The following is a 55,234-nucleotide window of genomic DNA, read 5'->3' on the forward strand; positions in this document are numbered from 1 at the left end:
GGCGCATGTCCGGGTGCAGCCTGTGTGGGACGAGTACGCGCCGTAAATCGTGCAGCGCAGGACACGACCCCGGAACGGCCCCCGGCGACAACCGCCACCAAGACCCGCAACCCCCGCCGGACGGCGACACCGCGTCGGACGGCGTTCACGGCGCGCCCGGCGGGACGAATCGCAGCCCCGTCGGGGCCCCCGACTCGATCAGGCTCAGCAGCGCGTCCGTGTCGGCGTGCTCCTCGATCAGATCGCCCAGCACGTCGAGCTGCGCCTCCCGCAGCGTCCCGAAACTCGTGTCCGGCGCGGGCACGAACCGCCGCCCCGCCTCCCGTGCCACCTCCGTCAGGAACCGCCGCCGGAACGCGTCGCTCTCCAGCGCCCCGTGCCAGTGCGTCCCCCGCACCGCGCCCACCCGGCAGCCGTCCAGCGCGAGCCCCGCCCCGTCGACCACGAACGGCTCGCCGCCGCGCACATCCGCCACGCCGTGGTGGATCTCGTACCCCTCGACGGCCTCGCCCAGCGCGTGCCCCACCGGTCGTGCCAGCGTCTTCGCCACGGCGAACCGCACCCGCACGGGCAGCAGTCCGAGCCCCGGCACCACCCCGGCGCGCGACTCGACGTCGTCCTCGACCAGTTCGCCGAGCATCTGGTACCCGCCGCAGATCCCCAGCACGGGACGGCCGTCCGCGGCCCGCCGGGCTATCGCCTCGGCCAGGCCGCGCCCCCGCAGCCAGCCGAGCGCCTGCACCGTGCCGCGTGTGCCGGGCACCACCACGAGGTCGGCGTCGGCCAGTTCCTCGGGCCGGTCCACGAACCGCACCACCACACCCGGTTCGGCCGCCAGCGCGTCCACATCGGTGAAGTTGGACATCAGCGGCACCGCGCACACCGCGACCCGCAGTACGTCCTCGCCGTGCGGCGGCGCGCCGTTCGACTCGCGTACGGTGCCGTGCTGCGACACCCGCAGCCCGTCCTCCTCGTCGATGCCGAGCCCGGTCCGCCAGGGCAGCACCCCGTAGGTGGCACGCCCGGTCAGCCCCCGCAGCATGTCGAGCCCCGGCTCCAGCAGTGACACGTCGCCGCGGAACTTGTTGATCAGGTATCCGGCGACCAGAGACTGGTCCGCCTCGCTCAGCAGTGCCGTCGTGCCGAAGAACGAGGCGAAGACCCCGCCCCTGTCGATGTCTCCGACGATCACGACCGGCAGCCGGGCGGCCCGCGCGATGCCCATGTTCACGATGTCGGTACGGCGCAGATTGATCTCGGCGGGACTGCCGGCGCCTTCGCAGATCACCGCGTCGTACGTGCTCCGCAGCTCCTCCAGGCAGTCCAGCACGGGCCGGAGCAGCTCGGCCTGCCGGCCGCCGTGGTAGCCGCGTGCGCTCAGCTCGCCCACCGGCCGCCCCATGAGGATCACTTGACTGGTGCGGTCGCCGCCCGGCTTCAGCAGCACCGGATTCATCAGCGCCGTCGGCTCGACCCTCGCGGCCTGTGCCTGCATCGCCTGGGCCCGGCCGATCTCCGCGCCCTCGCGTGTCACGAACGAGTTGAGCGACATGTTCTGGCCCTTGAAGGGCGCGACCTTCACCCCCTGGCGCACCAGCCACCGGCAGATTCCCGCCGTGACGACGCTCTTGCCCGCGTCGGACGTCGTGCCGGCGACCAGCAGCCCACCGCCCCTCATATCGACCCCCTCCTGGCCGCGAACCGGCCCACCGCGCAGACGCCGAGCGTGAGCCAGGTGACGCGCCGGGAGAGCCGTACCGCCCGTTCGATGTCGGCGACCTCGACAGGACGTCCCGCCGCCCCGTTCAGCACCGGCCGGTGCTCGACCCGGCCGCCGTACGCGAGGGTGCCGCCGAGCCGTACGCCCAGCGCACCGGCGAACGCCGCTTCCACCGGGCCCGCGTTGGGGCTCGGATGGCGGGCAGCGTCGGCGCGTACGGCCCGCAGCGCGCCGCGCGGGTCGCCGCCGCAGGCGGTCGCCAGCGCGGCGGTGAGCCGGGCCCCCGGCCAGCCGGCCAGGTCGTCGAGCCGGGCCGAGGCCCAGCCGAAGCGGCGGTAGGCGGCGGACTTGTGGCCGACCATCGCGTCGAGGGTGTTCACGGCGCGGAACCCGACCAGTCCCGGCACCCCGGCGACCGCGCCCCACACGAGCGCGCCCACCACGGCGTCGGAGGTGTTCTCCGCGACGGACTCGACCACGGCGCGTGCCATCTGCCGCTCGTCCAGGGCCTGCGGATCACGCCCGCAGAGCCGGGGGAGCAGCGTACGGGCCCGCTCGGTGTCCCCGGCGCTCAGCGCGGCCCCGACGGCGCGCGCCTCCCGGCCCAGGGAGGTGCCGCCCACGACCGCCCAGGTCGCTGCGGCGGTCAGTACGACGGACGCGGTGCGCCGGTCGCGTACGAGGCGGGTGGCGAGCGCGGCGGCGCCGGTGGCGCTCGCGACGCACACCGCCGTGTGCAGGGCGCCCCAGCCCCGGTGGTCGCGCCACAGGACGCGCTCGACGGCGCCCGCCGAGCGTCCGAAGGCGGCGACGGGGTGTCCCCGCCGGGGGTCGGCGAACAGCAGGTCGGCCAGGAGTCCGGCGGTGGCGCCGTAGGCGAAGACCCGCTCGGCGGCTGGACCGCGGCCAGGCATGGCGAAGTGTCCTCACTCAGGGTCCGCGCCCCGGCTCGACGTGAAGCGGCGGCGAGAGTTCCTGGCTCCTGGGCGTCGCGCTCTCCCAGTGACAGTGGCGGGACCGCGCCGGATTCGCACCGGCTTCCTCTGCTTGCCACCGCGGGACCGGCGCGAACCGGTCCCTTTCGGTCTCGGCAGTCCACCACGCTGCGAGAACAGCCGTCAACTCACCCTTGACCTGCGGTCGAGGGTGAGCGGGACGGTGCGGTGCGGGGCGGGGGCCGGTCAGGCGACGATGAGGAAGATCCCGTACGCGACGGCCGCCGCGCACAGGGCGAAGCAGGCGTACGCGCCGGACACGGCGGTCGCCGAGCCCTGCTTGGAGAGGCCGATGACCCCGAGGGTGAACAGGCCAACCAGCGCGACGGTGGCCACCAGGCTGACCCCGAAGACGGAGCCGAGAGCCGCCCAGTCGATTTCCATGCTGTTCCGTCCTTACGCCGTGGCCGAGGCCGCTGTGGTGGGAGCCGCCGCTGCGGGTGCGGCAGCGGGCGCCGGGATCGTGGCCGTCAGATCCTGCGGGAGTCCGACGGACACCGGAACCACGTCGTCCGCAGCGCCGACCACGTTCGTGGCGTCCACAGGCCGGCGGCGCGAGGCGCGCCAGATCCCCGCCGACACCAGGACGAGCAGCGCGGCGACGACGGCGACGCCCCAGGGGCCCCGTCCGGTCAGGAACTCGGCGCCCGCCGCCACCAGACCCGCGGCGGGCAGGGTCAGACACCACGCGACGGCCATCCGGGTCGCGGTGGACCAGTGGACCACCCCGCCCTTGCGGCCGAGCCCCGCGCCCATCACGGCACCGGAGCACGCCTGTGTCGTGGAGAGCGAGAAACCGAGGTGGGAGGAGGCGAGGATGACGGTCGCCGCGCTGGTCTGGGCCGCGAAGCCCTGCTGCGGCTTGAGGGTGGTGAGGCCGGTGCCCATGGTGCGGATGATGCGCCAGCCGCCGAGGTAGGTGCCGAGCGCGATGGCCGTGCCCGCCGACACGATGACCCACAGCGGCGGGTTGGACCCGGGCGCCAGCACACCGCCGGTGACCAGGGCGAGGGTGATCACACCCATCGTCTTCTGCGCGTCGTTGGTGCCGTGGGCGAGGGAGACGAGAGCGGCGGAGGCGATCTGCCCCGCCCGGTACCCCTTGGCGGTGTCCTTCTCGTCGGTGTGCCGGCCGATCCGGTACGTCAGCCGGGTGGCGGCCGTCGCCGCCAGCCCCGCGACGACCGGCGCGGCGAGGGCCGGGATGAGCACCTTGGTGACGACGACCCCGCCGTTGACCCCCGACGTACCGACGGACATCAGGGTGGCGCCGATCAGACCTCCGAAGAGGGCGTGCGAGGAGCTGGACGGCAGGCCCAGCAGCCAGGTGAAGAGATTCCACAGGATGGCGCCGACGAGTGCGGCGAAGATGACTTCGGTCCTGATGCCCTGTTCGTTGATGAGGCCGCCGGAGATGGTCTTGGCGACCTCGACCGACAGGAAGGCGCCGACGAGATTGAGGGCGGCGGACATGGCCACCGCGATCTTTGGCTGGAGAGCGCCGGTCGAGATGGTCGTCGCCATCGCGTTGGCGGTGTCGTGGAAACCGTTCGTGAAATCGAACACGAGAGCCGTCGCGATCACGATCGCGAGCAGCAGCGTGAGGTGCTCCATGCGGTTCAGGCAATCGAATCAGAGTGAACGGAAGATGAACTAGGCCGGTATTTGAGGTGTCTCTGTCCCGGGTGGACCGCAAGGCGGGCCGCGGACCGCACCGCACTGCCCGAATTGCGGCCCGCCTGACAGGATCTGCGCATGACAGAGCACCGGACACAGCCGCCCACGACACGGTCCCAGCCACCCTCGCGGCGGCCGGCCGCCGTGGACGACGAGGCGGTCAGGCAGGCCTGGCAGGACGTCGTCGCCACCGCCCGCAGGACGGCCGCCGAAGGACTTGTCGTCGGCACGTCGGGCAACGTGTCGGCCCGCGTCGGCGATCTCGTCCTCGTCACCCCGAGCGCCGTGCCGTACGACCGGCTGACCGCCGACGACACCGTGGCCGTCCGGCTCGACGGGGAGCAGGTGGCCGGAGCCCTCCCGCCGACCAGCGAACTGCCGCTGCATCTGGCGGTCTACCGCAGCACCCCGGCCACCGCCGTCGTGCACACCCACGCCGTGCACGCCACCGCCGTCTCCACGCTCGTCCCCGAGCTGCCGCTGATCCACTACATGGCGGCCGCCCTGGGCGGCCCGGTCCGCGTCGCGCCGTACGCCACGTACGGGACGGACCAGCTCGCCGCGTACATGCTCGAAGCGCTGCGCGACCGCAGCGCCTGCCTGCTGCGCAACCACGGCACGGTCGCCTACGGCGCCACCCTCGACCAGGCGTACGACCGCACGGCCCAGCTCGAATGGATGTGCCGCCTGTGGCTGACCGCCTCCGCGGTGCCCGGACACACCCCGACGCTGCTCTCCGAGGCGGAGCTGGCCGAGGTGACGGAGAAACTGAAGGGGTACGGCAAGCAGAACTGACCGCCCAGGACCGCCGCGACCCGCGCCGCGACCGGCCGTGTCGAATGTCACCGGTGGTCCCCGTCCACTGGCGGCCGGGGCCGACGGTCACCACACTGTGAGGGTGCGCCCGGCAACAGCGACGGCAGCAGCCGTCACCACGATGATCGGTGTCGGCGCGGCCGCGATCGCGGCCGGCCGGTACGCCAGCGACGCGGCGCTCAAGCCGCCCCCCGGGCGCGCCCTGCCCGGCGACCCCAGACTGACCGTGCACGCGACGGCGGCGGGACAGATCACCCTGACCCGCTCCTTCGCCTCCCTGCGCCCCGGCACGTACGGACTCCAGGCGCCCGGCATCCACGCCGTCGTCGGACCCGTGCTGCCCGACGTGGACCACTCGCCGGACACCGTCGTACGCCGCCTGGAGCGCGTCAGCCACGGCAAGCTCACCCCGGGCAGCCGGGTGCGGCTCACCCCGCAGGTGCACAGCGGCGACCCGGCGACCGCCCTCGGCCTCGACCACCAGGACGTCGAGATCCCCGGCGAACTCGGCATGCTGCCCGCCTGGTTCGTGCCCGGCGTACGCGAGACCTGGGTGATCACCACGCACGGCCTCGGCACGACACGCGAACACCCCCTGAACGTCCTGGACTTCCTCGCGGCGCAGCGCTTCCCCGTGCTGGACCTCGCCTACCGCGGCGACGCCGGAGCGCCCAAGTCCCCCGACGGGATCGGCCATCTCGGCGACTCCGAATGGCGCGACCTGGAAGCGGCCGTCCGGCACGCGGTCCGGCACGGCGCGCAGAGCGTCCTGCTCTACGGCTGGTCGACCGGCGCGTCGATGGCGCTGCGGGTGGCGACCGACTCCGCCATGGCGGGGCGGGTCAGCGGCCTCATCCTGGACTCGCCCGTCCTGGACTGGCAGGCCACCCTGCGCGCCCTGGCCGCCGCGCGCCGCACCCCGGGACCGCTGCTGCCGCTCGCCGTGCGCGCCGCCCAGGGCAGGACCGGGCTGACCGGCAACCGGCTGCTGCGGGCCACCGACGCCCGGCATCTGCGGGTGCCGACCCTGATCATCCACGGCCCCGACGACACGCTCGCCCCGTGGGGCCCGTCCCGGCAGCTCGCCGCGCACCGCCCCGAAATGGTCACCCTGCACACCGTTCCGCAAGCGCCGCACGCCGCGATGTGGAATGCGGATCCCGACGGCTACGAAGAGACGCTGCGCCGCTTCCTCACCCCCCTGATGTAACGCCCGGAGCAGCCGGAACACCCGCGCGCCCACGGCCGTCCCGAGCCCGGCGCCGGGGCTGCGTTCCGCCCTCGCCGGACCGATCCGGCAGGTTCCGTTTGGGCTTTCGGGCAGTCACCGGGAAGACTGCTCTCGTGACGTCCCGAAAGCCTGATGAGCAATTGGCGCGCAACTCCAGACTCAGAATCGTCCGTTCGCGGCCGGTGGCCTCGGCGCGACGGGCCGTGACCGACGGGCGCAACCGGCCGGCCCCCCGCCCGCCCGAGGGCACTCCGCCCCAGGCGGAGCTGGCCCGCCAGGCGAGGGCGGTGCTCGCCGACGCCGTACGGATCGCCCGCTGGGCGGCCGTCGACCGGGACCCGGGAGCCGGCAGGCTCGGTGAGCAGGCCCAGGAACGGGCGGCGGCAGCGCTGGAGTTGTCACCCGCTCAGGTGCGCGCCGCATGGGACCGGGCCAGGCTGGCCGGACTCGTCGAGCTGCACGACGGCGCCGTGCGCCCCGGCTGGCGGCTGCACGCCTGGGACCGCGACGACAGCGCCGTACTGCGCGGCTGGGTCGCCCTCTTCGACGCCTGGTCGCTGGTCCACCCCGCCCCCGCCGACGTCGAACCCGCGACCGTCGCCGAGGTCGTCGAAGCGCTGCCCCAGGTCCTCTCCCTCCTCCAGCTCTCGGCCGGGCCCGTGACCGCCCCCGCCCTGCTCGACCTGTTGCGCAAGCGCGTCGCCGAACTCCACGAGGAGCGCTGCGAGGTGCCGTACGCGCCCGGCGCCGCGGCGGCGGACCCGACCGCCGTCACCGTCCCGCTCTCGCCGCTGCTGCACTGGGCCCTGGAGGGCCTGGCATCGGTCGGCGCGCTGATCCTCGGCGAGGGCCAGGCGACCCTCACCCCGCTCGGCAACTGGGCGGTGTGGGTCAAGCTGGAGCAGATCTGCGTCGCAGCCCAGAGCCCGGCGGGCAACATCGAGCAGTCGGCGCAGGAGATGCTCCGCGGCTGCGCGGGACTCACCCCGGGCCCCGCCCGCGCCGAGTACCGCGCCTGGCTCGCCGCCCGCACGGCCAGCAGCGCCATCAGCGAACTCCTCACCGTCGCACGCGGCGAGGACGCGCTGCTGCGCGGTCTGGCCTTCGAGGCACTGCGCGTCGTCGGCGCGCCCGCCGAACCCGCCGTACGGGCAGCGGCAGCCGACACCTCCCTGCGCCCCTACGCGCTCCTCTGGCTCGCCGAGTACGAGGGCGCCGACCCCGACGACGCCTCCGAGGTTCTTACCCGCGAGGAGTCGACCTGGCTGTGGGTGGACACCGCCGCTGCCGTCGCCGACCACGGCGAGAGCGCGCTGCTCGTACGCCACCTGGACTCGGCGGTGCAGGGCAACGTCCCCGCGCTCCTCGACGAGGTACGCGCCGTCGGCCATCCCCGTACGGTCCAGGTGCTGGTCGCCCTGGCGGCGGCGCACCCCGACCCGGCGCTGGCCAAGGCGGTCCGCAGGGCGGCCTTCCAGGTGCACAACGGAGGCGCCTGAGCACCCCGGCCCCCGGCCCTCCTCCCGGCAGCCGGGCCGCCCCCCCTCAGACTTCGGCCCCCGGCGCGTACGTACCGAAGCTCCAGACGTTGCCCTCGGCGTCCCGCGCGATGTAGTCGCGGGAGCCGTAGTCCTGGTCCATGGGGTCCATCAGGATCTCCACGCCCTGCTCGACCGCCCGCGCGTGATGCGCGTCCACGTCCTCGACGACCACATAGACGCCGACCGGGCCCCCGTCACCCATCGCCTCGGCGAAGACGCCCTCCCGGCCCTTCGCGCCCAGCATCACCATCCCGTTCCCGCACGACAGCTCCGCGTGGGCCACCGTGCCGTCCTCGGCCTCGTACACCGCGACTTCGGTGAATCCGAAACCCTCCTTCAGCGTCCTGATGGCGGCCTTCGGGTCCGCGTACAGAATCGTCGGGTAAATGCTCGGAACCCCGGCCATATGGACCAGCCCCTTCGCAGACTCGATGGCGCAAGCTCGAATGTGACCTGGATCTCAGTCTCGCACCGACCACTGACAATCCGCCCGCCCGCCGCCTGGTCAGCGCGGGCAGCGGCGCCGCGACGGGGCGGGAAGGCAGTCGCGGCGGGCGGTTAGACTGGGCGTCATGGCATTTCTCCTCCTTGTGCATTAGCCGGCGTCGAAGCACTTCCTCCGCCTGTCCTTCCGCCGTCCAATACCGCCCTGGAGTCTTTCCGTGATCACCGCAACCGGTGTCGAACTGCGCGCCGGCGCCCGCGTCCTCATCGAGTCCGCCTCGTTCCGTATCGCCAAAGGCGACCGCATCGGCCTGGTCGGCCGCAACGGCGCGGGCAAGACCACCCTCACCAAGTGCCTCGCGGGTGAGGGCATCCCCGCCGCCGGCACCATCACCCGCTCCGGCGAGGTCGGCTATCTGCCGCAGGACCCCCGCACCGGCGATCTCGACGTGCTCGCCCGCGACCGCGTCCTGTCCGCGCGCGACCTCGACTCCGTGCTGAAGAAGATGCGCGAGAACGAGGAGCGGATGGCGAACGGCAAGGGCGCCACCCGCGAGAAGGCCATGCGCAAGTACGAGCGCCTGGAGACCGAGTTCCTGACCAAGGGCGGCTACGCGGCCGAGGCGGAGGCCGCCACCATCGCCGCCGCGCTCGGCCTGCCCGACCGGGTGCTCGGCCAGCCGCTGCACACCCTCTCGGGCGGTCAGCGGCGCCGCATCGAACTGGCCCGCATCCTCTTCTCCGACGCCGACACCCTGCTGCTCGACGAGCCGACGAACCACCTCGACGCCGACTCCATCGCCTGGCTGCGCGACTACCTCAAGACGTACCGCGGCGGCTTCATCGTCATCTCCCACGACGTCGAACTGGTCGAGACGGTCGTCAACAAGGTCTTCTACCTGGACGCCAACCGCTCCCACATCGACGTCTACAACATGGGCTGGAAGCTCTACCAGCAGCAGCGCGAGTCGGACGAGAAGCGCCGCAAGCGCGAGCGCGCCAACGCGGAGAAGAAGGCCGCCACGCTGAACTCGCAGGCCGACAAGATGCGCGCCAAGGCGACCAAGACCGTGGCCGCGCAGAACATGGCCCGCAGGGCCGAGCGGCTGCTGTCGGGCCTTGAGCAGGTGCGCATGTCCGACAAGGTCGCCAAGCTGCGCTTCCCCGAGCCCGCCCCCTGCGGCAAGACACCGCTGACGGCCGAGAGCCTGTCGAAGTCGTACGGCTCGCTGGAGATCTTCACCGATGTCGACCTGGCCGTCGACAAGGGCTCCCGCGTCGTCATCCTCGGCCTCAACGGCGCCGGCAAGACCACGCTGCTGCGGCTGCTCGCGGGCGTCGAGAAGCCGGACACCGGCCAGGTGACCCCCGGGCACGGGCTCAAGCTCGGCTACTACGCCCAGGAGCACGAGACGCTCGACCCCGACCGCACGGTCCTGGAGAACATGCGCTCCTCGGCCCCCGACCTGGATCTGGTCGAGGTCCGCAAGACCCTCGGCTCCTTCCTCTTCTCCGGCGACGACGTCGACAAGCCGGCCGGGGTGCTCTCCGGCGGGGAGAAGACCCGGCTCGCGCTGGCCACCCTCGTGGTGTCCGCGGCCAACGTGCTCCTCCTGGACGAGCCGACGAACAACCTCGACCCGGCCAGCCGCGAGGAGATCCTCGGGGCGCTGCGCACCTACAAGGGCGCCGTCATCCTCGTCACGCACGACGAGGGCGCGGTCCACGCGCTGGAACCGGAGCGGATCATTCTGCTGCCCGACGGGGTCGAGGACCTGTGGGGCGCCGACTACGCGGATCTGGTCGCGCTCGCCTGAGCCTTGCTCGCCTGATCGGCGCAGGTCCCACGGCGATCCGCGCTGATCCGGGGATGATCCGGGGGCGATCCGAGGGGTGATCCACTCCTTGTCGATCATTCGTATGGATCATTCGGCTGAGCGGTGATCCATCATCTGAGTGAGGGCGTCTACTCTTCCGGCGTGGCAACGCGTCGATCGCGCCTTGATCGTCTCCGCCCTGGACTTTTCCCTGACACGCGCCGCTGACCTGGCATTTTTCCGGAAAATTCCAGCAAGATCCGTTGGTGCGACGTCTGGAATATCGGATTCCGCTCGTGCTGGAGTCTTGAAGTGAGCCAAAGCTCGTCGTACGGACCTTGCCGAATGGGTGGCCAGGACGCCCCGGAGGGGTGATCATGAGAAGTCCAGAGCGCACTTCCCATGAGGAGGCACGGGTGGCCGAGACTCTGAAGAAGGGCAGCCGGGTAACCGGCGCCGCGCGCGACAAGCTCGCGGCAGACCTGAAGAAGAAATACGACTCCGGTGCGAGCATCCGGGCGCTGGCCGAGGAAACCGGCCGCTCCTACGGATTCGTCCACCGGATGCTCAGCGAGTCCGGAGTCACGCTGCGGGGACGCGGCGGAGCCACGCGAGGCAAGAAGGCCGCTTCGGCCTGACGACCGAGCGTCGCTTCTCCGGCCACCGGTTCGGACGGTGGCCACCCGGTCGGTCAAGCGATCATCCGGGTGGTTACTGTGCAGTCACTTAGCTCCCTGTGTGCTGCGCTGACTGCGCGCTGTCTGCCCGAACCGGAGGCGTCCCATGACTTCACTCGATCCCCTACTCGACAAGGACGGCGTACGGCTCACTGTCGATGACGCCGTTGCCACGGTGACGCTGACCAATCCGGCCAAACGCAACGCCCAGTCTCCCGCTCTGTGGCGGGCGTTGACCGAGGCCGGAACGGCACTGCCGGGCAGTGTGCGGGTCGTCGTGGTGCGGGGCGAGGGCAAATCCTTCTCCGCCGGCCTCGACCGGCAGGCGTTCACCCCTGAGGGCTTCGACGGCGAGCCGTCCTTCCACGACCTCGCGCAGGGCTCCGAAGCGGACCTTGACGCGGCCATCGCCGGCTACCAGGCCGGATTCACCTGGCTGCGGCAGAGCGACCTCGTGTCGGTCGCCGCGGTCCAGGGCCATGCGATCGGGGCCGGATTCCAGCTCGCGCTCGCCTGCGACCTGCGGATCGTCGCCGAGGACGTGCAGTTCTCGATGCGCGAGACCAGCCTCGGCATCGTTCCCGACCTGGCCGGCACCCATCCGCTGGTCGGGCTCGTCGGCTATGCCCGCGCGCTGGAGATCTGCGTGACGGGCCGCTACGTACAGGCGGCGGAGGCCGAGCGCGTCGGCCTCGCCAACCTGGTGGTACCCGAGGCCGAACTCGACGCCGCCGTAAGGGACTTGACCGCCGCGCTGACCGCCGCGCCGCGGGACGCGGTCATCGAGACGAAGGCGCTGCTGCGCGGCGCGTCGAGCCGTACGTACGACGAACAGCGCGCGGCGGAACGCGCGGCCCAGGGGCGCCGCCTGCGCGACCTGGCGGGCCTGGGCGACTAGGTCGCGTCCGCGACGGTCTCGTCCGACCCCCGGCGGGGCCGGTACGTGCGCTCGCACGCGGCGTTGCGGAGCTGCTCGGGCAGGTCCGGCTCGCTCCGCTGCAAGGGTGCTGCGGCCCGGCGGGCGGCTGGTACGCAGGCACGCATGCAGCAGCCGCCCGCCGGCCCCGGCCCGAGGATCTGCCGGGCTCGCGCGTCCCGGCGGCGCGCCTCGCGGCGGTGCCGCCGGTCGACGCCGCGTCCCCTTCGGCCTCCGTGCCGATCGGCACGGCAGACCCCAGGGCCTGTCTGACACGCAGCGCCGTCCGCCCGCAGGGCGGGGCTCAGGGCTTGCGGAGGCTGGCGCGTGCGACCGCAGGGCGGAGGGTCGTCCTCGTACCGGACATACCCCACGAGCGCCACGAGCCCCACGAGCCCGGCAACGCAGCGAGCGTGCGTGCCGGACGCCGCAAGCCGGGCGGGATGTGCCGGACAGGCCCTAGTACGCGTCCTGGTCCCTGCCCGGGTGTTCCACCGCCGTGATCACCACGGCCACCGGCGGGGCGCCCGGTACGGCTGCCGTGAGCGCCGCGCGTACCGCTCGTGCCACGTCCGGCGGGCGGTGGCCCGCCGCCGTCGCCAGCTCCACCCGTACGTGGTCGGCGGCCACCTCCACCGCCTCGCCCAGCGTCCCGGTCAGATGCGCGACGCCCGGCACCTCCGTCACCGTCAGCGCCGCCGCGCTGTCCGGATCGACCGCCGGTACCCCGACCGGCCCAATGGGCTCCGTCGAATCGTCCGGGCCGTCCAGCAGGCCGGTGACCCGCAGGTCAACCTCGTCCACGATCAGCCCGAGCCGCTCCGTCGCACAGGCGACCAGCGCCGCGCGCAGCCGGGCCGCCACGGCCGGCAGCGGCTCGCCCACCAGCGCGCCGAACTCCCCTTCGATCAGCAGCGGCCCAGGCGGCAGCGCGCTCGGCGGGGCCGGTACCGCCGGTGTGCCCGCACTTGCCGGGTCGTGCAGGGACACCCGCAGCCGGCCCGGCACCACGCCGGGTACGGCCGCGGCGGCCAGCCGCAGCTCGGCCGTCGCCGCCTGCTCGGCCAGCCATGCCCCGTCGGCGGCGGCGCCCAGCGGCAGCAGCCTGCCCAGGCCGAGCCGCTCCCGTACCGCCGCCGTCCATCCGTCGGAGCCGTGCCCGTCGGTGCTCTGCGCAGTCTTCATTGCTCCAGCCTGCCGTATCGGTGGCGCGAGACGCCGTAAGCACACCTAATGTGAGCGATGAAGTCCAAACCGTCCGGAAAGGTACGAATGGCGATGTCGGAGACCACAGCGCGTAACCAGTCGGAGTCCTCTGAGCAGTCCGACAGGGCACAGTCCCTGACGAAGCGCGGCGGCGGCCCCGCCGGGGCGCGCGGCCGTACCACCATCGCCGACGGTGTGGTGGAGAAGATCGCCGGGCTCGCGGCGCGTGACGTGTTCGGCGTGCACGCCATGGGCAGCGGCATGTCCCGTACCTTCGGCGCCGTGCGCGACCGGGTCCCGGGCGGCGGCAAGTCCGTGAGCCGCGGGGTGAAGGCCGAGGTCGGCGAGGTGCAGACGGCCCTCGACCTGGAGATCGTCGTGGACTACGGCGTGGCGATCGCCGACGTGGCCCGCGAGGTGCGCGAGAACGTCATCTCCGCCGTCGAGCGGATGACAGGCCTTGAGGTCGTCGAGGTCAACATCTCGGTCAGCGACGTGAAGCTGCCCGACGAGGAGGACGACGACGACCAGGAGTCACGGCTCCAGTAGCGGACGGGCGGCGTGGCTGAGCGCGGACGACAGGAGATCAGGATGAGTATGGCGATGGTCGGCCTGTTGGCCGGAATGGCACTCGCGTTCGCCGGTTACTTCGGCGGGTTCGGCGCCTTTGTGCTGGTGGCCGCTTTGGGGGCGATCGGATATGTGGCAGGCCGGTTCGCCGACGGCGATCTGGAACCGGGCGACTTCTTCCGCAGTCGCGACCGCGACGACCGGCGGCGGTGACGCGCGTGGCCGGTGACCGGGTGGCACCCGCCGAGCGTGGAGCGACCGCGATCGCTGACCGGGTGGTCGCGAAGATCGCCGCGCAGGCGGCGCGCGAGGCACTGGACGGCGTGCCGGTCGACGCCGAGCCGCCGCACGCGACGGTGTCGGTCAAGCACGACACCGCCCGGGTGCGGATCGGCGTCGAGCTGGACTACCCCTGCGACATCGGCGCGCAGTGCGGCGCCGTACGGCACCAGGTCGCCGAGCGGGTGCACACGTTGGCGGGGATGGAAGTGCCCGAGGTGGCGGTACGGGTGGAGCGGCTGCACTCCGTGCACTCCCGTGGCGGGGAGAAGGGGAAGATCCGATGAGCGAGCGAGCGGCCGAAGCCGGCGGGTCGGGGTCGGCCACGCGGTACGACCCGTCGCGGCCGGACGGACCGTACGGGCCCGGCGGTCCCGGTGGCCAGGGCGGACCCGGCGGCCAAGGCGGCCGTGGCGGCCCCGGCGGTCCCGACGGCCTGGACGAGGGCGCGACCGCCGCGACCAACGCGAAGGCGGGCCGCTTCTGGTCCGCGCGCCGGGTGCCCGCGGCCATCGTCGCCGCGATCCTGCTCGGCGCGTCCGGGCTGCTGCTGTACGACGTCGTCGCCGTACGGGCGGGCCGGCCCGCGATGTACTGGCGGCGCGAACTCGCCAAGAAACTCGCCCACGAGCACCTGGACGACACCTGGGCACTGGTCGGCGCCGGTATCGCGATGGCGCTCGGCCTGTGGCTGATCGCGCTCGCCCTCACCGCGGGACTGCGGTCGTTGCTGCCGATGCGGCGCGGCTCCACCCAGGTGCGGGCCGGCATCGACCGGGACGCGGCGGCCCTGGTGCTGCGCGACCGGGCGATGGAGGTCTCCGGTGTCCAGTCGGTGCGGGTCAAGGTGAAGCGCCACAAGGTGAAGGCCCGCGCCCAGTCGCACTTCCGTGAACTCGACGACGTACGGGCCGACCTGGACGAGGCGCTGGGCGCCGGCGTCGACGAACTCGGCCTGGCGAAGCAGCCCGGACTCAAGCTCCGTGTCCGCAGGCCCAAGAAGAAGGGGTGACCGGATGCTCCGGCTGGTCAACCGTGTACTGCTGGGCCTCGTCGGTCTGGTGCTGCTCTGCGGAGGCGGCATCGTCGTCGCGCGGGGCGCGGACTGGTCCGTACCGTCCTGGTGGCCCTACACCGGCAAGCACGACGTACTGCTGAGCCACGCGGACCGCTACCGCTGGCGCGACCAGGGCTGGTGGTGGCCGGTCGTCATCGCGGTCCTGGCGGTCCTGCTGCTCCTCGCGCTGTGGTGGCTGCTGACCCAGCCGCGCCGCGCCAGGCTGGGCGAGCTGCTGGTCGACAGCGGCGACGGCGAGGGCGCGGTCCTGCGCGGCCGGGCGCTGGAGAACGTCCTGGAGAACGAGTCCCAGTCCCTGGACGGCGTGGCCCGCGCCCGGGTCCTGCTGACGGGCCGCCGCAGAACCCCCGCAGCGCGGGTACGCCTCCTGCTGCAACCACACGCGTCCCCGGGCGAAGCCCTACGCCGCCTGACGACGGAGGCGGTGGCGAACGCCCGCGACTCGGCGGGCCTGGACAAACTCCCCACGGAGGTCCGCCTGAAAGCGGCCAAACACCACGCGGACCGCGTGACGTAACGCCCCGGGCGCGCGCTCGCCGAAGCCGAACACGCACCACCCGGCCGTGCCCGGCCACCGGGCCGCGTCGGCCGTCTGGCCGCGCCCGTTGTCCGGCCACGCCCGGCTACGTCGGCTGTCCGGCCACATGCACCGTCCTGCGGTGCTCGCTACCGGGCGGTGCTCGCTACCGGGCGGTGCTCGCTACCGGGCGGTGCTCGCCACCCGGCGGTGCTCGCCACCCGGCCGTGCTCGCCACCCGGCCGTGCTCGCCACCCGGCCGTGCTCGCCACCCGGCCGTGCTCGCCACCCGGCCGTGCTCGCCACCCGGCCGGAAGCCCTGTTAGCTCCGCTACAGGGCTTCCGGCCACCTTGCGGACACGCCGCCGCGACTGTGCTGCGGCCGCGGCGACGCGGTCGACGGGGCCAGAGACCGGACCGGGACAGGGACAGGGCGGCCAGGCCCGGGACGGCGGGCCCTAGCCGACCAAGCTCTGCGTGCCCAGCACGCCCAGCAGCGCCAAGCGCTCCGCGTCCGCCGTCCCCGGTTCCGCCGTGTAGATCATGATCCGGACGTCGCTGCCCGCCACGCTCAGCACATCGCAGTCCAGGGTCAGCGCGCCCACCTGCGGGTGGTCCACGGTCTTGCGGGACGCCTCGATGTGGCCGACCGCTCCGGCGTCCCACAGCTCCGCGAACCGCGCGCTGTTCGTGCGTAGTTCGGTGATCAGCCGGCGCAGCCGCTGGTCCGCCGGGTAGCGGTTGGACGCCGCGCGCAACTCCGCCACCTGGGCCGTTTCCAGCGCGCGCAGTGACTCGGGGGTGTGGCGCACACGGCTGCCGGAGCCGAGGAAGTTGCGCCATACGCCGTTGCGTTCGTCGCCGCGGCGCTCGCCCATCAGCGCCGTGTACAGCGGATTGGCCAGCAACTGCGTCCAACTGGCGTCGAAGACCGCGACGGGTGTCCCGGCCAGCCGGTCCAGCAGGCGCTGGACGCTCGGTGTGAGGTACGCCGGTACCGTGCCCTGGCCCGGCGGTACGAGTCCGGCGGCGTGGAACAGGTGCTCCCGCTCGGCTGCCGACACGCGCAGGGCCCTACCCAGGGCCTCGACGACCTGCTCCGACGGGTTGGTCGCGCGGCCCTGTTCGAGCCGCGTGACGTAGTCGACGGAGATCCCGGCCAGCAGCGCCAGCTCCTCGCGGCGCAGCCCCGGGGCGCGGCGGTGCTCCCCTGCGGACAGGCCCGCCGCCTCCGGCGGGACCCGGTCGCGCCAGCGCCGTACCGTACGCCCGAATTCAGTGGTGGCCATGACACCACTGTGCACCGCCGCGGTCGGATCGTCCTGGTACTGGCAGTCCCAGGAAGACCGGACTGCTGGCTGACCTCCCGGCTCCGGCGCAAGGTGGATATATGACATCAACACTGATCACAGGAGCGAACAAGGGGATCGGCTTCGAGGCCGCCCGCCAGCTCGTGGCCGCGGGCCACACCGTCTACGTAGGAAGCCGGGACGCCGAGCGCGGCCGGCAGGCCGCCGAGCAGCTCGGCGCGCGTGCGGTCCAGCTCGACATCACCGACGACGCGTCCGTCGCCGCTGCCGTGAAGACCATCGAGGCCGACGGAGGACTTGACGTACTGGTCAACAACGCCGGCATCGAGGAGCGCGGCGAGCACAACGTCGTGATCGGCCCCGCCGACGTCACCGCCGACCTGATGCGCAAGACGTTCGAGACGAACGTCTTCGGCACGGTCCGCGCCCTGCACGCCTTTCTGCCCCTGCTGGAGCGTTCCGCCGCACCCGTCGTGGTCAACGTCAGCAGCGGCCTCGGCTCGATGGCCCAGGTCACCGACCCCAGCGGCCTCACCTACGGCTACCCCGGCGTCGCCTACCCGGCGTCCAAGGCCGCCGTCAACATGATCACCGTGCAGTACGCGAAGGCGTTCCCGCACATCCGGATCAACGCGGTGGACCCCGGCTTCACCAAGACCGACCTGAACGGGAACACCGGCGTCCAGACCGTGGAGCAGGGCGCAGAGGCCATCGTGCGGCTGGCGCAGACCGGCCCCGAAGGCCCCACCGGCGGCTTCTTCGACGCCAAGGGCACCGTCCGATGGTAGCCAGGTAGCCAGGTAGCCGGGCCAGGCGTCGGCAGGCTCAGTAGCCGTGCCGCGCGCCCCCGTCCACCGGCACCATCAGCCCCGTCAGATACGACGCCGCCGGCGACAGCAAAAACGCGGCCGTCCTGCCGAACTCGTCTGCGGTGCCGTACCTGCGCAGCGGGATACGCGCCTCCTGCGCCGCCTTCGCCGCCACCGGGTCACCGCCCAGCGCGTCCAGTTCGCGCACCCGGTCCGTGTCGATACGCGACGGCAGCAGCCCGACCACCCGGACACCGCGCGGACCCACCTCGTCCGCCAGGGACTTCGCGAACCCCGCGAGCCCCGGGCGCAGTCCGTTGGAGATCGTCAGACCGGGGATCGGCTCGTGCACGGAGCCCGACAGCACCAGACCGACGACACCGCCCTCGCCCAGCTCCCCGGCCGCCGTACGGGCCAGCCGTACCGCGCCGAGGAAGACCGTCTCGAACGCCGTACGCCACTGCTCCTCCGTGGTGCCCGCCGCCGACCCGGGCGGCGGGCCGCCGACGCTGATCAGTACGCCGTCGAAGCGGCCGAACCGCTCACGGGCGATGTCGATCAGCCGCTGGGCCGCCGCCGGATCGGCGTTGTCGGCGGCGATGCCCAGCGCACCCGCGCCCAGCTCCGCCGCCGCCTCGGCGACCCGCTTGCCGTCCCGCGCCGAGACGACCACCTTCGCGCCGTCGGCGACCAGCGCACGCGCCGCCGCGTGGCCGAGCCCCCGCGAACCACCCGTCACGACATACACACGGTCCCGCAGTCCCAGATCCATGCCGCCTATCCTGCCGTGCCGTCGTCGGCGAGAGCCAGGGCGGTCACCACCAGGCCGATATGGCTGAACGCCTGCGGGAAGTTGCCGAGCTGCCGGCCCGCCGCCGGGTCGTACTCCTCGGACAGCAGACCTACGTCGTTGCGCAGCTCCAGCAGCCGCTCGAAGAGTTCCTCCGCCTCCGCCGTACGCCCCGTCATGTGCAGCGCGTCCGCCAGCCAGAACGAGCAGACCAGGAACGTGCCCTCGGAGCCGGGCAGTCCGTCGGTCTGCGGGCCCGTCGTCGTGTAGCGGCGGACCAGGCCCTCGCGGCCCAGCTCCGCCCGTACCGCGTCGACCGTCCCCACCACCCGGGGGTCGTCGGGCGGCAGGAAGCCGACGCGGGGGATGAGCAGCGTCGCCGCGTCCAGCTCCGCCGAGCCGTACGACTGCGTGAAGGTGTTGCGTACCGGGTCGTACCCCTTCTCGCACACCTCCCGGTGCACCTCGTCCCGCATCGCGCGCCAGCGCTTCACGTCCCCCTCCAGCGAAGGGTCCGACTCCAGCGTCCGTACGGCCCGGTCGGCCGCCACCCACGCCATCACCTTGGAGTGCACGAAGTGCCGGCGCGGCCCCCGCACCTCCCACAGCCCCTCGTCCGGCTCGCGCCACTTCGATTCGAGGAAGCCCAGCAGACTCAACTGCAGCGCCCAGATGTGCCGCTCGGTGGGAATGCCCGCCGCCCGCGCCACATGGAGGGAGTCCATGACCTCCCCGTACACGTCGAGCTGGAGCTGGTTGACCGCCTCGTTGCCGATGCGCACGGGCGCGGAGCCGGCGAATCCGCTCAGCCAGGGCAGCTCCATCTCCGGCAGCCTGCGTTCACCGCCGAGCCCGTACATGATCTGCAGGTCCGCCGGGTCGCCGGCGACGGCGCGCAGCAGCCAGTCGCGCCAGGCCACGGCCTCTTCCTGATAGCCGGCCGCCAGCAGCGCCCCCAGCACGAGCGTCGAGTCGCGCAGCCAGCAGTAGCGGTAGTCCCAGTTACGCACCCCGCCCATCTCCTCGGGCAGCGAGGTCGTGGGGGCGGCGACGATGCCGCCGGTCGGCGCGTAGATCAGCGCCTTGAGGGTGATCAGCGAGCGCATCACGGCCGCCCGGTGCGGGCCTTCGTACCGGCAGTGGGTGGCCCACTTCTCCCAGTCCTCCAGGCTGTCGGCCAACTGCTCGAAGGGGTCTATGAGCGGCGGGCGTTCGCGGTGCGACGGGTGCCAGGTCATGATGAACGACACCTTCTCGCCCGCGCTGACCGTGAACGCGGAACAGGTGCTGTAGTGCTGGCCCCAGGTCTTGACCTCGGGCTCGCTGCGCAGCCAGACGGAGTCGGGTCCCGCGACCGCCACCCGGTGGCCGTCGGAGCGGCGCATCCACGGCACGATCGAGCCGTAGTCGAAGCGCAGCCGCAGCGTGGACGACATCTCGACGGAACCGCTGACGCACTCGACGATCCGCACGATGTCGGGGGCCACGTCGCGCTGGGGCATGAAGTCGGTGACCCGGACGGTGCCGGTACGGGTCTCCCAGACGGATTCGAGGATCAGCGACTCGCCGACGTAGCTGCGGCTCGTGCAGTCACCGGCGCCGGCGGGCGCCAGCCGCCAGTGGCCGTTGTCCTCGTCGCCGAGGAGGGCGGCGAAGCAGGCCGCGGAGTCGAAGCGCGGCAGGCACAGCCAGTCGATGGAGCCGTTCCTGCCGACGAGGGCCGCGGTCTGCAGATCGCCGATGAGTGCGTAGTCCTCGATGCGTTGGGTCACGCCTGGCCCTCTTCCCGCCCGACAGGCGGGTTAAGCAGGGGCGTTACACAGCGGCCGGGGTGGCGGGCGCCTGTTCGGGAGCGCTGTCGGCGGCGGCCGCCTGCCGGTCGCGCTTCTCACGCCGTACGAGCACCACCCAGCCGACGGGCACACCGGCGACGAACAGCCACCACTGCACCGCGTACGCCATGTGCGGCCCGATCGAGCTGTGGTCGGGGTCGTGGATCTGCTCGGGGCTGCCGCCGTGCGGTACGGGGGCGGTCTGCGCGATGTAGCCGCCGAGCACCCGCAGCCCGGTGAGCTTCGCCTGCTGCTTGCTGTTGATGAGCATGACCTGGCGCGGCGGCAGCCCGCCGACGTCCTTGATGCCGCTGGCCGCCGTCGTCTCGTCACCCTGGAGCAGCCCGGTGACGGTGACCACGCCCTTCGGGGTGGCCGGGATCTTCGGGAAGGCCCGCTGGTCGCCGTTGGAGGGGATCCAGCCGCGGTTGACGATGACGGCCCGGCCGTCGCGCAGGACGAGCGGGATCAGCACGTGGTACCCGACCTCGCCGTCGTTGGACGTCCTGCGCCGTACGACGACCTCGTGCGCGGGGTCGTACGTACCGGTGGCGGTCACCCGCCGCCAGTAGTCGGCCTCGGGCACGGTGTGGCCGGGGGACGTGAGGTCCTGGACGGGGAGGGGCTTCGCCTGGAGGTTGTCCGCTATCAGGGTGTTCTGCGCGACCTTGCTCTCGTGCCGGTGAAGCTGCCAGAACCCCAGCTTGATCATCACGGGGATGAGCACGAGGGCGAGGAGGGTGAGGGTCACCCACTGCCGGGACAACAGGAAGCGGTACACGCCTTCGACGGTACCCGCCACCGAATGCCCCCGGGACGCGGGGTGCGGGTTGGACCCGGTCGGGCGCGGTCGGGCGCGCCGCGCCCGGGTGGCCGGTTCGGTTCCGGAGGCCACCGGGGCGATCGGCGCGCCGTGCCGGCCCCGGCGGATCCGCCCGGCCGCCGGGTATCTCGTGGCGCCGCGCCACGGGGCTGTACGGACGCGGGCGGGGGGTGCGGTCGCCTGGCCGCGCCCGGCCGCCGGGTGGTCTCGTGGCGTCGCCGGCGTGCCGTCGGGCGGTGGTGCCGCGGGGCTGTACGGACCTGGGCGAGCGGTTCGGGTTCGGAGGCCGGAGGCCGAGGGGCGATCGGCGCGCCGCGCCCGGCCGCCCGGTGCCTCTGCCGCTGGGCGGGGCCGGAACCCGGGCGGGCAGCTCGGGACTGCCGCCGGGTGCGCGTGCCGCGCCGCAGTCGGCTGCCGACCTGCCTTCGCGGGTCGTTTCCGCCCGCCACCCGGGTCGGCCCGCCCGCCCGTGGGGCCGGTCGGTGGTGCCGCGGGGTTGGACCCGGACGGTTCCGGCCGACCGGCATCCGCGAAGCGCCGTCGCTCGCCCGCGTGGCAGCGATCCGGGCTCAGGCCGTCCTCGGCCGATGGTGCAGCCGGTTGCTCTTGCCGGGATCTGTACGGCGCGGGTCGGTGGCGACTCGGGGTCAGGTCCTGGGCCGTTGCCTCCGGCCGTCCCGGCCCGTTCGCGCCCCGCCGCCTCAGCCGCGGGGCTCCCGTTGGCGATGACTCGGCGTCAGCCCCCGCCGTCGCCGGCGAGCTTCCCGCCCGTCGCCCCGGCGGCTACCGAGCCGCTCACGGCTCCAGTCGGCCGGACCCGGGCGGGTCGTCAGGTCCGGTCCGGCGGGGGCTTTCCCGGCGTCGGGGACGGGGCCACGTCGCGTAGTAGCTGGGTGAAGGCCGCCTCGTCGATCACGGGGGTTCCGTAGGCCGCCGCCTTCACGTTCTTCGACGTTGTCGACCTCGGGTCGTTGGTGACCAGCAGGCTCGTCAGGCGGGACACGCTCGTGGCGACGTGCAGGCCCGCCTCGACCGCGCGGTCCTCCAGCAGGTCGCGGTCGACGGACGTGTCGCCCGAGAACGCCACCCGCATGCCCTGGGTCAGCGGGCCGCCCGGCTCGTAGCGGCCCGGGTTGGGGTACGGGCACGTGGGGCGTTTGCGGGAGGGGCGCCAGCTTGTCTGCTGACGGTACGACGGCTGGTAGCCGACGCGGGGTCTGGCCGGGGCGTCCGACCACTCGGTGAGGGGCAGACACTCCAGCAGCGGCAGCCGGACGCCCGTCCTGGCCGCCGTGAGCAGGCTCGGCCGGAACGCCTCGGCGAGCACCCGCGCGTCGTCCAGCGCGTGGTGCGCGCGCTGCTGTACGACCCCGAAGTGCGCGGCCAGCGACTCCAGTTTGTGGTTGGGCAGCGGCAGCGCCAGCTCCTTGGAGAGCGCGATGGTGCACAGCCGCTGCCGGGTCGGCGCCGTACGTCCCGCCCGTGCGTACTCCCGCGCGATCATCGACCAGTCGAAGATCGCGTTGTGCGCGACGAGCACCCGGCCGTCCAGCCGCTCCGCGAACTCCGCCGCGATCTCGGGGAACAGCGGCGCGCCTTCGAGCACATCACTCGTCAGGCCGTGGATCCATACGGGTCCTGGGTCGCGCTCCGGGTTGACGAGCGTGTACCAGTGGTCCTCGACCTCGCCTCGCGCATCCAGCCGGTAGACGGCAGCCGACACTATCCGGTCGTCCCGGGCGAGTCCGGTGGTCTCGACGTCCACGACCGCGTACCCCTGGGGGTAGGCGGCCGGCCACGTCGCTGCAGTCGTATGGTCGTCGAGCATGGTCACAGAGAATACGGGCCGGGGCTGACACTCCCGCCCCCCGGTCGGATGAGACCCTCCCGTGGTGACAGACACGAATCTTGCCAAGTCCGGCGGAGAGCCGCACAACACGTCCCTCGGCTCCCGGCTCAACTGGCTGCGGGCCGGGGTGCTCGGCGCCAACGACGGCATCGTCTCCACGGCGGGTCTCGTGGTGGGAGTGGCCGGAGCCACCGACTCCCGGTCCGCGCTGCTGACGGCGGGACTCGCCGGGCTGCTGGCCGGTTCGATGTCGATGGCGGCCGGCGAATACGTCTCGGTCTCCACCCAGCGGGACTCGGAGAAGGCGGCGCTGGCGCTGGAGAAGCGCGAGCTGCGCGAACAGCCCGAGGCCGAACTCGAAGAACTCACCGGGCTGTTGGCCGAGCGCGGACTGTCGCGCGAGGTGGCGCACGAGGCGGCCCGGCAGTTGACGGAGCGTGACGCGCTGCGCGCCCACGCCAGTGAGGAGCTGGGCATCGACCCCGACGACCTCACCAACCCGTGGCACGCGGCGGGCGCGAGCTTCCTCGCGTTCACGGTGGGCGCCCTGCTCCCGCTGCTCGCCATCGTGCTGCCGCCGCACGGGCTGCGGCTCCTGGTGACGGTCCTTTCGGTACTGGCGGCGCTGGCCCTGACGGGCTGGGGGAGCGCCCGGCTCGGCGCCGCGCCGGTCGGCCGCGCCGTGCTGCGCAACATGGGCGGGGGAGCGGTGGCGATGGCGGTCACCTACGCGGCGGGAGCGCTGCTGGGCGCGGCGGGCGCATGAGAGCGCGGCAGGGGCGTGAGAGCGCGGCGGGCGCATGAGAGCGCGGGCCGCCCCCCGGAGGGGACGGCCCGCGCCCGTTCAGTGCCGCTGTACCGCTGTGTTGCTAGAAGCGCACCGCGTCCAGCGCGTCCACGAGGCCGGCCCCGTAGAAGCCGTTGTAGCGCTTCCCGCCCTGGCACACCGCGTCGGCCGTGCCGTCACCGTCGAGGTCGTACGGGTCGGGGCAGGCCGTCGCGTCGGCCTCGGCCAGCAGCAGCGCCTTCACCACGGCGGCCGACGCGTGCGGATGGCGCGACTTGATCAGCGCGGCCACACCGGCGACATGCGGGGACGCCATCGACGTACCGGCCATGTAGCCCCACGAACCGCCGGGCAGCGGGCCGAGGATGAGCCCGCTGGTGGCCGGCGCCTGCGGCGGCTGGAGTGACGTGCTGTCACCGCCGGGACCCGCGATGTCGATGACGCCGCGCCCGTAGTTGGAGAACGACGACTTCAACCCCTTGGCGCCGGTGGAGGCGACGGTCACCACACCCGGCAACTGGGTCGGGATGTCGAAGCACTTGGACGGGTCGATGTCCCGGCTGCCCGGCGTGGTGTCGTTCGGGCTCGACGGATCGGTGATCGAGTCCGAGGCGAGGTCGTAGCTCTCGTTGCCCGCGGCGGCCACGTTGACCGTGCCCTTGCTCTCCGCGTACTTGCTGGCCCGGGTGATCGCGTCGACCAGGGCCTTCTGGTCCGGGTCCGTGGTGCAGTTGAAGTACCACGGGTCGGTGTAGTAGCTGTTGTTCGTCACGTCGACGCCGTGCTCGGCGGCCCAGACGAAGCCGCAGACGACGGCCTCCGTGTAGAAGAAGCCCTCCGTCGTGGCGACCTTGATACCGGCCACCTTCACACCCGGCGCGACACCGGTGACGCCGATGCCGTTCTTCGCCGCCGCGATCTCGCCCGCCACATGCGTGCCGTGCGGGCTCTCCGCCGCGCTCGGCCGCCAGGCGCCGTCAGCCGTGTTGGGCTTGCCGCCCACGCAGTTGACGGATGCCTTGCGGTCGAAGTTCGGCGCGATGTCCGGGTGGGTGTCGTCGACACCCGTGTCGATGACGGCGACCGTGACGTCACGGCTGCCGAGCGTCTTCTCGTGCGCCTTGTCCGCCTTGATGGCGGGCAGGTCCCACTGCAGGGGCTCCAGCGGGTCCTGGGCCGCCGACTTCTTCGCCGTCGCGGCGGCGACCTCCTTGGCGGAGAGCACCGTGGGCGTGTCGGTGTCCGTCGTGGACTGGGCCGGCAGCGGCGCCGTACGGGTGGCACCCGCCGACGAGACGCCCCTGGCCTTGCGGACGGTCGTGGCGAAGGCGGGGTTGTTCGAGGTGACGACCGTGACCCCTATCCGGTCGTACGACGTCACCACCGTCCCACCGGCTCTGACGATCGCTCTCTTCACCGAGTCGGCGGTCGAACGGCCGGTCCCGCTGTTGACGACATAGGTCAGCGCCGGTCCCTCCGCGGCGGGCGCGGCGGCGGCACCGTCGCCCCGGCCCGCCTCCGTCGTCGCCGAGGCCGAAGCGGCGGGCAGGGCGAGCGAAGCGGTGAGCGCCAGACCAGCGGTCAGCGCCAGTACGCGCCGCCGTCCGGAACGCAGATGAGCCATGGGGTCTCCACATCATCCGTTGAACCCTCCCGCGCATGCCGCGCGGGACGGGTGGTGTGCATGACGAGCGAAGTTATCCCCGATCGACCGTGACTCTCAATCTTTTCCGGAAGAAAAACATCCGGGTTGAACCGGGACGCCGACCCGGCCGTGCGGGTTGGCAGCGGGACGAGTTCCGTTCGCCCGTACCGTCCGCCCGTCCGCAACGCGTCACACCGACGTCACCACGAGGAGAGTCCGTGGCCACCGAAGTACCGCCGCCGCCCGATGGCGGTCAGGACACCAAGCCCGCCGAGGCGACCCCGACCCTGCCCAAACAGGCGGGACCGCCGGCGACAGGCCCCAGCACGGCACAGTTCGTCACGGTGCAGGAGAGCGCCGAGTTCGGCGAACTCCGCCGCACCTACCGCTCCTTCGCCTTTCCGCTGACCGTCGCCTTCATCCTCTGGTACCTGCTGTACGTGCTGCTGTCCAACTACGCGGGCGGCTTCATGGGCACCAAGGTCGTCGGCAACATCAACGTCGCCCTGGTCTTCGGTCTGGCCCAGTTCCTCACCACCTTCCTCATCGCCTGGTACTACGCGCGGCACGCGGCCCGGAAGCTCGACCCGAAGGCGGACGCCATCAAGTCCCGTATGGAGGCCGACGTATGAGCGCATCGACCCATCTGCAGCTCGCGGCGGCCGCGGACGTCAGTGACCACAGGACACTGATCATCACGCTCTTCGGCGTCATCGTCGCCGCGACCCTCGCCATCACGGTGTGGGCGGGACGGCAGACCAGGAGCGCCGCCGACTTCTACGCGGGCGGGCGGCAGTTCTCCGGATTCCAGAACGGCCTCGCCGTCTCCGGCGACTACATGTCGGCCGCGTCCTTCCTCGGCATCGCGGGCGCCATCGCGATCTTCGGCTACGACGGCTTCCTCTACTCGATCGGCTTCCTCGTCGCCTGGCTGGTCGCGCTGCTGCTCGTCGCCGAGCCGCTGCGCAACTCCGGCCGGTACACGATGGGCGACGTGCTCGCGTACCGGATGCGCCAGCGCCCCGTCCGCACCGCGGCCGGTGTCTCGACGATCGTCGTCTCGATCTTCTACCTGCTGGCGCAGATGGCCGGCGCGGGTGTGCTCGTCTCGCTGCTGCTCGGCATCACCAGCGACGCGGGGAAGATCGCCATCGTCGCGCTCGTCGGCGTGCTGATGATCTTCTACGTCACCATCGGCGGGATGAAGGGCACCACCTGGGTGCAGATGGTCAAGGCCGTCCTGCTCATCGCGGGCACGATCCTGATCACCTTCCTGATCCTGCTGAAGTTCAACTTCAACCTCTCCGACCTGCTCGGCACGGCGGCGAGCAACAGCGGCAAGGGCTCGTCGTTCCTGGAGCCGGGGCTCAAGTACGGCGCGACAGGCACGTCGAAGCTGGACTTCCTCTCGCTGGGCATCGCGCTGGTCCTCGGCACGGCCGGTCTGCCGCACATCCTGATCCGCTTCTACACCGTGCCGACGGCCAGGGCCGCGCGTAAGTCGGTCATCTGGGCGATCGGCATCATCGGCGCGTTCTACCTGATGACGATCGTCCTCGGCTTCGGCGCCGCCGCCATCCTCAAGCCCGGCGACATCATCGCGTCCAACCCCGCGGGCAACACGGCGGCGCCGCTCGCCGCGCTGGAGATCGGCGGCGGTGGCGACTCGACCGGCGGCGCCGTCCTGCTGGCGGTGATCTCCGCCGTCGCCTTCGCCACCATCCTCGCCGTCGTCGCCGGACTGACGCTCGCCTCGTCGTCGTCGTTCGCGCACGACATCTACGCCAACGTCATCCGCAGGGGCAACGCGACCGAGAAGGAGGAGATCCGCGCCGCCCGCTGGGCGACCGTCGCCATCGGCATCGTCTCCATCGCGCTCGGCGCCCTCTCCAGGGACCTGAACGTGGCCGGGCTCGTCGCGCTCGCCTTCGCCGTGGCCGCTTCGGCGAATCTGCCGACGCTCCTCTACAGCCTGTTCTGGAAGCGCTTCACCACCCAGGGCGCCCTGTGGTCGATCTACGGCGGCCTCGCCTCGTCCGTCCTGCTGGTGCTGTTCTCGCCCGTCGTCTCCGGCAAGCCGTCGTCGATGTTCCCCGGCGTCGACTTCCACTTCTTCCCGCTGGAGAACCCGGGCCTGATCTCGATCCCGCTGGGCTTCCTGCTCGGCTGGCTCGGCACGCTGTTCTCCAAGGAGGCGCCGGACACCGGCAAGTACGCCGAGCTGGAGGTCAAGTCGCTCACCGGGACCGGAGCCCAGTAGCCCCTCCCGGGTCACCGTCCTGACCAGCGGAAAGAGCCCTGCCGGCGCGGCCGTGTCGTAGAGACCTACGACACGGCCGCGCCGTTCCTTGTGGCAAGCGGGGCAAGAGCGATGTCGGTGGACTGCCGTAGTCTCGAAAGTGACCTGATCAACCAGGAGGTCACCGAAGAGCCAGAAGGTCACCGAAAACGGAGGGGGGCCGCCATGCTCATCGACACCTACGGCCGCGTGGCCACCGACCTGCGCGTCTCGCTCACCGACCGCTGCAATCTGCGGTGCACATACTGCATGCCCGAGGAGGGCCTGCAATGGCTAGGCAAGTCCGACCTGCTCAGTGACGACGAGATCGTCCGGCTGATCGGCATCGCCGTGACCACCCTCGGCATCACCGAGGTCCGCTTCACCGGCGGCGAGCCGCTGCTCAGGCCCGGCCTCACCGGCATCGTGGAGCGCTGCGCCGCGCTGGAGCCGCGCCCCCGGATGTCCCTGACCACCAACGGCATCGCCCTGGCCCGTACCGCCACGGCCCTCAAGGCCGCCGGGCTCGACCGGGTCAACGTCTCCCTCGACACGTTGCGGCCCGAGGTCTTCAAGACCCTCACCCGCCGCGACCGGCACGCGGACGTGCTGGCCGGGCTCGAAGCCGCCCGGGGGGCGGGGCTGACCCCCGTCAAGATCAACACGGTCCTGATGCCGGGACTCAACGACGACGAGGCCCCCGAGCTGCTCGCCTGGGCCGTCGAGAACAGCTACGAGCTGCGCTTCATCGAACAGATGCCGCTCGACGCGCAGCACGGCTGGAAGCGCGACGGCATGATCACGGCCGGCGACATCCTGCGCTCCCTGCGCGAGCGCTTCACGCTCACCCCGGAGAGCCAGGAGACCCGGGGCGCCGCGCCGGCCGAGCGCTGGATCGTGGACGGCGGACCGCATCGCGTCGGGGTCATCGGCTCCGTCACCCGCCCGTTCTGTGCCGCCTGCGACCGCACCCGGCTCACCGCGGACGGGCAGGTGCGCAACTGCCTGTTCGCCGCCGAGGAGACCGACCTGCGGGCAGCCCTCCGCTCGGACGCGCCCGACGCGGACATAGCGGCGCTGTGGAAGCTGGCGATGTGGGGCAAGAAGGCCGGCTCGGGCCTCGACGACCCCGCCTTCCTCCAGCCCGCCCGGCCGATGTCAGCGATCGGCGGCTGACTCCTCCCACTCCCGCAGGGTGACGACGTCCTTGAGGAAACCGCGCACACCGAGGAACGACGACAGGTGCTCGCGGTGCTCCTCGCAGGCCAGCCAGGTCTTCCGGCGCTCGGGAGTGTGCAGCTTGGGGTTGTTCCAGGCGAGCACCCACACGGCGGCGGCGCGGCAGCCCTTGGCCGAGCACACCGGGGCCCCGTCGCCCGTCTGATCGGGGCGGGGACCGAAGAAATCGAGCGGATCGGAGGAGTCCGGGGAGGTCACACCTCAACCCTAGACGCCCTGTGCAGCAGCCCGAAATGGCGACGCCGAGCAGCCACGGGGGGAGCTGCCCGGCGTCGGTCCGTCGCTCCGACGGGGGATGCGGAGCGCCTAAGAAGTATGTCATGGGCGGTCGGGTGCCCGGCACCGGAACTTCGGGATTGATCTGAGCTTTTCTTGAGCTTACGTAGCCCTTGCCATCAAGTCCGTACCAGCGGTCACACCCCCGGAGTCGACGGTCCCTCACCTTCGGCGGACTTCGGCTCCACCGGCCCCGCCGCCGGCGCGATCATCGGCCGGGCCGGGGCGGGCACGAAGATCGACGGCAGCGAAGAAGCGTTCTTCCGGCCCCCGTTGGCGATCACGACAGCCACATACGGCAACAGCAGCCCCAGTGCCAGTGCCACGATCGCGACGGGCCGCGCCACATTCCACAACACGGCGGTCAGGATGACCGCGAGTGTTCGGATCGACATCGAGATCACATAGCGCCGCTGCCTGCCGCGTACGTCCTCGGCGAGCCCCGTCTGCGCCCCGGTGATCCGGAAGACCTCGGCGCCGCCCTGCTTCCGCGTCACAACCCACCACCCGATTCCCACTGCGGGGCCCCCGGCCGTCCGGGCCTGCCCGCCCCACACGCTACGCCGGGTCGGGCCGGTTAACGAGGGTGGGGGCCAAGGCGCGCGGCCGGACCCGTACGGCGCCGTCCGACATGCGCCGTACGGGTCGGCGCCACAGACTGACCCAGACGCGCGCATCCCGCGCCGTCTGAGGAGGGCGACCATGAACTGGTTGTGGATCATCATCGTGGGCCTGGTGCTGGGGCTGCTCGCCAAGGCGATCATCCCCGGCAAGCAGAAGATCCCGCTGTGGCTGACCGTCGTCTTCGGCATCCTCGGCAGCCTTCTCGGCAACGCCGCGGCCGGCTGGTTCGGCGTCGCCGACACCAAGGGCGTCGACTGGACCCGGCATGTGCTCCAACTCGTCGGCGCCGTCCTCGTCGTCTTCGTCGGCGACATGCTCTGGAACACGATCAGAGGCAACCGGCGACAGCGCGCCTGACCCGCGCGGGCAGCCCCTCGTGGGCAGACCCGCGCGGACAGGACAGACAGACCCGGGGTCACGGGCGGGACAGCGTGGTCAGCCGCCCGTGACCTCGTCACGTACCTCGATCGCCGCCAGGTTCTTCTTGCCCCTGCGCAGCACCAGCCACCGGCCGTTCAGCAGCTCCGCCCGGCCCGGCACGGCCTCCGCGTCCGTCACCTTCACGTTGTTCACGTACGCCCCGCCCTCCTTGACGGTGCGCCGCGCCGCCGACTTGCTCGGCGCGAGACCGACCTCCGCGAAGAGGTCCACCACCGGGGCGAGTTCGGCCACGGTCGCCCTCGGCACCTCGGAGAGCGCGGCGCTCAGCGTCGCGTCGTCCAGCTCGTCGAGCTGACCCTGCCCGAACAGCGCACGGGAAGCGGCCACCACGGCGGCGCACTGCTCGGCGCCGTGCACCAGCGTCGTCAGCTCCTCGGCCAGCGCCCGCTGCGCCGCACGCGCCTGCGGACGTTCCCGGGTCAGCTCCTCCAGCTCCTCGATCTCCGTGCGCGAGGCGAAGCTGAAGATCCGCAGGAACTTCGAGATGTCCCGGTCGTCCGCGTTCAGCCAGAACTGGTAGAAGGCGTACGGCGTCGTCATCTCCGGGTCGAGCCAGATGGCGCCGCCCTCGGTCTTGCCGAACTTCGTGCCGTCCGCCTTGGTGATCAGCGGGGTGGCCAGCGCGTGCGCCGACGCGCCCTCGACCCGGTGGATCAGGTCGATACCGGCCGTCAGATTGCCCCACTGGTCGCTGCCGCCGGTCTGCATCGTGCAGCCGTACTCCTGGAACAGCTTCAGGAAGTCCATGCCCTGGAGGATCTGGTAGCTGAACTCCGTGTAGCTGATCCCCTGGTCGGAGTTGAGCCGGCGCGCCACCGCCTCCTTCGCGATCATCTTGTTGACCCGGAAGTACTTGCCGATGTCGCGCAGGAACTCGATCGCGGAGAGCCCCGACGTCCAGTCCAGGTTGTTGACCATGGTCGCCGCGTTGGGGCCGTCGAACGAGAGGAACGGCTCGATCTGCCCCTTGACCCGCTCGACCCAGTCGGCGACGGTCTCGGGCGCGTTCAGCGTCCGCTCCGCCGTGGGCTTGGGGTCACCGATCAGACCGGTCGCCCCGCCCACCAGCGCCAGCGGGCGGTGGCCCGCCTGCTGGAGCCGCCGGATGGTGAGGATCTGCACCAGATTGCCCAGATGCAGACTCGGCGCCGTGGGGTCGAAACCGCAATAGACCGTGACGGGGCCGTCCGCGAACGCCTTGCGCAACGCGTCCTCGTCAGTGGATACGGCGATCAGGCCGCGCCACTGAAGCTCGTCGACGATGTCCGTCACGTGTCTCGTGTCTCCTCTGCTGTGCGCCGAAGCGGTGGGAATGAGCGGCGGTGTCCAGCACGCGCCGACGACCAGTCTATTGGGGTCACACCCCCTGGCTGACCGAGCTCATGTTGAAATCGGGGATCCGCAGGGCGGGCATCGCGGCCCGGGTGAAGTAGTCACCCCACTCACGCGGCAGCGTCTTCTCCGTACGGCCCGCCTCGGTGGCCCGCGACAGCAGATCCACCGGCGACTCGTTGAACCGGAAGTTGTTCACCTCGCCGACGACCTCGCCGTTCTCGACGAGATACACCCCGTCCCTGGTCAGCCCGGTCAGCAGCAGCGTCGCCGGATCGACCTCGCGGATGTACCACAGGCACGTCAGCAGCAGCCCGCGCTCCGTGCCGGCGACCATCTCCTCCAGCGAGCGCTCACCGCCGCCGTCCAGCACCAGATTGCTGATGCCGGGCGCCACGGGCAGCCCCGTCAGGGCCGCGCTGTGCCGGGTGGTGACCAGATGCTCAAGGCGGCCGTCCTTGACCCAGTCCGTCGCCGACAGCGGCAGCCCGTTGTCGAAGACCGAGGCGTCGTCGCCCGAGGCGTGCGCCAGCACGAACGGCGCCGACTCAAGACCCGGCTCGTCGGGGTCGCTGCGCAGCGTCAGCGGCAGCTCGGACAGCTTCTCGCCGACGCGGGTGCCGCCGCCGGGGCGGGAGAAGACCGTACGGCCCTCCACCGCGTCGCGCGCGGCGGCCGACCAGAGCTGGTAGATCAGCAGGTCGGCGACGGCGGTCGGCGGCAGCAGCGTCTCGTACCGGCCCGCGGGCAGGTCGATCTTCCGCTCGGCCCAGGCCAGCCGCTTGGCCAGCTCGGCGTCGAGCGCGCCCGGGTCGACGTCCTTGAAGTCGCGGGTGGCGCGGCCCGCCCAGGCGGAGCGGGTGCGGTCGGGCGACTTGGCGTTCAACTCCAGCGTGCCGTTGGGCTGGTCGTGCCGCAGCCGTACGCCCGTCGACGTACCGAGGTAGGCCGACGACAGCTCGTGGTTGGCGAAGCCGTACAGCTCGCGGCCGCCCGCGCGGGCCCGCGCGAAGGCCTCGCCGAGGGCGGGCGCGAAGTCGGCGAAGACGGCGGACGTCGTCTCGACGGGCGCGTCGGTGAAGTCGCCCGACGCCTCTCCCGCCGCGACGAGCGGGGTGGCGTCCTCGGCGGGGCCCGCGCCGCGCGCCGCCGCCTCGGCGGCCCGTACCAGCGGCTCCAGGTCGTCGGCCGTCACGGCGGAGCGCGAGACGACACCGGAAGCGGTGCCCTCGGCGCCGTCCACGGTCGCGATGACGGTGAGCGTACGGCCGCGCGTGACACCGTTGGTGGTCAGCGCGTTGCCCGCCCAGCGGAGGTTGGCCGACGAGTGCTCCTCGGCGATGACCACGCACCCGTCGGCCGTCGACAGGCCGAGAGCGCGCTCGACGATCTCGTGCGGCTTGCTGACGCCGCTCGTGGCTGCCTTCATCGCCCTGCCTCCTGCGTGGTGTTGAGGATGTTCACGCCGCGGAACAGCGCGGAGGGGCAGCCGTGCGAGACCGCGGCCACCTGGCCCGGCTGGGCCTTGCCGCAGTTGAAGGCACCGCCCAGGACATACGTCTGCGGTCCGCCGACCGCCTCCATCGAGCCCCAGAAGTCGGTGGTCGTCGCCTGGTAGGCCACGTCGCGCAACTGGCCCGCCAGCTTGCCGTTCTCGATGCGGAAGAACCGCTGCCCGGTGAACTGGAAGTTGTAGCGCTGCATGTCGATGGACCACGAGCGGTCACCGACCACATAGATCCCGCGCTCCACCCCGCCGATCAGATCGTCCGTGCCGAGCCCGCCCGGATCGGCCGCCAGCGACACGTTCGCCATCCGCTGCACCGGCACATGGCCGGGGGAGTCGGCGTACGCGCAGCCGTTGGAGCGGTCGAACCCGGTGAGCTTCGCGATCCTGCGGTCGAGCTGGTAGCCGACGAGCGTGCCGTCCTTCACCAGGTCCCACGACTGGCCCTCGACGCCCTCGTCGTCGTACCCGATCGTGGCCAGCCCGTGCTCGGCCGTCCTGTCGCCCGTCACATTCATCACCGACGAGCCGTACGCCAGCTTCCCCAACTGGTCGAAGGTGGCGAACGAGGTGCCCGCGTACGCCGCTTCGTAGCCCAGCGCCCGGTCCAGCTCGGTGGCGTGGCCGATCGACTCATGGATCGTCAGCCACAGGTTGGACGGGTCGACGACCAGGTCGTACGTGCCCGCCTCGACGCTCGGCGCGCGCATCTTCTCGGCCAGCAGCCCGGGGATGCGCTCCAGCTCGCCGTCCCAGTCCCAGCCCGTCCCCGTCAGATACTCCCAGCCCCTGCCGACCGGCGGGGCGAGGGTGCGCATCGAGTCGAACTCGCCGCTCTTCCCGTCCACGGCGACGGCCGTGAGCTGCGGATGCAGCCGCACCCGCTGCTGGGTCGTGACGGTGCCCGCGGTGTCCGCGTAGAACTTGTTCTCGTGCACGGTCAGCAGCGAGGCGTCCACATGCGTGACGCCCTCGGCGCGCAGCAGCCGCGCGCTCCAGTCGGCGAGCAGTCCGCTCTTGTCCTCGTCGGGCACCGTGAACGGATCGATGGCGTACGCCGACACCCACGTCTTCTCGGCGTGCACCGGCTCGTCCGCCAGCTCCACCCGCTCGTCGGAACCCGCGGCGGCGATCACCTTCGCCGACAGCTTCGCCATCGCGACCGCCTGGCCGGCCACCCGGGCCGCCGCGTCCATCGACAGATCGACACCGGAGGCGAACCCCCAGGCGCCGCCGTGCACGACCCGGACCGCGTACCCGACGTCCGTCGAGTCCGCCGAACCGGCCGGCTTGGCGTCACGCAGCCGCCAGGCGGCGCTGCGCACCCGCTCGAACCGGAAGTCGGCGTGGTCGGCGCCGAGCGCACGGGCCCTGGCGAGCGCCGCGTCGGCCAGCGCCCTCAGCGGCAGGGCCAGAAACGACTGATCTACCTCATGGGGCACTGCGGCCTCTCCTTCTCACGCTCCGGGTCTCGTCCCGGGGACACGTATCCGGCAGTGAATCACGCGAGGCGGCCCGCACGAAGCAGGATTCCGGTCCGTACGGTGAACTCGGCCGGGCGCGGGATCCGGCCGGGCGCGGGATCCGGCCGGGCACCGGATGCTGCCGGTCGCGACATCTGTAGGAAACCAACAGGGACCGTACCGAGGGCCTGTCGGTGCCGATTCCTCTCCCGCAGGCCGGTAGCGATAGGTTTTCGCTGTACAGACCGCCGAGGAAAGGGTGATCCGTTGAGCCGCTCGGTTCTCGTCACCGGAGGAAACCGGGGCATCGGCCTCGCCATCGCCCGTGCCTTCGCCGACAACGGCGACAAGGTCGCCGTCACGTACCGCACCGGCGAACCGTCGGCGGAACTCGTGAAGTCGGGCTGCCTGCCCGTGCGTTGCGACATCACCGACGCCGAACAGGTGGAGCAGGCATACAAAGAGATCGAGGAGAAGCACGGTCCCGTCGAGGTGTTGGTGGCCAACGCCGGTATCACGAAGGACCAGTTGCTGATGCGGATGAGCGAGGAGGACTTCACCTCCGTCCTCGACACGAACCTCACCGGCACCTTCCGCGTCGTCAAGCGCGCCAACCGCGCGATGCTGCGGGCCAAGAAGGGCCGGGTCGTCCTGATCTCCTCCGTCGTGGGACTGCTCGGCTCGGCAGGACAGGCCAACTACGCGGCCTCCAAGGCGGGCTTGGTCGGCTTCGCCCGCTCCCTCGCCCGTGAGCTGGGTTCGCGCAACATCACCTTCAACGTCGTGTCGCCGGGCTTCGTCGACACCGACATGACGAAGGTGCTCAGCGACGAGCAGCGGGCGGGCATCGTCTCGCAGGTGCCGCTCGGCCGCTACGCGCAGCCGGAGGAGATCGCCGCGACGGTGCGGTTCCTCGCCTCCGACGACGCCTCGTACATCACTGGAGCCGTCATTCCCGTTGACGGCGGATTGGGCATGGGTCACTGATCACATGAGCGGAATTCTCGACGGCAAGCGCATCCTCATCACGGGTGTGCTGATGGAGTCCTCCATCGCCTTCCACGCCGCCAAAGTGGCCCAGGAACAGGGCGCGGACGTCATCCTGACGGCCTTCCCCCGGCCGACGCTCACCGAGCGCATCGCCAAGAAGCTGCCGAAGCCCGCCAAGGTCATCGAGCTGGACGTGACCAACGCCGAGCACCTGGAGCGGCTGGCGGGACTCGTCAGGGACGAACTCGGTTCGCTGGACGGCGTCGTGCACTCCATCGGCTTCGCCCCGCAGGACGCCCTCGGCGGGAACTTCCTCAACACGCCGTTCGAGTCCGTCGCCACGGCCATGCACGTCTCCGCGTTCTCCCTGAAGTCGCTCACCATGGCCTGCCTGCCGCTGATGAGCGAGGGCGGCTCGGTCGTGGGGCTGACCTTCGACGCGCAGTACGCCTGGCCGCAGTACGACTGGATGGGCCCGGCCAAGGCGGCGCTGGAGGCCACCTCCCGCTACCTCGCCCGCGACCTCGGCGAGCGGGACATCCGCTGCAACCTGATCTCGGCGGGACCGATCGGCTCCATGGCCGCCAAGTCCATCCCGGGCTTCGGCGAGCTGGCCGACGTCTGGAACCACCGCTCCCCGCTGGCGTGGGACATGGCCGACCCCGAGCCGGCCGGACGCGGCATCGTCGCGCTGCTGTCGGACTTCTTCCCGAAGACCACGGGCGAGATCGTGCACGTCGACGGCGGCGTCCACATGATGGGTGCCTGACCCCGCGCATTCCCGCACACCCCGCACCCTTCAGCCGGGTGACCGTCCACCGAACGGTCACCCGGCTTTCGTACGTCACGGATGGCGCGGATGTCCTGGATGTCACGGACCGTGTCCGTCCGAGTCGAAAAGCGCACGGATTCCCCGCACACTGAACGAACCGGATCATTCCGGATGTCGCGGGGGAGGAGGTCCGAGCATGCGTGCGCTACGCCGACGTACCGCGGCTCTCACCACGGCCGCCCTGATCACCGCGGGATTCGCCGTCTCCTCCGAGGTACGGCACGCCGCGGCGCCCAACGCCGCCTCGGGCCCGGCCGCGGCCCGCGGCGCGGCCCCGGCGGCGGACCCGCCGGACCACGAGCGGTACCGGGCGAGCTGCCGCACCCAGATCCACGGCTCGCACGCCGTCGCGTACTGCCACAACCCGTACCCGGAGACCGACCGGGTGAGCCTGCACGTCGAATGCGCCCGCTGGTGGGACATCGACGCGGACAGCGCACCCGTCACGATCGGCGCCGCCGGATACGTCCAGCTCACCGACCGGTGCTGGAAGGAGATCCGCTCGGCGTGGGTCAGCCACGAACCGATCGGACCCCGGAAACCCGTCAGACACGCTCGCGCAGGCAACTGAAGGCGTGCCCCGCCGCCTCGCGCCCCGCCGTCTCCACATCGCCGGCCCGGATCGCCGCCACCAGCCGCGCGTGGTCCAGCAGGTCCTCGGCCCGCAGCACCGTCCCCACGTCGTCGCGCAGCGCGCTGCGGACGAGTTCGCCGAGGTCCGCGTAGAGCGCGCTCAGCACGTCGTTGTGGGAAGCCGCCACCACCGCCAGATGCAGGGACGTGTCGGCCGCGACGAACTGCTCGGCGTCCCCGGCGGCCCACACCTCCTCGCGGCGCGCCAGCAGGGCGTCCATCTGCCGCAGATCCCGCTCCGTACGGCGCTCGGCCGCCAGTCTCGCCGCTGACGCCTCCAGCGTGGAGCGCAGCTCGGCGACATGGCGCGGATCGGCGCCGGCGAACCTGCGGTGCATCACGCCCGCCAGCTCGCTGGTGGCCGCCACATAGGTCCCCGACCCCTGCCGGATGTCCAGCAGCCCGTTGTGGGCGAGCGCGCGCACCGCCTCCCGGACGGTGTTGCGGGCCACCCCGAGCTGCTCGACCAGCTCAGGCTCGGTGGGGATACGGGAGCCCACCGGCCATTCGCCCGAGGTGATCTGGTTGCGCAGCTCCGTGATGACCTGGTCGGAGAGTGCGGAACGCCGGGGAGAGGTCAGCGCCATGGTGCTCCTTGCCTCGGGAACGGGGAAAGTCTCGCACGGGTCGGTCGTACACGGGAGTGGACAACCAATCATCCCATGATTCTATGATGGCCGCATGCCCGACGAGATAGCGACCGACGAGACCCGGCCCCCGACCCACCGGACCGACCGGGCGAGCGATGTCCCGGCGCCGCCCGCACCGCCCGCCACGACCGCCTCGGTATGGCTGACCAGGCTCGTCGTCGCCGGTCTCTTCCTCGCCGCGCTCAACCTGCGCCCGGCCATCACCAGCCTCGGCGCGCTGCTCGAAGACGTACGCGACGGGCTGCACATGAGCGGCAGCGTCGCCGGTGTCCTCACCTCCGTACCGCCCGCCTGCTTCGCCCTCTTCGGCTTCGCCGCGCCGCGCCTCGCCAGGCGCTTCGGCCCCGGCGCGATCGTCTGCGCCGGGATGCTGGCCATCACGGCGGGCCTGGCGATCCGCCCCTTCGTCGGCGGCACGGCGGCCTTCCTCACGGCCAGCGCGCTCGCGCTGATGGGGATCGCCGTCAGCAACGTACTGATGCCGGTGATCGTCAAGCGGTACTTCCCCGACCGCGTCGGCACCATGACCGGGCTCTACTCGATGGCCGTCGCCCTCGGCACCGCCCTCGCCGCCGCCGCGACCGTCCCCATGGCCGAAGCGCTCGGCGGCAACTGGCGCACCGGGCTCGGCATCTGGGTCGTCCCCGCCGCCGTGGCCGTCCTGCCCTGGCTCTTCCTCGTACGGGACCGCACCGCCGCCGTCGCACCGGCCGCGCGGCCCGGGAGCACCGCCGACGCCGCCCCCGTACCCACCCTCACCCGTAGCCCCACCGCCTGGGCGATGGCCTGCTTCTTCGGCCTCCAGGCCACCGGCGCCTACATCACCATGGGCTGGATGCCGCAGCGCTTCCGCGACGCCGGCATCTCGGCGGGCACCTCGGGACTGCTGCTCGCCGTGATCATGGTCATGGGCGTGCCGCTGGCCTTCGTGATTCCCCGGCTGGCCACCCGGATGAAGCAGCAGGGCCCGATCGTGGTGGCCCTGGGCGTCTGCGGTCTGATCGCCATCGGCGGCCTGTACGTGGCCCCGGTCGGCGGCGCCTGGGCGTGGGCGGTGCTGCTCGGCGTATCGAACTGCTCGTTCCCGCTGGCCCTGACCATGATCAGCATGCGGTCGCGGTCCGGCGCCGGTGTCGTACGCCTCTCCGCCTTCACCCAGAGCACCGGCTACCTGATCTCGATCCCGGGCCCGCTGCTGGTCGGCGTCCTCTACCAGCACAGCGGCGGCTGGGGCCTGCCGCTGGCGCTGATGGCGGCGCTGCTGGTGCCGCAGATGGCGGCCGGTGTGGTGGCGGGGCGGGACCGGACGATCGAGGACGAATCGCGGGTGCGAGACTGAGCGCATGCCAGTCCTCGACCCGAATCCCCAGAACGGCCAGCAGAAGCTGCTCATCGTGTTCGGCACGATCATCGGCATCATGGTCGTCATCGCCATCATCGCCACACTCGCGTCCCCTTGATTTTGGGGGCTCGGTTCCCCCTCTTTTTTGGGGCTCGGTTCACCTCCGGGGCGCTTTGTGCCCCTGTCGACGGTCGACCGTGCTCGGCCCGCTCGTTCCTCACGGGCCTGCGCGCGCTCTCCCTTTCGACAGCGGCGCGCCCCTTCGGCTCACTCGCCACGTGATCGGGGCGGGCCGGGACGAACAGTGAACCCCCCGGGGCGCACCGGAGGCGAACGAGCCCCAAAAAAAAGGGGGGGGCTAGCACCACCACCCTTAGGGGGCCAGGTTCAGGGTTGAGTGGGTGGGTCACCGGATGGGCTCCGGAGGCCATGATCCGTAGATTCGGACCCATCGAATCGCAGACCCACCCCGCAGCCCACCGGAGGCGGCCATGACGGCCCCAGCGCACTCCCGATCCGCCCGTCCCGGCCAGGGCAGCACGGAGATCAGGCTGCCGTGGTGGGCCATCGCCCTGCCCGCCGTCGCCTTCGCCGCGCTGCTGCTCATGACCGGTACGGGGCAGGCCGAGGCGGCCGCGGGCGATCCGGGCATCGGCCGGATCCTGGCGCACCTCTTCCAGCTCCTGACCCCCTGACGACCCCGATTCCGGGGTGTCCCGCGATCTTGTCAGGGGAGCCCGTCAACACCCTGCGCCCGGCGGCGCATTTCGTGCGAAGCTGGGGTGCATGAGCGTCGATACACCCCGCAGGATCGTCCTACTCCGGCATGCGAAGGCCGACTGGCCCCAGGTGTCCGACCATGAGCGGCCGCTGGCCGAGCGGGGCCGCCTGGACGCCTCGATGGCCGGGCGCAGGCTCGGTGAGACCGGTATCCCCTTCGACCTGGCAGTCTGCTCGACCTCGGTCAGGACCCGGGAGACCTGGAAGCTCGCCGTGCACGAGATGCCGCACCGGCCCAGGACCGTCTACGAGGAGCGGCTGTACGACGCGTCGCTCGGCGACCTCCTCGCGCTGATCAACGAGACGGCCGACGAGGTGCGGGATCTGCTGTTCATCGGTCACAACCCCGGGATGCACACGCTCGCCGACGCACTGTCCGGCGGCTCCGAGGGTGACGCGCTCGCCCGTATGACGCAGGGCGGCTTCCCGACCGCCGGATTCGCCGTCGTCGGGTTCACCGGCACCTGGAAGTCGGTGGAGCACGGCGCGGGCAAGCTCCTCGACTACTGGGCACCGCACGACTGATCAGTGACCATCCGACCCATGACGTCACCCGGCCCCGGCGCGGACGATCCGCGCCGGGGCCTCGTACGTCAGCGGCAGGCCACCGGGCGGCAGCTCAGTCCTCCTCCGTCACCCCGTCCTCGTCGTCCGCCGTCTCGACCTCGTCGCGTGTGATGCCCAGCAGATACAGGACGGTGTCGAGGAACGGCACGTTCACCGCCGTGTGCGCCGCCTCGCGCACCACCGGCTTGGCGTTGAACGCGACCCCGAGCCCTGCCGCGTTGAGCATGTCGAGGTCGTTGGCGCCGTCGCCGATCGCCACGGTCTGCGAGAGCGGCACACCGGCCTCGGCGGCGAATCTGCGCAGCAGCCTGGCCTTGCCCGCCCGGTCGACCACATCGCCGAGCACCCGCCCGGTGAGTTTGCCGTCCACGATCTCCAGTGTGTTGGCGGCGGCGAAGTCGAGCCCGAGCTGCTCCTTGAGCGCGTCGGTCACCTGGGTGAACCCCCCGGAGACCACGCCCACTTGGTAGCCGAGCCGCTTCAGCGTACGGATCAGGGTGCGGGCGCCCGGTGTGAGCCGCACCTCCGTACGCACCTTGTCGACCACCGAGGCGTCGAGCCCGGCGAGCAGCGCCACCCGCGCGTGCAGGGACTGCTCGAAGTCCAGCTCGCCGCGCATGGCGCGCGCGGTGACCTCGGCGACCTCCGCCTCGCAGCCGGCGTGCGCCGCGAAGAGTTCGATGACCTCGTCCTGGATCAGGGTCGAGTCCACGTCCATGACCACCAGCCGCTGGGCCCTGCGCTGGAGTCCGGCCGCGACCACCGCCACATCGACGCCGATCTCGGCTGCCTCGGGTGCGAGCCGGCTGCGCAACTGCTCGGTGGGCGCGCCGGAGACCGCGAACTCCACTGCTGTGACGGGGTACTTGGCCAGTCGGAAGATCCGGTCGATGTTCCCGCCGACCGAGGTGATGCCGGCGGCGATGGCGGCGGTCGACTCGGCGGTCAGCGGGTTGCCGAGCACGGTGACATGGGAACGGCCGCTGCCGCGCGGCCGGTTGTCGCCCATGCCGGAGATGATCTCGGCCTGGAGCTTGAGTGATTCGGTCCAGCTATGCACGGTGGCGCGCAGTTCGCCCTCGGTCGTGCCGTCGACCGTCGGCGCCGTGACGAGCGCGCACAGGACGATACGGCCACGGGTGACGACCTGCTCGATGTCGATGACATCGACGGAGTACGCCGCGAGGGTGTCGAAGAGGCCGGCGGTGATCCCGGGGCGGTCCTTCCCGAAGATCTTTACCAGAAGAGTGGGGACGTCAGCGGTCTGATTCGGCTGCGATGCGCTCATGGTGATCCCACCGTAGCGGGCGCGGCGCCGGGACCGGCCGGCCGTCCCGCGTGCCGGACAGACACGGTATTCGGTGGCCCGGCTTTCCGAGGAAGGGCCGAGCCTGAAATAGTTCCCCACGATGTTCGCCATCCCTAGACTCCCTGCGACGGGGGTACCTCGGGGGAAAACTAGTGGGGCGCGGAGTGCCGGAACTCGTACTGGAATTGAACGGAAGGACCTGGACGCTCGATCCGTCCAGGTCGTACACACTTGGCCGGGATCCACAGGGGGACCTGGTCGTCGACGACGCCAGGGTCTCGTGGCGTCACGCCACCATCAGCCGGGGAGGCCGGAGTTGGGTCATCGAGGACCACGGCAGCACCAACGGCACCTACTCGCAGGGGCAGCGGGTCCAGCAGGTGGAGCTGGGTCCGGGCTCCGTGGTGCATCTCGGTAATCCCACCGACGGGCCGCGGCTGAATCTCACGGCGGCCCCGCAAGCGGCTCCGGCGCAGTCGGCGCCGGCGCAGGCCGTGCCTCAGCAGGCCCAGGCTCAGCAGCAGGCCATGGCGCCCGCGGCGCCGCAGGCGGCAGCCGCCGCCGTACCGCAGGCCCCGGCCCAGCCGCCGCAGCAGGGCTGGCCGTCAGCACCCGCACCGCAGGCACCCGCGCCGCAGGCCCAGTTCCCGCCCGCGCCCGTGCCGCAGCAGAGTTCCGCAGCGGGCGGCGCCGCGGGGGCGCCGCCGGTCTACGGGGACCGCAGCCCCACCACGTTCCACCAGCTCTCGCTCGGCCGGGTCATGCGGATCGGCCGTGCGCTGGAGAACGAACTGGTCGTCTCCGACCTCCAGGTCTCCCGGCTGCACGCCGAGTTCACCGCGATGCCCGACGGCCGCTTCGAGATCCGCGACCTCGGCTCGCACAACGGCACGTACGTCAACGGGCAGCCGATCGCCAAGTCCGGCACGGTCCTCCTCAGCCCCGACGACGTCGTCGGTGTGGGGCACTCGGCCTTCCGGCTCGTCGGCGACCGCCTGGAGGAGTTCGTCGACACCGGCGAGGTGTCCTTCTCCGCCCGCCATCTCACGGTGACGGTCGACGGCGGCAAGCAGATCCTCAAGGACGTCTCCTTCGGCGTCCCCGAGAAGTCGCTGATCGCGGTCATCGGCCCGTCGGGCTCGGGCAAGTCCACCCTGCTCAAGGCGCTCACCGGCTACCGGCCCGCCGACCAGGGCGACGTCCTGTACGACAACAGGAACCTGTACAAGCAGTTCGCCGAGCTGCGCCAGCGCATCGGCCTGGTCCCGCAGGACGACATCCTGCACAAGGAACTGACCGTCAGGAAGGCGCTCAAGTACGCGGCCAAGCTCCGCTTCCCCGGTGACACGGCGGAGGCCGAGCGCGAGTCCCGTATCGACGAGGTGCTGCGCGAGCTGAAGCTCGACGTGCACAAGGAGAAGAAGGTCACCTCCCTCTCCGGTGGCCAGCGCAAGCGCGTCTCCGTCGCTCTCGAACTGCTCACGAAGCCGTCGCTGATCTTCCTGGACGAGCCGACCTCCGGCCTCGACCCGGGCATGGACCGCGATGTCATGCAGCTCCTGCGCGGCCTGGCCGACGACGGCCGTACGGTCCTGGTCGTCACCCACTCCGTGGCCGAGCTGGCGATCTGCGACAAGCTGCTGGTCATGGCGCCCGGCGGCTCCGTCGCGTACTTCGGCCCGCCGGAGGAAGCCCTCAACTTCTTCGGCTACGGAAGCTGGGCGGACGTCTTCTCGGCGTTCGAGAACTACCGCGACTACGACTGGGCGGGCCGCTGGCGCGGCTCCGAGCACTACCAGATATACGCGGCCGACATCGACGCCGTCGCCGTGCAGACCGCGCAGGTCCCCTCGCGGGCGCAGATGCGGCCGCCGAAGCCGCAGAGCTGGGGCTCCCAGCTCTGGACGCTGATCCGGCGCTATGTCACGGTGATCGCTTCCGACCGCGGCTTCCTCGGTCTGATGGTGCTGCTGCCCGCGATCCTCGGCGGGGTGAGCGTGGTGATCCCGGCGAAGTTCGGGCTCGGCCCGCCGGTACCGCCCGCGCGCTTCAACGGCGGCGCCGGCATGATCATGATGATTCTCGTGGTCGGCATGTGCTTCTCGGGCTCGGCCAACTCGGTGCGAGAGCTGATCAAGGAGCGGGTGATCTACGAACGGGAACGGTCGGTCGGCCTCTCCCGCTCCGCGTACCTGATGTCCAAGGTGATCGTGCTCGGTGTGATCACGGCCCTGCAGGCCGTCATCATCTGCGGCATCGGCTTCTCGGTGCGCGACCTGCCTGCCGAGGGCCTGGTCACCAACCCGGCCGTCGAACTGTGCCTGGCGATCATCGGCATCGGCTTCACCTCGATGATGTTCGGCCTGGTGATCTCCTCGCTGGTCAAGACCGCGGAGAAGACCATGCCGCTGCTCGTGATGTTCGCCATCGTGCAGCTCGTCTTCACCGGCACGCTCTTCCAGATCTTCGGCAAGGCGGGGCTCGACCAGTTCGCCTGGCTGATGCCCTCGCGCTGGGCACTGAGCGCGGCGGGCGCGACGCTCGACCTGTCGCACCTGATGGCGCCGTGGGACCCGGAGAAGCCGGACAACCTGGACCCGCTGTGGGAGCACTCGGCCACCCAGTGGACCATCGACATGATCGCGCTGATCGCGCTCGGGGTCATCTGCGGCTTCATCGTGTCGCGACTGCTGCGCCGCCACGAGCCCGAGGTCATGCGCAAGTAGCCGGACATTCCCGATCCAGGCACGCCCCGGAGGGCGGCACCCCAGCGGGTGCCGCCCTTCGGCGTACGGACAGTGCGGCTCAGTAGGCGCTGTTGACGTTGTCCATCGAGCCGTACCGGTCGGCCGCGTAGTTGGCGGCGGCGACGATGTTGGCGACGGGGTCGTAGATGTTGTTCGGCGTTCCGGCGACGTGGTACGTCTTGAACGTCGGGGGGATGACCTGGAGCAGGCCCTTCGACGGTATGCCGTTGCGGGCGTTGATGTCCCAGTTGTTGATGGCCATCGGGTTGCCCGACGACTCGCGGATGATGTTGCGGTGCAGCCCGTTGTACGAACCCGGGATGCCGTGCTTCTTCATGATCGAAAGGGACTCGCGGATCCAGCCGTCGAGGTTGTTGGCGTAGACCGGCTTGCGGACCGTCGAGCGGTTGGCGGCCTGGGCCTTGGCGCGCTTCTTGGCTGCCGCGGCCTTCGCCTTGGCGGCTGCCTTGGCCTTGGCTGCCTTCTCGGCCTTCGCCTTCTTCGCGGCCGCGGCCTTCTCCTTGGCGTCCTTCTCGGCCTTGACGGTCTTGGCGTGGGATGCCGCCTTGGCGAACGCCTGGGCCTGGACCTTGGCGGCGTTCTCGGCGGAAAGCTGCTGCTTGGCGATGCTCGCGTGGAGCGCTGACGCCTGCGTTCCCGAAGTGGAGTTCCAGGCCACCGGCGCTGCGGCGGCCACGGAGTGGGAATCGACGTCGGCGGATGCGTTACCGGGGACCAGGGAGAACGCCAGTGAGGCGGCGCCGATCGCGGCGATGCCGGCGATCGAAACCTTGTGGGTCTTGCTCAGGCGACTGTGACCAGGGGTGCGTGACGCGGACATAGAGACGTACCTCTTCGAATAGCGGGAGTCGCGGAGGCCGGGAGGCCCACTGCCTTCCAGCGGCGACGGACGCAATTCTTAGCGGTCGCAAAAACCTGTGGCAAAGGTGTGACGTACGAAGCTGGATAGTGGGACGGGGTGCGGGGCAGGGGGTGGTCAAGTCGCCTATTTACCCACTTATGCCGAGCTAACACCCCGAGTATTGTCGACTAATCCCCTTCGTAAGTGATGTGCGTCCTATGTGCGGCGTCACATCGAGGCGATGACAGTTTCACCAAAGGTTGCGTTCGCAACGCATAGCGTGAGTGGTCTCATCCCCCAGGAGGAGATGGACGTCGCCGAACTCGTGCCAGAGGTAGCGCCCGCGCAGTGCCTCGGTATACCCCCGGGTCAGCGCCGCCCGCCCGGCGACGGCCTCCAGCATCAGCAGGTGCGACGCCTCCGGCTCGTGCAGCCCCGTCAGCAGCCCGTCCACCGCCCGCACCCCGCGGCGCGGCGTGATCACCAGATCCGTCCACCCCGAAGCCGCCCGCACCACCCCGGCAGGACCCGCCGCCGACTCCAGCGCCCGCACCGCCGTCGTACCGACGGCCACGACCCGGCCGCCACCCGCACGCGCCGCGTTCACCAGCCGCGCCGACGCGGCGGGCACCGCGAACCGCTCCGGGTACGGCGGCTCGTGCGCCTCCGCCGACGCCACCCCCGTATGGAGCGTGATCGGCGCGAACTGCACCCCCCTGCTCACCAGCTCCGCCACCAGACCCGCCGTGAACGGCCGCCCGGCGCTCGGCATCTCGGCCGACCCCGAGCCGTCAGCCGCCGGCAGCGCGAACACCGTCTGGTACGCCGACAGCGGCTGGTCCCGCTCCGTGTACCCGTACCGGATCGGCCGGCCGTACGCGCGCAGCAGCCCCGGCACGTCCACCTCCTCGGGCCGCGCCCACCACAGCCGGTCGGCCGCCGGGTCCAGCGGGCGCTCCAGCACCAGCCGGCCCCCGCCCGGCAACCGGACGACGGTGCCCGCAGGGCCGCCCGCGCGCGGCAACGTCGTGCCCCCGGCAGCCGGGTCGGGGGACCGCAGCTCGACCGCCCACCGCCCGTCGTCACCCCGCGTCGAGAAATGCGTGACGACCCGCTCACCGCGGATCCGCCCGTTCACCGCCGCAGCCAGCGTCGCCGACGTGTTCACCACCAGGACGTCCCCGGCCCTGAGCTGCCCCGGCAGCTCACGGAAGGCGTGGTGCGACACGCGCGTCCCGTGCGACACCAGCAGCCGTACGTCGTCACGGCCCGCCCCGCGCTGCTCTGCGGGGACCCGCGCCGACAGCTCGGCCGGCACCTGCGGAATGTCCAGACCCCGTGCCACCGGTGCCCGCCTCACACCGTCCACCCCTTCAGCGAAGGAGCCGTGTACCGGCCGCTCGCCGGACGGCGCTCCAGCAGCCGCAGGAAACCCGGCACCACCGACGCCGGCTCCGGGCGCGGATCCGTGTCGTCCGGCACGGCCGCCGCGTACAGCCCGGTCCGCATGTCACCCGGATCGACCGCCCACACCCGCAGCCCCGGCTCCTCCACGGCGAGCACGGCCGCGAGATGGTCGAGCGCCGCCTTCGACGCCCCGTAACCGCCCCACGTCTCGTACGCCTCCGCAGCCGCGTCCGAACTGACCGCGATCACCGTGCCCGCGGCGCTCGACCGCAGCAGCGGCAGCGCCTCCTGCACCAGCCCCAGCGCCGCCACCACATTCGTCTCCAGCGCGGCCCGCAGCCCCGCGAGACCCAGCCGCTCCAGCCGCACCAGCGGCTCCGCACCCAGCGCGCTCGCGTTGCTCACCAGCAGATCGAGACCGCCCAGCCCGGCGGCCTCCGCCACCAGCTCCGCCCGGTGCCCGCCGTCCGTGACATCCCCGGCGACCGCCACCACCCGCGTCCCGTGCCGCCCGGCCGCCCGCGCCGCCTCCGCGAGCGCCGCCGGGGTCCTGGCGTCCAGCACCAGATCCCAGCCGCTCGCCGCGAGCCCGTCGGCCAGAGCCCGGCCCAGCCCCTTCGAAGCCCCCGTGATGATCGCTACCGGCATGGCAACCGCTCCCTCTCCGTCGCGACGGAGCCATGGTCGAACCCCCGTCGATGCCCTCAACGTAGGAACGCCGCACCGCCCGCCGCCTCGGCCGCGCGCACCCGCCCCGCAGGGCATTTCGACCTAGGCCGCAAGGCCCGCCGACAGGGGGCGCGCGGCCGATCCGCCGGGCCCACCCGCGCCGGTACGGTGAGGCCATGACCCACAGTCCGAGCTCCGGCCTCGCCGCCGTGAGCACCGCGCTCCTCGCGATGAGCAGGCATCTGGAGGTGCGCGACGTCCTCAAGACGATCGTCGTGTCCGCCCGCGAACTGCTCGACGCCGAGTACGCGGCGCTCGGCGTCCCCGACGACCACGGCGGCTTCGCCCAGTTCGTCGTGGACGGCGTCAGCGACGAGCAGTGGAAGGCCATCGGACCGCTGCCGCGCCAGCACGGCATCCTCGCCGCGATGCTCAGGGACGAACAGGTCGAACGGCTCGACGACGTACGCGAGGACCCCCGCTTCGGCGGCTGGCCGGCCGCCCACCCCGACATGTCCGACTTCCTCGGCATGCCGGTCAGGGACGGCGACGAAACACTCGCCGCGCTCTTCCTCGCCAACAAACGCTGCCCGGACCGCACCCCCGGCGACGCCAAGGGCTGCGCCTTCACCGAGGAGGACGCCGAACTCCTCGCGATCCTCGCCCAGCACGCCGCCATCGCCCTCACCAACGCCCGGCTCTACGAGCGCAGCCGCGAGCTGACCATCAGCGAGGAACGCGCACGCCTCGCACACGAACTCCACGACGCCGTCAGCCAGAAACTCTTCTCGCTGCGGCTCACCGCCCAGGCCGCCGCCACCCTCGTCGACCGGGACCCGGCACGCGCCAAGGGCGAACTCCAGCAGATCGTCACCCTCGCCGCCGAAGCCTCCGACGAACTGGGCGCCGCCGTGATCGAGCTGCGCCCGGCCGCCCTCGACGAGGACGGACTCGTCAACACCCTGCGCGCCCACATCAAGGTCCTCGACCGCGCCCACGCCGCCCGCGTCACCTTCGACACCTGCGGAGTACGGGCCCTGCCGTCCGCCCAGGAGGAAGCGCTGCTGCGGGTCGCCCAGGAAGCCCTGCACAACGCGCTGCGGCACTCGGCGGGCGACCGCGTCGACGTCTCCCTGATGCGCCGGGGTCCTGGCGCCGTGCTCAGCGTCACCGACAACGGCAAGGGCTTCGAACCCCGAACGGTCCGCAGAGCCGGCCGGCATCTCGGCCTCGTCTCGATGCGGGACCGGGCGAGCGGCGCCGGCGGCAGACTCACCGTGCAATCGGCGCCCGGCCAGGGCACCACGATCGAGATGGAGGTGCCCGGTGGGTGACAAGGCGATCCGTGTCCTGCTCGTCGACGACCACCAGGTGGTACGGCGCGGCCTGCGCACGTTCCTTGAGGTCCAGGGCGACATCGAAGTCGTGGGCGAGGCGGGCGACGGCGCCGAAGGCGTCGCGGGCGCCGAGGCGCTGCGGCCCGACGTCGTCCTGATGGACATCAAGATGCCGGGCATGGACGGCATCGAGGCGCTGCGCAAGCTCCGCGAACTCACCAACCCGGCGAAGGTGCTGATCGTCACCAGCTTCACCGAGCAGCGCACGGTGGTCCCCGCGCTGCGGGCCGGCGCCGCGGGATACGTATACAAGGACATCGACCCAGAGGCCCTCGCCGACGCCATTCGCTCCGTCCACGCGGGGCACGTACTGCTCCAGCCCGAGGTCGCGGGCGCGCTGCTGGCCCAGGACGACCGGGGGAGCGGCCAGGGGCGCGGCACGACACTGACCGAGCGGGAACGCGAGGTACTGGTCCTGATCGCGGACGGCCGCTCCAACCGGGAGATCGCCCGCGCGCTCGTGCTCTCCGAGAAGACGGTCAAGACCCACGTTTCGAACATCCTGATGAAACTCGATCTCGCCGACCGGACCCAGGCGGCGCTGTGGGCCGTCCGACATGGGATAACCGGCTGATACGGATCGGCGACCACCAATCTGAGATTCATACCGTCGGGTGTATGTCACCCACACGGCGCAACCTGGGCGACGTCGCGGCGTTCTCCATGGCGTGCTGCGGCGTACCGGCCGCAGCCTTTGCGAGGAGGATTTCCGATATGAAGAACCTGAAGAAGGCCGCCGCCCTCACCATGATCGCCGGCGGCATCGTCGCAGCGGGCGCGGGCGCCGCCTCCGCGACGGAGGGCCCGCACGGCCACCAGGGCCCGGCGGCCCAGGCCGAGGGCCAGGCCGTGCACTCCCCGGGCATCGCCTCCGGCAACCTTGTCCAGATCCCGATCCACGTGCCGGTCAATGTGGTGGGCAACACGGTCAACGTGATCGGCCTGCTGAACCCGGCCTTCGGCAACAGCGGCCTTAACGGTTAAGAGTCAGCCCTCTTTTACCAAGGCCCGGCCCGCTGGGGGCGGGGGTTGCGGTACAACCGCACCCCGCCCCCAGCGGGGCTTTAATACAAACCGTCCCGCTCCCGTTCCTCGACATACGCGTTGTACGACGCCACCTGGGCGCGGCGGGCCACTCGTTCCACCGGGCGGAGCGCCGCGCCCCGCGCGGACATCTCCGACGCGCTCACCGCGCCTCCCGGGCCGTGTTCGTACGCCAGGGACACCAGCAGGCCGATGCGCTCCGCGAGCTGGAGCACCCGCGCGGCGCGTGGCGGGTAGCCGGGGGCCAGTACGTCGCGGCCCCGCTCCGCCCGTGCCCGGTACGCGTCGAGCGCCGCGTCGGCCACCGGGCCCGACGCCGCTACGTCCAGCCGGGACAGCACCTCCGTCGCGTCCCGCAGCGCCTCGGCCAGTTCGCGTTCCGCCTCGCCGAGCGACGGCACGTCCGCCGGCGGCGCCTCCCGTACCGGCAGGCAGTGCCAGACGACCTCGACATGCCGGTCCCCGTCAGGGCCGACCGCCGTCACCTCCGGCACCAAGCCGTACGGCGCCCCCGAGGCGACCACCGCCTCCTCCGCCTCCAGCGCACGCGCGTTGAAGTCCGGCGGCCCGCTGAGCCCCAGCGGATGCCCCGGCGCCGGCAGCGCCACCCGGTACCCGGTCACCCCGAGCGCCCGCAGCCGGCCGAAGGCCAGCGTCAGTCCCACCGGGCCCGGCTCACCCGGCAGCCCCTCCACCCGGTGCACCGCATCGTCGCCGACGACGGCGTCCGCCGCGTCGTCCGGCGACACCAACCCGGCCAACAGGGCGTTCCCCCATGCGGCCAACAGTCCTGAGCGTGGTTCCAGAAGCATGGGACCAGCCTAGGGAGTATCCGCGCAGTATCGTCGTCCGCCCGTCAGGGCGGGGTCGGCGTCGGCCGGTGCGTGCGATCGCAAGGCGCCGGACTGCCCTTGCAGCGGAGCTACTCGGGCGGTCCGGCAACGCCGCGAGCGTGCGCGCCAGGCATCGCCGACCAGACGAGACTGCGCGGATACGACCGAGGGAACGGACCTCAGGACCGGACCACCCGACCGGTGGCGTAGGTTTTGCCCTGGGAGCTTCGCCTACAGGCGCACCCGGAACTCAAGACGATTGCATGGGGAGACAACGCGCTCATGAGCGATGTACTGGAGCTGGTGGACGTATCCGTGGTCCGCGAAGGACGCGCTCTGGTGGACGATGTCTCCTGGTCCATCAAGGAAGGCGAGCGCTGGGTGATCCTCGGCCCCAACGGCGCCGGCAAGACCACCCTCCTCAACCTCGCGTCCAGCTACCTCTTCCCGACCAGCGGCACCGCCCGCATCCTCGGCGAGCAGCTCGGCAAGGTCGACGTCTTCGACCTGCGCCCCCGGATCGGTGTCGCCGGCGTCGCCATGTCCGAGAAGCTGCCCAAGCGGCAGACCGTCCTGCAGACCGTGCTCACCGCCGCGTACGGCATGACGGCCACCTGGCACGAGAACTACGACGAGGTCGACGAGCAGCGCGCCCGCGCCTTCCTCGACCGGCTCGGCATGACCGACTTCCTGGACCGCAAGTTCGGCACCCTCTCCGAGGGCGAGCGCAAGCGCACCCTGATCGCCCGCGCGATGATGACCGACCCGGAGCTGCTGCTCCTCGACGAGCCCGCCGCAGGACTCGACCTCGGCGGTCGCGAGGACCTCGTACGCCGGCTCGGCCGGCTCGCGCGCGACCCGTACGCACCGTCCATGATCATGGTCACCCACCATGTCGAGGAGATCGCGCCCGGCTTCACGCACGTCCTCATGATCCGCCAGGGCAAGGTACTCGCGGCCGGCCCCATGGAGACCGAGCTGACCTCCCGCAACCTCTCCCGCTGCTTCGGCCTGCCGCTCGTCGTCGAGCGCACCGGCGAGCGCTGGACGGCCCAGGGCCTGCCCCTCACGTAGCCACGAGGACACAGCACAGGCGCACAAAAGGGCAGTTGCGACCCGTCGACCCGTCAAGTCGCCCTCAAGTGACCTGATATGGCCACTGTCCCGACCGGGATCGCCGGACCTACCATGACGTTGTGGAAATCGACGCGTGGGTGTGGTGGCTGATCGGCGCTGTCGGGCTGGGGATCCCGCTCGTCCTGACCGCCATGCCCGAGTTCGGAATGTTCTCGGCCGGAGCCGTCGTGGCGGCCGTCGTCGCCGCGCTCGGTGGCGGCATCGTCGCCCAAGTCCTCGTCTTCGTCGTCGTGTCCGTCGCGCTCATCGCCGTCGTACGGCCCATCGCGGCCCGGCACACCGCCCAACGCCCCGGACTGCGCACCGGAATCGACCGGCTGAAAGGCCGCTCGGCCGTCGTACTGGAGCGAGTCGACCGCGGCGGTGGCCGGATCAAGCTGGCCGGCGAGGTGTGGTCGGCGCGCTCGTTCGACGCCGACCAGTCGTACGAACCAGGCCAGGAGGTCGACGTCGTCGAGATCGACGGCGCCACGGCGGTGGTCATGTGAGCCAAACCCCTGGTCATGTGAGCCAACCTGGGTGAACAGCCCCCGCTCACGCCCCCGTTCTGCGAAACTCGATCATCAGAATATCCGGCAGCGAAGGGCCCGAGGAACGCGATGTCAGCCATCATCATCGTCCTGGTCATCCTGGTGGTGCTTGTCTTCATCGCCCTGATCAAGACGATCCAGGTCATCCCGCAGGCAAGCGCCGCCATCGTCGAGCGGTTCGGCCGCTACACCCGCACACTCAACGCGGGCCTCAACATCGTCGTCCCGTTCATCGACTCGATCCGCAACCGGATCGACCTGCGTGAACAGGTCGTCCCCTTCCCGCCCCAGCCGGTGATCACCCAGGACAACCTGGTCGTCAACATCGACACGGTCATCTACTACCAGGTCACCGACGCCCGTGCCGCGACCTACGAAGTCGCCAGCTACATCCAGGCGATCGAGCAGCTCACCGTCACCACGCTGCGCAACATCATCGGCGGCATGGACCTGGAGCGGACCCTGACCTCCCGCGAGGAGATCAACGCCGCACTGCGCGGAGTCCTCGACGAAGCCACCGGCAAGTGGGGCATCCGCGTCAACCGCGTCGAACTCAAGGCCATCGAACCGCCCACCTCCATCCAGGACTCGATGGAGAAGCAGATGCGCGCCGACCGCGACAAGCGCGCCGCCATCCTCACCGCCGAAGGCATCCGGCAGTCCCAGATCCTCACGGCCGAGGGCGAGAAGCAGTCCGCGATCCTGCGCGCCGAAGGTGAGGCCAAGGCGGCGGCACTGCGCGCCGAGGGCGAGGCCCAGGCCATCCGTACCGTCTTCGAGTCGATCCACGCGGGCGACCCCGACCAGAAGCTCCTCGCCTACCAGTACCTCCAGATGCTCCCCAAGATCGCCGAAGGCGACGCCAACAAGCTCTGGATCGTGCCCAGCGAGATCGGCGACGCACTCAAGGGACTCAGCGGCGCCTTCGACAACCTCGGATCGGGCATGCCCGGCTTCAACACGGGCAAGGAACGCAGGCAGGACACCCCGCTCGACTGACCAAAAGACCCTTTCGGGCATGATGCGGTGCGTCCGGCACCGCATACCGAAAGGCTCACCGTGACCATCTGGGAGATGCTCGCCGTCTTCGTCGCGGGGATCAGTGCCGGAACGATCAACACCATCGTCGGCTCCGGCACACTGATCACTTTCCCCGTCCTGCTGGCGACGGGCCTCCCCCCGGTCACCGCCACCGTCTCCAACGCCCTCGGCCTGATCCCCGGCTCGATCAGCGGAGCCATCGGCTACCGCGCCGAACTCACCGGCCAGCGCCCGCGCATCCTGCGGCTCGGCATCGCCGCACTCGTCGGCGGACTCACCGGCGCCGTACTGCTCCAGGTCCTGCCGTCAACGGCGTTCGAGACGATCGTGCCCGTCCTCGTCGCCCTCGCGCTCGTCCTGGTCGTCCTGCAACCCCGGATCACCAAGGCCGTCCAGAAACGGCGGGCACGCGAGCAGAAGACCGCCCGCCCCAACGGCGGCCCGCTGCTCTTCGTCGGCCTGCTGCTCGCCAGCGTCTACGGCGGCTACTTCACCGCGGCCCAGGGGATCATCTACCTCTCCCTCATGGGCATGCTGCTCGACGACACCCTGCAACGCCTCAACGCCGTCAAGAACGTCCTCGCCGCGATCGTGAACACCGTCGCGGCGATCCTCTTCCTCTTCGTCGCCGACTTCGACTGGACAGCGGTCGTCCTCATCGCCGTCGGCTCCGCCATCGGCGGACAGATCGGGGCCAAGATCGGCCGGCGTCTGCCGCCGGTGGCGATGCGCGCCATCATCGTCGTCGTCGGTACGGCCGCCATCGTCCAACTGCTGCTGCGCTAGGACCCGCGCCCCGCCCTGACCGCTACGCGGCGGGCTGCGCCGCCAGCCACAACGGCAGCTCCGAACGCTCACCGGCCCGCAGCGACAACAGCATCGCGTCAGCGGGAGAAGGCACGAACGGCGGGTGCAGCAACGGCATCCCCGCCTGCTCCGGCGTACGGTCCGCCTTACGGTGATTGTCCTCGGCGCAGGAAGCGACCGTATTCAGCCAACTGTCGCCACCCCCGCGCGACCTCGGCACCACATGGTCCACCGTGGTCGCCCGCCGCCCGCAGTACGCGCACCTGTGTTGGTCCCTGATCAGCACCCCGCGTCTCGACCACGGCGCCTGTCTTCGGAACGGCACCCGTACGTACCGGCAGAGCCTGATCACCCGGGGCACCGGAAGCTCGACAGCGGCGGCCCGCACACGGAGATCGGGGTGCGCCTGCTCGACCACGGCCTTGTCCTGCAGCACCAGCACCACCGCACGGTTGAGAGTCACCGTCGACAGCGGCTCGAAGCTCGCATTCAGTACCAGCGTGTCCCGCATCTCGCCCACCTCCCGTGTGCCGGCCCGGCCCCAGTCAGGGGCTGCGGGCTGTGGATCAACTCTGGCCGGGCACGCCGAGAGGGACAACACAATAAAAAAATGCCCTGCTCTGATCTCTCCAAGACCAGGGCAGGGCAAACAACACACAAACGGTCAGCTCTCGGCCGGTGCCGCGTACTCCCCGACGAGCTGCGCACGCGCCAGCGTGTGGAACCGCAGATTGAAGCCCACGAACGCGGGCGTCGCCGTGCTGTCGGGACCGAGCTTCTCCGAGTCCACCGCGTAGACGGTGAACACATAGCGGTGCGCGGGGTCGCCCGCCGGCGGAGCCGCGCCGCCGAAGTCGTTGGTCCCGTAGTCGTTCCGAGCCTGCACCGCACCCTTCGGCAGCCCCTCGAACCCGCCACTGCCGGCCCCGACGGGAAGCTCGGTGACCGACGCAGGGATGTCGAAGACCACCCAGTGCCAGAACCCGCTGCCGGTCGGCGCGTCCGGGTCGAAGCACGTCACGGCGAAGCTCTTCGTCTCCGCGGGGAAGCCCTCCCACCGCAGGTGCGGCGAAGTGTTGCCCGCCGCGTAGACCTGGGCGTCCTTCAGGACCGCCCCGGCCGACACGTCGTCGCTCACCACGGTGAACGAGGGCACCTGCGGATGGAA

At 71.4% G+C, this 55,234-nt stretch carries 57 protein-coding genes and 1 riboswitch (1 of these 58 cut by a window edge); of the genes, 32 read left to right on the plus strand and 25 right to left on the minus strand.

Translation table 11 applies throughout. The annotated features are described in order from the left end of the window. Positions 1–145: 145 nt before the first annotated feature. The 4 genes from ACZ63I_RS34560 to ACZ63I_RS34575 form a co-directional block, all read right to left on the minus strand. Positions 146–1,678: a cobyric acid synthase gene (locus ACZ63I_RS34560; RefSeq protein WP_469343471.1), complete on the minus strand. Its 1,533-nt coding sequence runs from the start codon at positions 1,676–1,678 to the stop codon at positions 146–148. After that, positions 1,675–2,634 carry a cobalamin biosynthesis protein gene (locus ACZ63I_RS34565; RefSeq protein WP_469343472.1) on the minus strand — a complete coding sequence of 320 codons (960 nt, stop codon included), beginning with the start codon at positions 2,632–2,634 and terminating at the stop codon, positions 1,675–1,677. The genes ACZ63I_RS34560 and ACZ63I_RS34565 overlap by 4 nt, the downstream gene beginning before the upstream one ends. A 33-nt stretch (positions 2,635–2,667) precedes the next feature. Further along, a riboswitch (cobalamin riboswitch) is annotated at positions 2,668–2,790 on the minus strand. A 111-nt stretch (positions 2,791–2,901) separates the two neighbouring features. Beyond that, positions 2,902–3,099, minus strand: coding sequence for a hypothetical protein (locus ACZ63I_RS34570; protein ID WP_041991036.1), 198 nt, complete (start codon positions 3,097–3,099; stop codon positions 2,902–2,904). Positions 3,100–3,111: 12 nt separating this feature from the next. After that, positions 3,112–4,329 carry an inorganic phosphate transporter gene (locus tag ACZ63I_RS34575; RefSeq protein ID WP_469343474.1) on the minus strand — a complete coding sequence of 406 codons (1,218 nt, stop codon included), beginning with the start codon at positions 4,327–4,329 and terminating at the stop codon, positions 3,112–3,114. A gap of 141 nt (positions 4,330–4,470) precedes the next feature. Here ACZ63I_RS34575 and ACZ63I_RS34580 point away from each other — a divergent pair, with 141 nt between their 5' ends. From ACZ63I_RS34580 to ACZ63I_RS34590, 3 genes are all read left to right on the plus strand, one after another. After that, complete coding sequence (locus tag ACZ63I_RS34580; RefSeq protein ID WP_469343475.1) at positions 4,471–5,187, plus strand: class II aldolase/adducin family protein; 717 nt, start codon at positions 4,471–4,473, stop codon at positions 5,185–5,187. A gap of 103 nt (positions 5,188–5,290) precedes the next feature. Next, a complete protein-coding gene (locus tag ACZ63I_RS34585) occupies positions 5,291–6,418 on the plus strand; it encodes an alpha/beta hydrolase (RefSeq protein WP_469343477.1) in 1,128 nt (375 codons plus the stop codon). 185 nt (positions 6,419–6,603) lie between these two features. Then, complete coding sequence (locus ACZ63I_RS34590; protein ID WP_469343542.1) at positions 6,604–7,938, plus strand: hypothetical protein; 1,335 nt, start codon at positions 6,604–6,606, stop codon at positions 7,936–7,938. A 46-nt stretch (positions 7,939–7,984) separates the two neighbouring features. On the opposite strand, the gene ACZ63I_RS34595 is transcribed toward ACZ63I_RS34590, so the two are convergent. Further along, entirely contained in the window at positions 7,985–8,386 is a 402-nt protein-coding gene (locus tag ACZ63I_RS34595; RefSeq protein WP_469343478.1) for a VOC family protein, read from the minus strand. A gap of 256 nt (positions 8,387–8,642) precedes the next feature. On the opposite strand from ACZ63I_RS34595, the gene ACZ63I_RS34600 reads away from it, so the two are divergent. The 3 genes from ACZ63I_RS34600 to ACZ63I_RS34610 all read left to right on the plus strand — a co-directional run bounded on the left by ACZ63I_RS34600 (position 8,643) and on the right by ACZ63I_RS34610 (position 11,816). Continuing rightward, on the plus strand, positions 8,643–10,241 hold the full coding sequence (locus ACZ63I_RS34600; RefSeq protein ID WP_469343480.1) for an ABC-F family ATP-binding cassette domain-containing protein: 1,599 nt from the start codon (positions 8,643–8,645) through the stop codon (positions 10,239–10,241). A gap of 416 nt (positions 10,242–10,657) precedes the next feature. After that, positions 10,658–10,879: a helix-turn-helix domain-containing protein gene (locus ACZ63I_RS34605; protein WP_006123601.1), complete on the plus strand. Its 222-nt coding sequence runs from the start codon at positions 10,658–10,660 to the stop codon at positions 10,877–10,879. A 145-nt stretch (positions 10,880–11,024) separates the two neighbouring features. Further along, complete coding sequence (locus ACZ63I_RS34610; protein WP_469343482.1) at positions 11,025–11,816, plus strand: enoyl-CoA hydratase/isomerase family protein; 792 nt, start codon at positions 11,025–11,027, stop codon at positions 11,814–11,816. 477 nt (positions 11,817–12,293) lie between these two features. Here the strand turns inward: ACZ63I_RS34610 and ACZ63I_RS34615 are convergent, their stop codons facing one another. Continuing rightward, positions 12,294–13,019 (minus strand): hypothetical protein, encoded by a 726-nt coding sequence (locus tag ACZ63I_RS34615; RefSeq protein ID WP_469343484.1) that lies wholly within the window; start codon positions 13,017–13,019, stop codon positions 12,294–12,296. A 93-nt stretch (positions 13,020–13,112) separates the two neighbouring features. On the opposite strand from ACZ63I_RS34615, the gene ACZ63I_RS34620 reads away from it, so the two are divergent. From ACZ63I_RS34620 to amaP, 5 genes are read left to right on the plus strand one after another with little or no spacing between them, the layout of a single operon-like run. After that, entirely contained in the window at positions 13,113–13,589 is a 477-nt protein-coding gene (locus ACZ63I_RS34620; protein WP_469343486.1) for an Asp23/Gls24 family envelope stress response protein, read from the plus strand. A 42-nt stretch (positions 13,590–13,631) separates the two neighbouring features. Continuing rightward, positions 13,632–13,823, plus strand: coding sequence for a hypothetical protein (locus tag ACZ63I_RS34625; RefSeq protein ID WP_041991053.1), 192 nt, complete (start codon positions 13,632–13,634; stop codon positions 13,821–13,823). Positions 13,824–13,828: 5 nt separating this feature from the next. Continuing rightward, positions 13,829–14,176: an Asp23/Gls24 family envelope stress response protein gene (locus ACZ63I_RS34630; protein ID WP_469343487.1), complete on the plus strand. Its 348-nt coding sequence runs from the start codon at positions 13,829–13,831 to the stop codon at positions 14,174–14,176. Then, positions 14,173–14,901 carry a DUF6286 domain-containing protein gene (locus ACZ63I_RS34635; protein ID WP_469343488.1) on the plus strand — a complete coding sequence of 243 codons (729 nt, stop codon included), beginning with the start codon at positions 14,173–14,175 and terminating at the stop codon, positions 14,899–14,901. The genes ACZ63I_RS34630 and ACZ63I_RS34635 overlap by 4 nt, the downstream gene beginning before the upstream one ends. 4 nt (positions 14,902–14,905) lie before the next feature. Continuing rightward, complete coding sequence (gene amaP, locus ACZ63I_RS34640; RefSeq protein WP_469343489.1) at positions 14,906–15,484, plus strand: alkaline shock response membrane anchor protein AmaP; 579 nt, start codon at positions 14,906–14,908, stop codon at positions 15,482–15,484. A 458-nt stretch (positions 15,485–15,942) separates the two neighbouring features. Here the strand turns inward: amaP and ACZ63I_RS34645 are convergent, their stop codons facing one another. Next, entirely contained in the window at positions 15,943–16,773 is an 831-nt protein-coding gene (locus ACZ63I_RS34645) for a helix-turn-helix transcriptional regulator (protein WP_469343490.1), read from the minus strand. 101 nt (positions 16,774–16,874) lie between these two features. Here ACZ63I_RS34645 and ACZ63I_RS34650 point away from each other — a divergent pair, with 101 nt between their 5' ends. Then, entirely contained in the window at positions 16,875–17,582 is a 708-nt protein-coding gene (locus ACZ63I_RS34650; RefSeq protein ID WP_469343491.1) for an SDR family oxidoreductase, read from the plus strand. A gap of 37 nt (positions 17,583–17,619) precedes the next feature. Here the strand turns inward: ACZ63I_RS34650 and ACZ63I_RS34655 are convergent, their stop codons facing one another. The 4 genes from ACZ63I_RS34655 to ACZ63I_RS34670 all read right to left on the minus strand — a co-directional run bounded on the left by ACZ63I_RS34655 (position 17,620) and on the right by ACZ63I_RS34670 (position 22,882). Further along, entirely contained in the window at positions 17,620–18,375 is a 756-nt protein-coding gene (locus ACZ63I_RS34655; protein WP_469343492.1) for an SDR family oxidoreductase, read from the minus strand. Positions 18,376–18,380: 5 nt separating this feature from the next. Continuing rightward, positions 18,381–20,165: a glycoside hydrolase family 15 protein gene (locus tag ACZ63I_RS34660; protein WP_469343493.1), complete on the minus strand. Its 1,785-nt coding sequence runs from the start codon at positions 20,163–20,165 to the stop codon at positions 18,381–18,383. A 43-nt stretch (positions 20,166–20,208) separates the two neighbouring features. Next, a complete protein-coding gene (locus tag ACZ63I_RS34665; protein WP_469343494.1) occupies positions 20,209–21,006 on the minus strand; it encodes an SURF1 family cytochrome oxidase biogenesis protein in 798 nt (265 codons plus the stop codon). 871 nt (positions 21,007–21,877) lie between these two features. Then, positions 21,878–22,882: a DEDDh family exonuclease gene (locus ACZ63I_RS34670; RefSeq protein WP_469343496.1), complete on the minus strand. Its 1,005-nt coding sequence runs from the start codon at positions 22,880–22,882 to the stop codon at positions 21,878–21,880. A gap of 58 nt (positions 22,883–22,940) precedes the next feature. On the opposite strand from ACZ63I_RS34670, the gene ACZ63I_RS34675 reads away from it, so the two are divergent. Continuing rightward, a complete protein-coding gene (locus ACZ63I_RS34675; RefSeq protein WP_469343497.1) occupies positions 22,941–23,663 on the plus strand; it encodes a VIT1/CCC1 transporter family protein in 723 nt (240 codons plus the stop codon). Between the two features lie 103 nt (positions 23,664–23,766). Here the strand turns inward: ACZ63I_RS34675 and ACZ63I_RS34680 are convergent, their stop codons facing one another. Next, positions 23,767–25,308, minus strand: coding sequence for a S8 family peptidase (locus tag ACZ63I_RS34680; RefSeq protein WP_469343498.1), 1,542 nt, complete (start codon positions 25,306–25,308; stop codon positions 23,767–23,769). A 239-nt stretch (positions 25,309–25,547) separates the two neighbouring features. Here ACZ63I_RS34680 and ACZ63I_RS34685 point away from each other — a divergent pair, with 239 nt between their 5' ends. The 3 genes from ACZ63I_RS34685 to moaA all read left to right on the plus strand — a co-directional run bounded on the left by ACZ63I_RS34685 (position 25,548) and on the right by moaA (position 28,783). Continuing rightward, the gene (locus tag ACZ63I_RS34685) at positions 25,548–25,961 is read left to right on the plus strand and encodes a DUF485 domain-containing protein (RefSeq protein ID WP_469343500.1); all 414 of its coding nucleotides are present in this window, start codon (positions 25,548–25,550) and stop codon (positions 25,959–25,961) included. Beyond that, positions 25,958–27,589, plus strand: a complete 1,632-nt coding sequence (locus ACZ63I_RS34690; RefSeq protein WP_469343501.1) for a solute symporter family protein — start codon at positions 25,958–25,960, stop codon at positions 27,587–27,589. Before ACZ63I_RS34685 ends, ACZ63I_RS34690 begins: the two co-directional genes overlap by 4 nt. Before the next feature lie 204 nt (positions 27,590–27,793). Beyond that, positions 27,794–28,783, plus strand: a complete 990-nt coding sequence (moaA, locus tag ACZ63I_RS34695; protein ID WP_469343502.1) for a GTP 3',8-cyclase MoaA — start codon at positions 27,794–27,796, stop codon at positions 28,781–28,783. Here the strand turns inward: moaA and ACZ63I_RS34700 are convergent. Together ACZ63I_RS34700 and ACZ63I_RS34705 are read right to left on the minus strand one after the other, a co-directional pair. Beyond that, a complete protein-coding gene (locus ACZ63I_RS34700; RefSeq protein ID WP_469343544.1) occupies positions 28,766–28,969 on the minus strand; it encodes a hypothetical protein in 204 nt (67 codons plus the stop codon). The genes moaA and ACZ63I_RS34700 overlap by 18 nt on opposite strands. A 290-nt stretch (positions 28,970–29,259) precedes the next feature. After that, complete coding sequence (locus tag ACZ63I_RS34705) at positions 29,260–29,619, minus strand: DUF3099 domain-containing protein (protein ID WP_469343503.1); 360 nt, start codon at positions 29,617–29,619, stop codon at positions 29,260–29,262. 205 nt (positions 29,620–29,824) lie between these two features. Here ACZ63I_RS34705 and ACZ63I_RS34710 point away from each other — a divergent pair, with 205 nt between their 5' ends. After that, positions 29,825–30,103, plus strand: coding sequence for a GlsB/YeaQ/YmgE family stress response membrane protein (locus ACZ63I_RS34710; RefSeq protein ID WP_469343504.1), 279 nt, complete (start codon positions 29,825–29,827; stop codon positions 30,101–30,103). A 78-nt stretch (positions 30,104–30,181) separates the two neighbouring features. Here the strand turns inward: ACZ63I_RS34710 and tyrS are convergent, their stop codons facing one another. The 3 genes from tyrS to ACZ63I_RS34725 all read right to left on the minus strand — a co-directional run bounded on the left by tyrS (position 30,182) and on the right by ACZ63I_RS34725 (position 34,468). Then, complete coding sequence (gene tyrS, locus ACZ63I_RS34715; protein ID WP_469343505.1) at positions 30,182–31,459, minus strand: tyrosine--tRNA ligase; 1,278 nt, start codon at positions 31,457–31,459, stop codon at positions 30,182–30,184. 85 nt (positions 31,460–31,544) lie between these two features. Then, positions 31,545–32,948 carry a metallopeptidase TldD-related protein gene (locus tag ACZ63I_RS34720; RefSeq protein WP_469343506.1) on the minus strand — a complete coding sequence of 468 codons (1,404 nt, stop codon included), beginning with the start codon at positions 32,946–32,948 and terminating at the stop codon, positions 31,545–31,547. Further along, positions 32,945–34,468, minus strand: coding sequence for a TldD/PmbA family protein (locus ACZ63I_RS34725; RefSeq protein ID WP_469343507.1), 1,524 nt, complete (start codon positions 34,466–34,468; stop codon positions 32,945–32,947). Before ACZ63I_RS34725 ends, ACZ63I_RS34720 begins: the two co-directional genes overlap by 4 nt. A gap of 288 nt (positions 34,469–34,756) precedes the next feature. On the opposite strand from ACZ63I_RS34725, the gene fabG reads away from it, so the two are divergent. From fabG to ACZ63I_RS34740, 3 genes are all read left to right on the plus strand, one after another. Continuing rightward, positions 34,757–35,476, plus strand: coding sequence for a 3-oxoacyl-[acyl-carrier-protein] reductase (gene fabG / locus ACZ63I_RS34730; protein ID WP_041991088.1), 720 nt, complete (start codon positions 34,757–34,759; stop codon positions 35,474–35,476). Positions 35,477–35,480: 4 nt separating this feature from the next. Next, positions 35,481–36,248: an enoyl-ACP reductase FabI gene (gene fabI, locus ACZ63I_RS34735; protein ID WP_469343509.1), complete on the plus strand. Its 768-nt coding sequence runs from the start codon at positions 35,481–35,483 to the stop codon at positions 36,246–36,248. A gap of 199 nt (positions 36,249–36,447) precedes the next feature. Then, complete coding sequence (locus ACZ63I_RS34740; RefSeq protein WP_469343510.1) at positions 36,448–36,882, plus strand: hypothetical protein; 435 nt, start codon at positions 36,448–36,450, stop codon at positions 36,880–36,882. On the opposite strand, the gene ACZ63I_RS34745 is transcribed toward ACZ63I_RS34740, so the two are convergent. Continuing rightward, positions 36,857–37,531, minus strand: coding sequence for a FadR/GntR family transcriptional regulator (locus ACZ63I_RS34745; RefSeq protein ID WP_469343512.1), 675 nt, complete (start codon positions 37,529–37,531; stop codon positions 36,857–36,859). The genes ACZ63I_RS34740 and ACZ63I_RS34745 overlap by 26 nt on opposite strands. Before the next feature lie 94 nt (positions 37,532–37,625). Between ACZ63I_RS34745 and ACZ63I_RS34750 the strand changes: the two genes are divergently transcribed. From ACZ63I_RS34750 to ACZ63I_RS34765, 4 genes are all read left to right on the plus strand, one after another. Beyond that, positions 37,626–38,933, plus strand: coding sequence for a CynX/NimT family MFS transporter (locus ACZ63I_RS34750; protein WP_469343513.1), 1,308 nt, complete (start codon positions 37,626–37,628; stop codon positions 38,931–38,933). Positions 38,934–38,937: 4 nt separating this feature from the next. Then, positions 38,938–39,054, plus strand: a complete 117-nt coding sequence (locus ACZ63I_RS34755) for an SGM_5486 family transporter-associated protein (RefSeq protein ID WP_277816765.1) — start codon at positions 38,938–38,940, stop codon at positions 39,052–39,054. 373 nt (positions 39,055–39,427) lie between these two features. Next, a complete protein-coding gene (locus tag ACZ63I_RS34760; protein ID WP_469343514.1) occupies positions 39,428–39,631 on the plus strand; it encodes a hypothetical protein in 204 nt (67 codons plus the stop codon). A gap of 91 nt (positions 39,632–39,722) precedes the next feature. Further along, entirely contained in the window at positions 39,723–40,241 is a 519-nt protein-coding gene (locus tag ACZ63I_RS34765; protein WP_469343516.1) for a SixA phosphatase family protein, read from the plus strand. 94 nt (positions 40,242–40,335) lie between these two features. Here the strand turns inward: ACZ63I_RS34765 and serB are convergent, their stop codons facing one another. Next, on the minus strand, positions 40,336–41,571 hold the full coding sequence (gene serB, locus ACZ63I_RS34770) for a phosphoserine phosphatase SerB (protein ID WP_469343517.1): 1,236 nt from the start codon (positions 41,569–41,571) through the stop codon (positions 40,336–40,338). A gap of 173 nt (positions 41,572–41,744) precedes the next feature. Between serB and ACZ63I_RS34775 the strand changes: the two genes are divergently transcribed. Beyond that, positions 41,745–44,318 (plus strand): ABC transporter ATP-binding protein/permease, encoded by a 2,574-nt coding sequence (locus ACZ63I_RS34775; protein WP_469343518.1) that lies wholly within the window; start codon positions 41,745–41,747, stop codon positions 44,316–44,318. A 79-nt stretch (positions 44,319–44,397) separates the two neighbouring features. Here the strand turns inward: ACZ63I_RS34775 and ACZ63I_RS34780 are convergent, their stop codons facing one another. From ACZ63I_RS34780 to ACZ63I_RS34790, 3 genes are all read right to left on the minus strand, one after another. Then, on the minus strand, positions 44,398–45,180 hold the full coding sequence (locus ACZ63I_RS34780) for a transglycosylase SLT domain-containing protein (protein WP_469343519.1): 783 nt from the start codon (positions 45,178–45,180) through the stop codon (positions 44,398–44,400). A gap of 271 nt (positions 45,181–45,451) precedes the next feature. Further along, positions 45,452–46,546 (minus strand): S-adenosylmethionine:tRNA ribosyltransferase-isomerase, encoded by a 1,095-nt coding sequence (locus ACZ63I_RS34785; RefSeq protein WP_469343520.1) that lies wholly within the window; start codon positions 46,544–46,546, stop codon positions 45,452–45,454. Between the two features lie 11 nt (positions 46,547–46,557). Continuing rightward, the gene (locus ACZ63I_RS34790; protein WP_469343522.1) at positions 46,558–47,256 is read right to left on the minus strand and encodes an SDR family NAD(P)-dependent oxidoreductase; all 699 of its coding nucleotides are present in this window, start codon (positions 47,254–47,256) and stop codon (positions 46,558–46,560) included. 197 nt (positions 47,257–47,453) lie between these two features. Between ACZ63I_RS34790 and ACZ63I_RS34795 the strand changes: the two genes are divergently transcribed. The 3 genes from ACZ63I_RS34795 to ACZ63I_RS34805 all read left to right on the plus strand — a co-directional run bounded on the left by ACZ63I_RS34795 (position 47,454) and on the right by ACZ63I_RS34805 (position 49,658). After that, positions 47,454–48,611, plus strand: a complete 1,158-nt coding sequence (locus tag ACZ63I_RS34795) for a GAF domain-containing sensor histidine kinase (RefSeq protein WP_469343524.1) — start codon at positions 47,454–47,456, stop codon at positions 48,609–48,611. Beyond that, entirely contained in the window at positions 48,604–49,248 is a 645-nt protein-coding gene (locus ACZ63I_RS34800; RefSeq protein ID WP_469343525.1) for a response regulator, read from the plus strand. Before ACZ63I_RS34795 ends, ACZ63I_RS34800 begins: the two co-directional genes overlap by 8 nt. Positions 49,249–49,388: 140 nt before the next feature. After that, complete coding sequence (locus ACZ63I_RS34805) at positions 49,389–49,658, plus strand: chaplin (protein WP_469343527.1); 270 nt, start codon at positions 49,389–49,391, stop codon at positions 49,656–49,658. A gap of 80 nt (positions 49,659–49,738) precedes the next feature. Here the strand turns inward: ACZ63I_RS34805 and ACZ63I_RS34810 are convergent, their stop codons facing one another. Beyond that, complete coding sequence (locus tag ACZ63I_RS34810; RefSeq protein WP_469343529.1) at positions 49,739–50,530, minus strand: hypothetical protein; 792 nt, start codon at positions 50,528–50,530, stop codon at positions 49,739–49,741. Between the two features lie 303 nt (positions 50,531–50,833). On the opposite strand from ACZ63I_RS34810, the gene ACZ63I_RS34815 reads away from it, so the two are divergent. From ACZ63I_RS34815 to ACZ63I_RS34830, 4 genes are all read left to right on the plus strand, one after another. Next, positions 50,834–51,625 (plus strand): ABC transporter ATP-binding protein, encoded by a 792-nt coding sequence (locus ACZ63I_RS34815; RefSeq protein WP_469343530.1) that lies wholly within the window; start codon positions 50,834–50,836, stop codon positions 51,623–51,625. Positions 51,626–51,747: 122 nt separating this feature from the next. Continuing rightward, positions 51,748–52,176, plus strand: a complete 429-nt coding sequence (locus ACZ63I_RS34820; protein WP_469343532.1) for an NfeD family protein — start codon at positions 51,748–51,750, stop codon at positions 52,174–52,176. 111 nt (positions 52,177–52,287) lie between these two features. Beyond that, the gene (locus ACZ63I_RS34825; protein ID WP_041991117.1) at positions 52,288–53,217 is read left to right on the plus strand and encodes an SPFH domain-containing protein; all 930 of its coding nucleotides are present in this window, start codon (positions 52,288–52,290) and stop codon (positions 53,215–53,217) included. 60 nt (positions 53,218–53,277) lie between these two features. Next, on the plus strand, positions 53,278–54,045 hold the full coding sequence (locus ACZ63I_RS34830) for a sulfite exporter TauE/SafE family protein (RefSeq protein ID WP_469343535.1): 768 nt from the start codon (positions 53,278–53,280) through the stop codon (positions 54,043–54,045). A 22-nt stretch (positions 54,046–54,067) separates the two neighbouring features. Here ACZ63I_RS34830 and ACZ63I_RS34835 read toward each other — a convergent pair whose 3' ends face one another. After that, positions 54,068–54,577, minus strand: a complete 510-nt coding sequence (locus ACZ63I_RS34835) for an HNH endonuclease (protein WP_041996737.1) — start codon at positions 54,575–54,577, stop codon at positions 54,068–54,070. 153 nt (positions 54,578–54,730) lie between these two features. After that, positions 54,731–55,234: the 3' portion of a YbhB/YbcL family Raf kinase inhibitor-like protein gene (locus ACZ63I_RS34840; RefSeq protein WP_469343537.1), read on the minus strand. 36 nt of this gene lie beyond the right edge of the window; only the last 504 of its 540 coding nucleotides appear in the window; its start codon lies beyond the right edge, outside the window; it ends in the stop codon at positions 54,731–54,733.

The organism is Streptomyces sp. NPDC087906 (assembly GCF_055584925.1).

Coding starts and splice junctions, on each gene's coding strand:
- ACZ63I_RS34835 (WP_041996737.1), bottom strand. CDS start 54,577: ATGCGGGACACGCTGGTACTGAATGCGAGCTTCGAGCCGCTGTCGACG.
- ACZ63I_RS34575 (WP_469343474.1), bottom strand. CDS start 4,329: ATGGAGCACCTCACGCTGCTGCTCGCGATCGTGATCGCGACGGCTCTC.
- ACZ63I_RS34680 (WP_469343498.1), bottom strand. CDS start 25,308: ATGGCTCATCTGCGTTCCGGACGGCGGCGCGTACTGGCGCTGACCGCT.
- ACZ63I_RS34635 (WP_469343488.1), top strand. CDS start 14,173: ATGAGCGAGCGAGCGGCCGAAGCCGGCGGGTCGGGGTCGGCCACGCGG.
- ACZ63I_RS34655 (WP_469343492.1), bottom strand. CDS start 18,375: ATGGATCTGGGACTGCGGGACCGTGTGTATGTCGTGACGGGTGGTTCG.
- ACZ63I_RS34825 (WP_041991117.1), top strand. CDS start 52,288: ATGTCAGCCATCATCATCGTCCTGGTCATCCTGGTGGTGCTTGTCTTC.
- ACZ63I_RS34745 (WP_469343512.1), bottom strand. CDS start 37,531: ATGGCGCTGACCTCTCCCCGGCGTTCCGCACTCTCCGACCAGGTCATC.
- ACZ63I_RS34760 (WP_469343514.1), top strand. CDS start 39,428: ATGACGGCCCCAGCGCACTCCCGATCCGCCCGTCCCGGCCAGGGCAGC.
- ACZ63I_RS34815 (WP_469343530.1), top strand. CDS start 50,834: ATGAGCGATGTACTGGAGCTGGTGGACGTATCCGTGGTCCGCGAAGGA.
- ACZ63I_RS34580 (WP_469343475.1), top strand. CDS start 4,471: ATGACAGAGCACCGGACACAGCCGCCCACGACACGGTCCCAGCCACCC.
- ACZ63I_RS34650 (WP_469343491.1), top strand. CDS start 16,875: ATGACATCAACACTGATCACAGGAGCGAACAAGGGGATCGGCTTCGAG.
- ACZ63I_RS34560 (WP_469343471.1), bottom strand. CDS start 1,678: ATGAGGGGCGGTGGGCTGCTGGTCGCCGGCACGACGTCCGACGCGGGC.
- ACZ63I_RS34740 (WP_469343510.1), top strand. CDS start 36,448: ATGCGTGCGCTACGCCGACGTACCGCGGCTCTCACCACGGCCGCCCTG.
- ACZ63I_RS34710 (WP_469343504.1), top strand. CDS start 29,825: ATGAACTGGTTGTGGATCATCATCGTGGGCCTGGTGCTGGGGCTGCTC.
- ACZ63I_RS34750 (WP_469343513.1), top strand. CDS start 37,626: ATGCCCGACGAGATAGCGACCGACGAGACCCGGCCCCCGACCCACCGG.
- ACZ63I_RS34780 (WP_469343519.1), bottom strand. CDS start 45,180: ATGTCCGCGTCACGCACCCCTGGTCACAGTCGCCTGAGCAAGACCCAC.
- ACZ63I_RS34645 (WP_469343490.1), bottom strand. CDS start 16,773: ATGGCCACCACTGAATTCGGGCGTACGGTACGGCGCTGGCGCGACCGG.
- ACZ63I_RS34810 (WP_469343529.1), bottom strand. CDS start 50,530: ATGCTTCTGGAACCACGCTCAGGACTGTTGGCCGCATGGGGGAACGCC.
- ACZ63I_RS34565 (WP_469343472.1), bottom strand. CDS start 2,634: ATGCCTGGCCGCGGTCCAGCCGCCGAGCGGGTCTTCGCCTACGGCGCC.
- ACZ63I_RS34795 (WP_469343524.1), top strand. CDS start 47,454: ATGACCCACAGTCCGAGCTCCGGCCTCGCCGCCGTGAGCACCGCGCTC.
- ACZ63I_RS34805 (WP_469343527.1), top strand. CDS start 49,389: ATGAAGAACCTGAAGAAGGCCGCCGCCCTCACCATGATCGCCGGCGGC.
- ACZ63I_RS34790 (WP_469343522.1), bottom strand. CDS start 47,256: ATGCCGGTAGCGATCATCACGGGGGCTTCGAAGGGGCTGGGCCGGGCT.
- ACZ63I_RS34610 (WP_469343482.1), top strand. CDS start 11,025: ATGACTTCACTCGATCCCCTACTCGACAAGGACGGCGTACGGCTCACT.
- ACZ63I_RS34620 (WP_469343486.1), top strand. CDS start 13,113: ATGTCGGAGACCACAGCGCGTAACCAGTCGGAGTCCTCTGAGCAGTCC.
- ACZ63I_RS34615 (WP_469343484.1), bottom strand. CDS start 13,019: ATGAAGACTGCGCAGAGCACCGACGGGCACGGCTCCGACGGATGGACG.
- ACZ63I_RS34570 (WP_041991036.1), bottom strand. CDS start 3,099: ATGGAAATCGACTGGGCGGCTCTCGGCTCCGTCTTCGGGGTCAGCCTG.
- moaA (WP_469343502.1), top strand. CDS start 27,794: ATGCTCATCGACACCTACGGCCGCGTGGCCACCGACCTGCGCGTCTCG.
- ACZ63I_RS34595 (WP_469343478.1), bottom strand. CDS start 8,386: ATGGCCGGGGTTCCGAGCATTTACCCGACGATTCTGTACGCGGACCCG.
- ACZ63I_RS34720 (WP_469343506.1), bottom strand. CDS start 32,948: ATGAAGGCAGCCACGAGCGGCGTCAGCAAGCCGCACGAGATCGTCGAG.
- fabI (WP_469343509.1), top strand. CDS start 35,481: ATGAGCGGAATTCTCGACGGCAAGCGCATCCTCATCACGGGTGTGCTG.
- amaP (WP_469343489.1), top strand. CDS start 14,906: ATGCTCCGGCTGGTCAACCGTGTACTGCTGGGCCTCGTCGGTCTGGTG.
- ACZ63I_RS34765 (WP_469343516.1), top strand. CDS start 39,723: ATGAGCGTCGATACACCCCGCAGGATCGTCCTACTCCGGCATGCGAAG.
- ACZ63I_RS34690 (WP_469343501.1), top strand. CDS start 25,958: ATGAGCGCATCGACCCATCTGCAGCTCGCGGCGGCCGCGGACGTCAGT.
- serB (WP_469343517.1), bottom strand. CDS start 41,571: ATGAGCGCATCGCAGCCGAATCAGACCGCTGACGTCCCCACTCTTCTG.
- ACZ63I_RS34755 (WP_277816765.1), top strand. CDS start 38,938: ATGCCAGTCCTCGACCCGAATCCCCAGAACGGCCAGCAGAAGCTGCTC.
- ACZ63I_RS34625 (WP_041991053.1), top strand. CDS start 13,632: ATGAGTATGGCGATGGTCGGCCTGTTGGCCGGAATGGCACTCGCGTTC.